Source organism: Lebetimonas sp. JS032, assembly GCF_000523315.1.
Taxonomy (GTDB): Bacteria; Campylobacterota; Campylobacteria; order Campylobacterales; family Nautiliaceae; genus Lebetimonas.
Genome location: NZ_ATHS01000001.1, coordinates 554545 through 612215 on the forward strand (window position 1 = coordinate 554545; position 57671 = coordinate 612215).

Annotated in this window: 58 protein-coding genes (2 of these 58 only partly in view); 17 read left to right on the forward strand and 41 right to left on the reverse strand. The window is 32.4% G+C overall.

Features of this window, described 5'->3' with window-relative positions; all coding sequences use genetic code 11:
- From rpmA to mqnP, 9 genes are all read right to left on the reverse strand, one after another.
- Positions 1-80, reverse strand: the start of a protein-coding gene (gene rpmA, locus DZ65_RS0103080) for a 50S ribosomal protein L27 (RefSeq protein WP_024787205.1). It extends 178 nt beyond the left edge of the window; only the first 80 of its 258 coding nucleotides appear in the window; it begins with the start codon at positions 78-80; its stop codon lies beyond the left edge, outside the window.
- A 14-nt stretch (positions 81-94) separates the two neighbouring features.
- Positions 95-403, reverse strand: coding sequence for a 50S ribosomal protein L21 (gene rplU / locus DZ65_RS0103085; RefSeq protein WP_024789411.1), 309 nt, complete (start codon positions 401-403; stop codon positions 95-97).
- Between the two features lie 168 nt (positions 404-571).
- The gene (locus DZ65_RS0103090) at positions 572-982 is read right to left on the reverse strand and encodes a RidA family protein (RefSeq protein ID WP_236617338.1); all 411 of its coding nucleotides are present in this window, start codon (positions 980-982) and stop codon (positions 572-574) included.
- A 7-nt stretch (positions 983-989) separates the two neighbouring features.
- Positions 990-1865, reverse strand: coding sequence for a patatin-like phospholipase family protein (locus DZ65_RS0103095; RefSeq protein ID WP_024791182.1), 876 nt, complete (start codon positions 1863-1865; stop codon positions 990-992).
- 119 nt (positions 1866-1984) lie between these two features.
- Positions 1985-2377: a 30S ribosomal protein S9 gene (gene rpsI / locus DZ65_RS0103100; protein ID WP_024787208.1), complete on the reverse strand. Its 393-nt coding sequence runs from the start codon at positions 2375-2377 to the stop codon at positions 1985-1987.
- Positions 2378-2382: 5 nt separating this feature from the next.
- Positions 2383-2805 (reverse strand): 50S ribosomal protein L13, encoded by a 423-nt coding sequence (rplM, locus tag DZ65_RS0103105; protein WP_024787209.1) that lies wholly within the window; start codon positions 2803-2805, stop codon positions 2383-2385.
- Positions 2806-2893: 88 nt separating this feature from the next.
- Positions 2894-3361, reverse strand: coding sequence for a hypothetical protein (locus DZ65_RS0103110; protein WP_024791183.1), 468 nt, complete (start codon positions 3359-3361; stop codon positions 2894-2896).
- A complete protein-coding gene (locus DZ65_RS0103115; RefSeq protein WP_035908111.1) occupies positions 3354-3872 on the reverse strand; it encodes a hypothetical protein in 519 nt (172 codons plus the stop codon). The genes DZ65_RS0103110 and DZ65_RS0103115 overlap by 8 nt, the downstream gene beginning before the upstream one ends.
- Positions 3873-3940: 68 nt before the next feature.
- Positions 3941-4777 (reverse strand): menaquinone biosynthesis prenyltransferase MqnP, encoded by an 837-nt coding sequence (mqnP, locus tag DZ65_RS0103120; RefSeq protein WP_035908116.1) that lies wholly within the window; start codon positions 4775-4777, stop codon positions 3941-3943.
- A gap of 132 nt (positions 4778-4909) precedes the next feature.
- Between mqnP and miaA the strand changes: the two genes are divergently transcribed.
- The gene (gene miaA / locus DZ65_RS0103125; protein ID WP_024791186.1) at positions 4910-5767 is read left to right on the forward strand and encodes a tRNA (adenosine(37)-N6)-dimethylallyltransferase MiaA; all 858 of its coding nucleotides are present in this window, start codon (positions 4910-4912) and stop codon (positions 5765-5767) included.
- Between the two features lie 14 nt (positions 5768-5781).
- On the opposite strand, the gene DZ65_RS0103130 is transcribed toward miaA, so the two are convergent.
- The 12 genes from DZ65_RS0103130 to DZ65_RS0103185 all read right to left on the reverse strand — a co-directional run bounded on the left by DZ65_RS0103130 (position 5782) and on the right by DZ65_RS0103185 (position 19273).
- Complete coding sequence (locus DZ65_RS0103130; protein WP_024791187.1) at positions 5782-8034, reverse strand: lipopolysaccharide assembly protein LapB; 2253 nt, start codon at positions 8032-8034, stop codon at positions 5782-5784.
- A gap of 20 nt (positions 8035-8054) precedes the next feature.
- On the reverse strand, positions 8055-9386 hold the full coding sequence (locus DZ65_RS0103135) for an NADH-quinone oxidoreductase subunit N (RefSeq protein WP_024791188.1): 1332 nt from the start codon (positions 9384-9386) through the stop codon (positions 8055-8057).
- Complete coding sequence (locus DZ65_RS0103140) at positions 9386-10813, reverse strand: NuoM family protein (RefSeq protein ID WP_024791189.1); 1428 nt, start codon at positions 10811-10813, stop codon at positions 9386-9388. The genes DZ65_RS0103135 and DZ65_RS0103140 overlap by 1 nt, the downstream gene beginning before the upstream one ends.
- Positions 10813-12663 (reverse strand): NADH-quinone oxidoreductase subunit L, encoded by a 1851-nt coding sequence (locus DZ65_RS0103145; RefSeq protein WP_024791190.1) that lies wholly within the window; start codon positions 12661-12663, stop codon positions 10813-10815. The genes DZ65_RS0103140 and DZ65_RS0103145 overlap by 1 nt, the downstream gene beginning before the upstream one ends.
- Positions 12656-12964: an NADH-quinone oxidoreductase subunit K gene (locus DZ65_RS0103150; protein ID WP_024791191.1), complete on the reverse strand. Its 309-nt coding sequence runs from the start codon at positions 12962-12964 to the stop codon at positions 12656-12658. The genes DZ65_RS0103145 and DZ65_RS0103150 overlap by 8 nt, the downstream gene beginning before the upstream one ends.
- Before the next feature lie 2 nt (positions 12965-12966).
- The gene (locus DZ65_RS0103155) at positions 12967-13434 is read right to left on the reverse strand and encodes an NADH-quinone oxidoreductase subunit J (RefSeq protein WP_024791192.1); all 468 of its coding nucleotides are present in this window, start codon (positions 13432-13434) and stop codon (positions 12967-12969) included.
- The gene (locus DZ65_RS0103160) at positions 13431-13982 is read right to left on the reverse strand and encodes a 4Fe-4S binding protein (protein WP_024791193.1); all 552 of its coding nucleotides are present in this window, start codon (positions 13980-13982) and stop codon (positions 13431-13433) included. The genes DZ65_RS0103155 and DZ65_RS0103160 overlap by 4 nt, the downstream gene beginning before the upstream one ends.
- Before the next feature lies 1 nt (position 13983).
- Positions 13984-14955, reverse strand: coding sequence for a complex I subunit 1 family protein (locus DZ65_RS0103165; RefSeq protein WP_024791194.1), 972 nt, complete (start codon positions 14953-14955; stop codon positions 13984-13986).
- Positions 14956-14964: 9 nt separating this feature from the next.
- A complete protein-coding gene (locus DZ65_RS0103170; protein ID WP_024791195.1) occupies positions 14965-16614 on the reverse strand; it encodes an NADH-quinone oxidoreductase subunit C in 1650 nt (549 codons plus the stop codon).
- A 9-nt stretch (positions 16615-16623) separates the two neighbouring features.
- Positions 16624-17097: an NADH-quinone oxidoreductase subunit B gene (locus tag DZ65_RS0103175; RefSeq protein WP_024791196.1), complete on the reverse strand. Its 474-nt coding sequence runs from the start codon at positions 17095-17097 to the stop codon at positions 16624-16626.
- Positions 17081-17419: an NADH-quinone oxidoreductase subunit A gene (locus DZ65_RS0103180; protein ID WP_024787223.1), complete on the reverse strand. Its 339-nt coding sequence runs from the start codon at positions 17417-17419 to the stop codon at positions 17081-17083. Before DZ65_RS0103180 ends, DZ65_RS0103175 begins: the two co-directional genes overlap by 17 nt.
- 144 nt (positions 17420-17563) lie before the next feature.
- The gene (locus DZ65_RS0103185; RefSeq protein WP_024791197.1) at positions 17564-19273 is read right to left on the reverse strand and encodes an ATP-binding protein; all 1710 of its coding nucleotides are present in this window, start codon (positions 19271-19273) and stop codon (positions 17564-17566) included.
- A 44-nt stretch (positions 19274-19317) separates the two neighbouring features.
- Between DZ65_RS0103185 and DZ65_RS0103190 the strand changes: the two genes are divergently transcribed.
- Positions 19318-19977: a 16S rRNA (uracil(1498)-N(3))-methyltransferase gene (locus DZ65_RS0103190; RefSeq protein ID WP_024787225.1), complete on the forward strand. Its 660-nt coding sequence runs from the start codon at positions 19318-19320 to the stop codon at positions 19975-19977.
- Positions 19978-19986: 9 nt separating this feature from the next.
- Here the strand turns inward: DZ65_RS0103190 and rdgB are convergent, their stop codons facing one another.
- From rdgB to typA, 6 genes are all read right to left on the reverse strand, one after another.
- The gene (gene rdgB, locus DZ65_RS0103195) at positions 19987-20571 is read right to left on the reverse strand and encodes an RdgB/HAM1 family non-canonical purine NTP pyrophosphatase (protein ID WP_024787226.1); all 585 of its coding nucleotides are present in this window, start codon (positions 20569-20571) and stop codon (positions 19987-19989) included.
- 90 nt (positions 20572-20661) lie between these two features.
- Positions 20662-22623, reverse strand: coding sequence for an EAL domain-containing protein (locus DZ65_RS10320; protein ID WP_024787227.1), 1962 nt, complete (start codon positions 22621-22623; stop codon positions 20662-20664).
- A 58-nt stretch (positions 22624-22681) separates the two neighbouring features.
- Positions 22682-26170 carry an efflux RND transporter permease subunit gene (locus DZ65_RS0103205; protein WP_024791198.1) on the reverse strand — a complete coding sequence of 1163 codons (3489 nt, stop codon included), beginning with the start codon at positions 26168-26170 and terminating at the stop codon, positions 22682-22684.
- An 8-nt stretch (positions 26171-26178) separates the two neighbouring features.
- Positions 26179-27219: an efflux RND transporter periplasmic adaptor subunit gene (locus DZ65_RS0103210; RefSeq protein WP_024791199.1), complete on the reverse strand. Its 1041-nt coding sequence runs from the start codon at positions 27217-27219 to the stop codon at positions 26179-26181.
- 55 nt (positions 27220-27274) lie between these two features.
- Entirely contained in the window at positions 27275-28687 is a 1413-nt protein-coding gene (locus DZ65_RS0103215) for a TolC family protein (RefSeq protein WP_024791200.1), read from the reverse strand.
- A gap of 101 nt (positions 28688-28788) precedes the next feature.
- Entirely contained in the window at positions 28789-30594 is a 1806-nt protein-coding gene (typA, locus tag DZ65_RS0103220; protein WP_024787230.1) for a translational GTPase TypA, read from the reverse strand.
- Between the two features lie 118 nt (positions 30595-30712).
- Between typA and DZ65_RS0103225 the strand changes: the two genes are divergently transcribed.
- The 5 genes from DZ65_RS0103225 to DZ65_RS0103245 all read left to right on the forward strand — a co-directional run bounded on the left by DZ65_RS0103225 (position 30713) and on the right by DZ65_RS0103245 (position 38074).
- Positions 30713-30892, forward strand: a complete 180-nt coding sequence (locus tag DZ65_RS0103225) for a hypothetical protein (RefSeq protein ID WP_024787231.1) — start codon at positions 30713-30715, stop codon at positions 30890-30892.
- A complete protein-coding gene (locus tag DZ65_RS0103230; protein ID WP_024787232.1) occupies positions 30880-31554 on the forward strand; it encodes a flagellar hook capping FlgD N-terminal domain-containing protein in 675 nt (224 codons plus the stop codon). The genes DZ65_RS0103225 and DZ65_RS0103230 overlap by 13 nt, the downstream gene beginning before the upstream one ends.
- Before the next feature lie 76 nt (positions 31555-31630).
- The gene (locus DZ65_RS0103235) at positions 31631-33544 is read left to right on the forward strand and encodes a flagellar hook-basal body complex protein (protein WP_024787233.1); all 1914 of its coding nucleotides are present in this window, start codon (positions 31631-31633) and stop codon (positions 33542-33544) included.
- Positions 33545-33669: 125 nt separating this feature from the next.
- Positions 33670-36258, forward strand: coding sequence for a flagellar hook-basal body complex protein (locus DZ65_RS11405; protein WP_024791201.1), 2589 nt, complete (start codon positions 33670-33672; stop codon positions 36256-36258).
- Positions 36259-36295: 37 nt separating this feature from the next.
- Positions 36296-38074, forward strand: coding sequence for a 6-hydroxymethylpterin diphosphokinase MptE-like protein (locus DZ65_RS0103245; protein ID WP_024790720.1), 1779 nt, complete (start codon positions 36296-36298; stop codon positions 38072-38074).
- On the opposite strand, the gene DZ65_RS09795 is transcribed toward DZ65_RS0103245, so the two are convergent.
- The 13 genes from DZ65_RS09795 to DZ65_RS0103310 all read right to left on the reverse strand — a co-directional run bounded on the left by DZ65_RS09795 (position 38057) and on the right by DZ65_RS0103310 (position 48566).
- Positions 38057-39676, reverse strand: coding sequence for a helix-hairpin-helix domain-containing protein (locus DZ65_RS09795; RefSeq protein ID WP_035907051.1), 1620 nt, complete (start codon positions 39674-39676; stop codon positions 38057-38059). The genes DZ65_RS0103245 and DZ65_RS09795 overlap by 18 nt on opposite strands.
- Positions 39666-39965, reverse strand: coding sequence for a DUF167 domain-containing protein (locus tag DZ65_RS0103255; RefSeq protein WP_024787236.1), 300 nt, complete (start codon positions 39963-39965; stop codon positions 39666-39668). Before DZ65_RS0103255 ends, DZ65_RS09795 begins: the two co-directional genes overlap by 11 nt.
- Before the next feature lie 61 nt (positions 39966-40026).
- On the reverse strand, positions 40027-41196 hold the full coding sequence (waaA, locus tag DZ65_RS0103260) for a lipid IV(A) 3-deoxy-D-manno-octulosonic acid transferase (RefSeq protein ID WP_035907053.1): 1170 nt from the start codon (positions 41194-41196) through the stop codon (positions 40027-40029).
- A 10-nt stretch (positions 41197-41206) separates the two neighbouring features.
- Entirely contained in the window at positions 41207-41938 is a 732-nt protein-coding gene (locus DZ65_RS0103265) for a zinc ribbon domain-containing protein (RefSeq protein ID WP_024787238.1), read from the reverse strand.
- Positions 41939-41964: 26 nt separating this feature from the next.
- Positions 41965-42681, reverse strand: a complete 717-nt coding sequence (locus tag DZ65_RS0103270; RefSeq protein WP_024791202.1) for a Nif3-like dinuclear metal center hexameric protein — start codon at positions 42679-42681, stop codon at positions 41965-41967.
- Between the two features lie 13 nt (positions 42682-42694).
- Positions 42695-43564: a glycine--tRNA ligase subunit alpha gene (glyQ, locus tag DZ65_RS0103275; protein ID WP_024791203.1), complete on the reverse strand. Its 870-nt coding sequence runs from the start codon at positions 43562-43564 to the stop codon at positions 42695-42697.
- Between the two features lie 235 nt (positions 43565-43799).
- On the reverse strand, positions 43800-44012 hold the full coding sequence (locus DZ65_RS0103280) for a hypothetical protein (protein WP_024791204.1): 213 nt from the start codon (positions 44010-44012) through the stop codon (positions 43800-43802).
- A 511-nt stretch (positions 44013-44523) separates the two neighbouring features.
- Complete coding sequence (locus DZ65_RS0103285; protein WP_024791205.1) at positions 44524-45387, reverse strand: DUF89 domain-containing protein; 864 nt, start codon at positions 45385-45387, stop codon at positions 44524-44526.
- Positions 45384-45620, reverse strand: coding sequence for a glutaredoxin family protein (locus DZ65_RS0103290; protein ID WP_024787244.1), 237 nt, complete (start codon positions 45618-45620; stop codon positions 45384-45386). Before DZ65_RS0103290 ends, DZ65_RS0103285 begins: the two co-directional genes overlap by 4 nt.
- Before the next feature lie 63 nt (positions 45621-45683).
- The gene (locus tag DZ65_RS0103295) at positions 45684-46133 is read right to left on the reverse strand and encodes a DUF3972 domain-containing protein (protein ID WP_024787245.1); all 450 of its coding nucleotides are present in this window, start codon (positions 46131-46133) and stop codon (positions 45684-45686) included.
- Complete coding sequence (gene purE / locus DZ65_RS0103300; protein WP_024791206.1) at positions 46133-46630, reverse strand: 5-(carboxyamino)imidazole ribonucleotide mutase; 498 nt, start codon at positions 46628-46630, stop codon at positions 46133-46135. The genes DZ65_RS0103295 and purE overlap by 1 nt, the downstream gene beginning before the upstream one ends.
- Positions 46627-47883 carry a peptidase U32 family protein gene (locus DZ65_RS0103305; protein WP_201767788.1) on the reverse strand — a complete coding sequence of 419 codons (1257 nt, stop codon included), beginning with the start codon at positions 47881-47883 and terminating at the stop codon, positions 46627-46629. Before DZ65_RS0103305 ends, purE begins: the two co-directional genes overlap by 4 nt.
- Positions 47883-48566 carry a hypothetical protein gene (locus DZ65_RS0103310; protein WP_024787248.1) on the reverse strand — a complete coding sequence of 228 codons (684 nt, stop codon included), beginning with the start codon at positions 48564-48566 and terminating at the stop codon, positions 47883-47885. Before DZ65_RS0103310 ends, DZ65_RS0103305 begins: the two co-directional genes overlap by 1 nt.
- 55 nt (positions 48567-48621) lie before the next feature.
- Between DZ65_RS0103310 and DZ65_RS0103315 the strand changes: the two genes are divergently transcribed.
- From DZ65_RS0103315 to flgK, 7 genes are all read left to right on the forward strand, one after another.
- Positions 48622-49401, forward strand: a complete 780-nt coding sequence (locus DZ65_RS0103315; RefSeq protein WP_024787249.1) for a histidinol-phosphatase — start codon at positions 48622-48624, stop codon at positions 49399-49401.
- 41 nt (positions 49402-49442) lie between these two features.
- The gene (locus DZ65_RS0103320; protein ID WP_024787250.1) at positions 49443-50684 is read left to right on the forward strand and encodes an MFS transporter; all 1242 of its coding nucleotides are present in this window, start codon (positions 49443-49445) and stop codon (positions 50682-50684) included.
- A 258-nt stretch (positions 50685-50942) separates the two neighbouring features.
- Positions 50943-51941, forward strand: a complete 999-nt coding sequence (locus DZ65_RS0103325) for a flagellar basal body P-ring protein FlgI (protein ID WP_084021776.1) — start codon at positions 50943-50945, stop codon at positions 51939-51941.
- Positions 51942-51989: 48 nt separating this feature from the next.
- Positions 51990-52262 (forward strand): rod-binding protein, encoded by a 273-nt coding sequence (locus tag DZ65_RS0103330; RefSeq protein ID WP_024787252.1) that lies wholly within the window; start codon positions 51990-51992, stop codon positions 52260-52262.
- A 58-nt stretch (positions 52263-52320) separates the two neighbouring features.
- Positions 52321-52500, forward strand: a complete 180-nt coding sequence (locus DZ65_RS0103335; protein ID WP_024787253.1) for a flagellar biosynthesis anti-sigma factor FlgM — start codon at positions 52321-52323, stop codon at positions 52498-52500.
- Positions 52501-52531: 31 nt separating this feature from the next.
- Positions 52532-52942 (forward strand): hypothetical protein, encoded by a 411-nt coding sequence (locus DZ65_RS0103340; protein WP_024787254.1) that lies wholly within the window; start codon positions 52532-52534, stop codon positions 52940-52942.
- 1 nt (position 52943) lies between these two features.
- A complete protein-coding gene (flgK, locus tag DZ65_RS0103345; protein ID WP_024789456.1) occupies positions 52944-55106 on the forward strand; it encodes a flagellar hook-associated protein FlgK in 2163 nt (720 codons plus the stop codon).
- Here flgK and DZ65_RS0103350 read toward each other — a convergent pair.
- Positions 55099-55743 carry a hypothetical protein gene (locus DZ65_RS0103350; RefSeq protein ID WP_024787255.1) on the reverse strand — a complete coding sequence of 215 codons (645 nt, stop codon included), beginning with the start codon at positions 55741-55743 and terminating at the stop codon, positions 55099-55101. The genes flgK and DZ65_RS0103350 overlap by 8 nt on opposite strands.
- Before the next feature lie 48 nt (positions 55744-55791).
- Between DZ65_RS0103350 and DZ65_RS0103355 the strand changes: the two genes are divergently transcribed.
- The 3 genes from DZ65_RS0103355 to DZ65_RS0103365 form a co-directional block, all read left to right on the forward strand.
- Positions 55792-56523 (forward strand): TIGR02757 family protein, encoded by a 732-nt coding sequence (locus DZ65_RS0103355; protein ID WP_024787256.1) that lies wholly within the window; start codon positions 55792-55794, stop codon positions 56521-56523.
- Positions 56524-56588: 65 nt separating this feature from the next.
- The gene (locus DZ65_RS0103360; RefSeq protein WP_024789458.1) at positions 56589-57275 is read left to right on the forward strand and encodes a F0F1 ATP synthase subunit A; all 687 of its coding nucleotides are present in this window, start codon (positions 56589-56591) and stop codon (positions 57273-57275) included.
- Between the two features lie 25 nt (positions 57276-57300).
- Positions 57301-57671 carry the 5' portion of a thiamine phosphate synthase gene (locus tag DZ65_RS0103365; RefSeq protein ID WP_024787258.1) on the forward strand. Its footprint extends 148 nt past the window's final position, so only the first 371 of its 519 coding nucleotides appear in the window; it begins with the start codon at positions 57301-57303; its stop codon lies off the right edge, out of view.

Genomic DNA, 57671 nt, shown 5'->3' on the forward strand with positions numbered 1-57671 from the left:
CCAAATTTTTTAACGCCTAACCTTCTACCGGCAGAATCTCTGTTATTCTGTGTAGAACCTTGCCCTTTCTTATGTGCCATTGTATCTCCTTAAATTATGCTTTAATTTCTTTAATTTTAACTCTTGTAAAATCTCTTCTAAATCCTCTTTTTTTCTTAGAGTCTTTTCTTCTTCTTTTTTTGAAGATTATAACTTTTTTTCCTCTTGCGTGATTAATAACTTCAGCAACTACTTTTGCTCCTTCCACCACAGGAGTACCGATTTTTGTATCATCGCTTTTTACTAATAAAACTTCATTAATTTCAATATCACTTTTTGGCTCTGCTTCAATTCTGTCAAGTTCAAGTACATCACCTACTTTTACTTTATATTGTTTACCGCCGTGTCTGATAACCGCATACATATGCTTCCTTTTTTCTTTTTTAGTGTGAAATATTACACATTTTTCCTTAAACTAACCTTAAATTAAGTAAAATTTAAGGTTAGTTATAAATGTTAAATAATCTAACATTCATCATTCACAATTCATAATTTACTACTCACCATTTTCACTATTTTCACACTTTCACCACTAACTTATTACCGCCACACACTCTATTTCCACTTTTGCACCTTTTGGCAACTCTTTTACCGCAACGGTACTGCGCGCAGGTTTATGTAAAAAATATTCACCATAAATTTCATTCATTGAGGTAAAATCATTTATATCGCTTAAAAATATTGTTGTTTTTACCACATTTTCTATTTTTGCCCCCGCTGCATTTAGCACAGCTTTTAAATTTTCGCAAACCTGTTTTGTTTGTGTTTTTATATCAGAATTTAAAAATTCTCCGCTCGGAGTTAGAGCAATCTGTCCTGAAGTAAAAATCATATTTCCGAGCCTAATAGCCTGAGAATATGGACCTATTGCTTCAGGAGCATTTGAAGTATGAATTTTTTCCACTTTTTCTCCTTTTTTTGAAATTATATCATTAATTTTCATTTCTTATTCACCATTTTAACTGTTTCACACTTTCACTATTTTCACCTTTTATTATTCCCTTCTTTTTTGCACTGTTTATGGCATCTTTTGTAAATTCTTCACCTATTTTAATGAGTTCTATTGCCCGGTGAAATTCATACCATTTCGCTATATTTTCCGGTATTTCTATTTCAATATCCGCGCTGTATTCGGCTCTTCTGTATCTAAATATAGTATCCATCATTAAATCAATTGACTGATTCACGGGGTCTTGTTTTTCTTTAAAAATTTTGTACCAGATCTCTTCCATTAAATTCTGTTTTTTTCTAACTTCTTTAGATAATTTTATTTTTATTTCTTTATCATTTCCATATAAATTAACAGCAATTATTAAATCACTCATATCACTCATAACAGGGGCTATTGGCATTATATTGAGAACTCCTCCATCAACCAAAAGCATTTTGTTTAATTTAACCGGCTGAAAAATTCCGGGAATAGAAGCTGAAGCTTTAACTGCTTCCCACAAAGGTCCTTTTTGAAACCAGACTTCTTTTTTTTTGTTCAAATCTGTTGCAACAGCCGTAAATTTAACTGGCAAATCTTCTATTTTATAATCACCTACCAGTTCTTTTATTTTATTAAATATTTTATCCCCGTTTAGCCAGCCGTTTTTTGCCAAAGGATTGTTTAAAAATTTTATCATATCCAAAACATCAAGATTTTTTACCCAATTTTCATATACTTCGAGTTTGTTACATGCCTCAAGAGCCCCTATTAACGCTCCCATTGAAGTACCGGAAATAGATATTATTTCAAAACCATACTTTTTTAATTCTTTAATAACACCAATATGAGTATATCCTCTCGCACCACCTCCGCTTAAAACCAATGAAACTTTCATATAAAACCCCTATAAATAATGTAAAATGGAAAATTTAACTTTTACAATTTCCATATTGCATTTATACTAATTGTGTCTGTCACTATTATTAAATAATAAGAAGAAAAAAAAGAAGAAACTTATCTTTTTGAAAACTGTGGAGATTTTCTTGCTTTCTTTTTCCCGTATTTTTTTCTTTCAACTTTTCTCGCATCTCTTGTAAGTAAACCTTCAGGTTTTAAAACAGCTCTGAATTCAGGCGCATATTCAACTAAAGCTTTTGAAATACCATGCTTAAGTGCATCAGCCTGAGCAGCAAAACCTCCTCCAAAAACTTTAGCTTCCACATCTACAGAAGTTTCCTGTTTTGTAAGCATTAAAGGCCATTTAACCCTGAGTTTAAGAGCCTCTCTTCCGCCTAAAAATTCATCTAATGTTTTACCGTTTATTGTAATATTACCGCTACCGGCTTTTATCCAAATTTTAGCCACTGATTCTTTTCTTTTTCCTGTTGAATAAATTTTTCCGTGCATTTTCATTAGTTACCCTTTATTTGAGCTGTATGAGGATGATTTTCACCTGCATAAACTTTAAGTTTTTTAAGCATTTTTCTTCCAAGTTTTGTTTTTGGAAGCATTCCTCTTGTAGCCAGTTTAAATAATTTTTCAGGATTGTTTTTTAGAAGTTTTTCAACTGTTTCCTCTTTTACGCTTCCGAAATATCCCGTATGTTTATAATATTTGTCTCCAAGTTTTTTATTTGAAGAAAATTTTACCTTATCTGCATTAATAACCACAACAAAATCGCCGCAATCTACATGAGGTGTATAAAAAGGTTTATGTTTTCCCCTTAAGTATGTGGCTATTTCTGTAAGAACCCTACCAAAAATTTTATCTTTAGCATCTATTAATATCCAATCTCTTTTAACATCTTCTTCTCTAATTGATTTTGTAAATTTCATTATCACACCTTTTGTGAATTTTTTAGGTGTAGAATTTTAAACTACAAACCTTAAAAAAACCTTAAATTAAGTTTTCTTTAAGGTTAAATCAGCCCAAATTTGAAAATTTTAATACAAGTTCCACTTCGCCGGCGGGAATTCTGAGTTCTCTGCTTATTTCTTCTATGGAATAGCCGTTTTTATATAGCGAGCGTATTTTTTCTTCATCCTGTGTGTTAACATTACTAAAATCAAAAACTTTCTTTTTATTTTTACATTCGACAACAGAAATTTTTTCTTCCAGTTCCTGAAGTTTTGTTAAATATTTTTTTTCCATTGACTTAAGATTTGTAAGCATTTCATCTATTATATTTTCCAAATTCTCCAAATCATTGTCACATTTGATATTTTTTATCTCTTTTTTTAATTTGAAAACCTCCTGATTCAAATCCTCCAGCATTAATTCCATTGCCCCGAATTTACTTTCATTTACTTTGTCTCTGTTTATTATGTAAAAAAATAAAAAAAGCATAAATCCGCTAAGCCCTATAAACATTATCAACGTTATTTTATCCATTTTCAGCCTTCATCTGTCTTATCATCGCCCTTTCCCTCGCCATTATATAGGCATTATAATCTTTTTCATCCCTTTCATGCATAAATTCGATTTTTGCAATATTTTTATCAGCACCTTTAAAAATAACAGGCACAATCCTCGGAGGAAAAACAGGAAGTTTCATTCTGCCGTAATATTTTTTATTTTTTTCGAATAAATTGTTTTTTATTTTAAAATAACCAAAACCTATTTCAGTAATTTTGGTTTTATTTTTTAACTTTATAAAATTTTTTTCTTCATTTTTAACAATAGCGCTTAACTCGTCCACTTTTCTGTGGAGCGCTATCAATAATTCAAGCAAAACAGGGTCGGTTTCTTTTGTCTCCCCCCTGGCTTTTGCAAGCTTTACATACTGTCCTATCGGGTCGTCGCTTTCACTTCCGAGCATATCAAACTCTTTTTGAAGTTCATTATTATATTCATCAAATTCAAATTCAACAATTACCGGTATCAGTCTAATCTTATCTGCCATTATCATTCTCCATTATTCTTCACCACTCACCACTCACCACTCACTACTCACTACTCACTACTCACTAATTATGCTTTGTCCAAAATAATAAAAATTAAAAATATAATACCCAAAAAACCGTTTACATCAAAAAAAGCTTTTGGTATATTTTTAAAATCCCTGTTTACCAATATATGCTCATAATAAAGCATTGCAGCAGAAACAATAACTCCAAGCCATCCAAAAAAACCAAGATGTGTATAAGCGGCAAACAATACCCAAAAAACTACCGTAAAAATATGAAACATTCTGGATATAAAAAGAGCCCCTCTTTCACCTGCCAATGCTGGAATTGAATGCAGATGCTCTTTTTTGTCAAACTCTATATCCTGCAGTGAATATAAAACATCAAATCCCGCCACCCAGAACATTACACCAATCGCCAAAAAAACACTCCAGCAGGGAATTGAACCGGTAACTGCTATAGCCCCGGCAATCGGAGCTAAGCCTAAAGAAATTCCCAAAATAAGATGAGCAAATTCACTAAATCTTTTAAAATGCGAATATCCTGCCAAAATAAATAAAACAGGGACTGACAGCTTAAAAGCAAGCGGATTGATTAAATAAGCAGTAATTACAAAAATAAGGCCATTTATTCCGATAAATAAAAGCATCTCTTTTTCTTTTACTTCTCCTGTAACTGAAGGTCTATTTACAGTCCTCGGATTTTTTGCATCAATATCCCTGTCTACATATCTGTTATAAGCCATGGCGAAATTTCTTGCACTTGCAGCGGCTATAATCGCTAAAATCAGCAGTTTCCATCCAAACCACCCGTTGGCCGCCACAATCATAGCAATCAATATAAAAGGTATACTGAAAATTGTATGCTGAAATTTAACCAATTCCATATATATTTTTATCATTTCTCCTCCATTTCTCAACTCACAACCCCGCCGCTTTGCAAGCGGCCGGGCAAGCTCACAACTCACTTTTCACAACTCACAACTCACTACTCACCTTTAATTATTATATAATTGTAGCAAAAAAGGATAAATTTGTTTGCCATTATAGGGCCTACAGCTTCAGGAAAAAGCAATTTGGCAATAAGCTTAGCAAAAAAATTAAATTATGAAATTCTTTCTCTCGACAGTTTAAGCATATATAAAGAAATTGACATTGCTTCGGCAAAACCGGATAAAAAAGAATTAAACGAAGTAAAACATTACGGAATAAACGAAATATATCCAAACGAAAAATTCGACGTAACAAAATTTATAGAAATATATAAAAAAATCCCACACACAAATATAATAATTGTGGGGGGGACCAGTTTTTATTTAAAGGCCATGATTAGCGGAATTTCAAAAATGCCACAAATCAGTGAAGAAATAAAAAAAGAGGCAAAAAAACTGAATTATGAATTTCTAAAAAAAATAGACCCTGTTTACGCAGATAAAATTTCAAAAAACGATTCTTATAGAACCCAAAAAGGAATAAAAATTTATCTTGCTGCAAATTTAGCGCCCACAGAATATTTTAAACAAAACCCTCCAAAACCTGTAATTAAAAATCTGCCCATTTTTGAAATAGAAATGGACAGAAACATCTTAAGAGAAAGAATAAATTTCAGAACCAAAAAGATGTTTGAAATGGGTCTTATTGATGAAGTGGCATATCTTGAGTATAAATACCGCGACAGAAGACTTCCGGCATTAAAAGCCATAGGAATAAAAGAAGTGTTAGACTATTTTAATGGAAAATATGATAAAAACAGTCTTTTTGAAAAAATCGTCACAAACACTTCAAGACTTGCAAAAAGACAGCAGATTTTTAATAAAACCCAGTTTCCAAATAAAATTTCGGCACCTCTTGAAAAACTCGAAAATATTATATTAAAAGAATTTAATTTTTAATTTTTCATTTTACATTAAAATAAATTTTTTGCGTCCCTACAAATCCCTTTCCAGAGTTTTGAATTTTTAACTTTAAGGCATTTATCAATATATTTTTTATTTTTTGTTAAATTTGCCAGCATAAAATATGCCCTTGCCCTGTCTTCTCCGCTTATTCTGTTTAAAAGACTTTTTAAAACTTTAACAGCCTCTTTTTTATTTTGTGAATACTGGGCGTATGTAAATTCCACAAAAGGGGAATATGGGTACGCCCTAAATTTATCCTGCAAATCAATAATTTTTTTTGAATATGTAGCCGCTAAAAGATTATCACTGTTTTTTAGTGCCCGGTTTACTATTTTTATAAATGCGTCTGTATTTCTTATGTCTTTTGTTTTATCCAGCTCTTTTGCAAGTTTTAATGCTTCATTATATCTTTTAAGCTTCCATAATGCAAAGAATTTTTTAAGTTTATATTCATAACATCCTTTTTTCATTACATTAAACAAATCATCAACAGCTAAAACTAAATTTTTATAATCCCTGAGACCTTCAAGTGCCGTTATTTTTCTTTTCATCCATTTAATAAAAATTTTATCATCTGGTGAGTCTAAATATTTATTGCAAACCACAGACGCTATATCGTAGGTTTTGGTTTCAATTGCGCATTTATAAACGTTTTCGTCATATTTTTTATCTAAAACAATCTTTTTAGCTTTAATTAAATTAATAGCTTTAAAACATTTTTTATTTTTAAGCAGATAAATGATATATTTCTTATTAAATTTATTTAAAAACTCTTTTTTGTTTTTAAAAATTTTATCCGGAATTTCTTTAATTTTATTTTCAAGTTTTAAAATTTCATCATATTTTTTGAGCTTATAAAGAATCATTACTTTTTTATATAATGCTTTATACGCTATGTCCCCTTTATATTTTTTAAGAATTTCATCAATTATTTGCAGCTGTTTTGTCAGGTTTTTTTCCGGAACCTGAAAAATAACTTTATCCCTCAACGCACTCATTGCATCAGAATAATCCCCGTACGGAAATTCATTTAAATATCTTTCTATCCAGTAAAGCGCCTTTTCATAATTCCCAAGTTCATAATACCAGTTTGCCAGATTGTATTCGAGAGGTTCATACAAATCATCCAATTTTTTAAGTTTTTTTATTAAATCTTCTCCTATGTTGACGGCAAGTTTATACGCATTGTGGTCTGCAAGAAGTTTTGAAAGTTCATAGGCTTTTTGAGTGTCTTTTAAAAGATAATTTTTATTTGCTTTGTATATTTTTTCATAATATTTAATTGCCTTTTTTATATCCCCCTTGTCCATATATCTTTGGGCAAGCCTTGAAGCGGCAAGAGAAGCTATTTCAATATCATTAGTTGAATATAAAGCTTTTTCATAAAATTTAAAGGCTTTTTTATCATCACCCATCATATATAACTGGTCGGCTAAATAAATCATAGCCTTATACGCTTCTTTTGTGTTTGGATATTCATTTATTATTCTTTGAAAAAGATAACCTGCATCGCTCATAAAACCGATTTTAGAATAATTTTTTGCCATTAACAGTAAAACTTTTGGAAGATTGTCGTCAAATGCAAATTTTTTAATCCATTCCTTACCAAAATTAATAACGTCACTCGCATCATTTTGAGCATCTAAAATTTTAAGTTTTAAAAATAAAATATCCGGTAAAAAAACCGAGTTTGGATAAGTATTAACAAAACTGTCAATTTCCGCCGTTACATCTCTGTGATGTTTATAAGCGCTTAAAATTTCAAAATATTTTAAAACATCCCCGCTCTCTTCATTAATTGGATTGCCGTTTTCATCTATCGCCCCTATAAAGGGTTTAGGAGAATCTGTAAAATAAAATTTCAACCCGTTAATTTTTGGCTCATATAATTTTTTATCACTTGCTATTACAACCCATTTTTTTGTTTTTTGCATTTTAAAAGGATTTATTAAAGCATTCTTATACAAATGTTCATTAAAATTTTTTAACTGATAAAATCCTTTTATTTTAATTATTAAAAGAAATTTTTTATTTTGAAATTTTGGAGTAATATTAAAAAAAACAGAATTTGTTTTAAATACTGGAGTTGAAGGGATATCGTTAAATTCACAAATTATTTTTTTAACATTTTTTTTGCAGACAAACGGTTTATCGTTATATAAAGTCAGTATTTCATATTTTTGTTTATTTTTAAAATAATCAATGTTAATTTCCAAAGAAAACAAATAAATAAAAGAAAATAAAAAAAGAAAAAATTTCAATATATTTCCTTAAAATGGAATTACATTGAAATTGTAGCATTAAATACGCCTGAAGCAAAAATCCCAAAATAAATTGTACCGGCCAACAGTATTAACTGACCTATCAAGCTGCCAGGTGTTATCGACAATTTAACATTATTTACAGGTTTGTCAAAATAGATATGTTTAACAATCCATGCATAATAAGCAACCGCCAAAGCGGAATTAAGAACAGCTATCAACACTATAGGCCAAAGACCGGCGTCAACTCCGGAATAAAATGCGACAGCTTTACTCATAAAGCCTGCCAAAAGAGGAATTCCCGCAAGCGAAAACAGCTGGACAGTAAATAAAAATGCATGAACAGGGGCTTTTATACCCAAACCTTTTATATCCTCAAGGAATTTAACTCCCCCTTCTCTTCTTAAATCGTTTAAAATCAAAAATACGCTTGTCTGCATAAAAATATATGCAATTGCATAATAAAGCACTCCTGCGTATGAATAAACGCTTGCCGCTGCGGCAAAAGGAATAAGGGCATAACCGCTGTGCGCGATGGAAGAATAAGCCAATATTTTTGAAATTCTTTTTTGCCACAAAGCCATAAAATTGGCAAGCGTCATAGTAATAATCGCAAAAAAACTAAAAATCAATACTGTCGCCAATGGATAAGCAATCATAAATTTATAAAATGCCTTAAAAATAGCTATTAACATTACACTTTTAATAACACCGCTTAGTATAGCAGCGGCTGCATGATTAACCTGGGAATATGTATCGGCAGCCCACGCATGCATCGGTACAATTGTAAGTTTGTAAAATACACCTGCAAGCATTATAGCTACGGCAATTAATGTAAATTTACCGTTTACACTCATTTCGGAATATGTAAAACTCTCTGTTGTAAAAGAGAAAAACGCAAATCCCAGCAAAATAATACCACTTGCTACTGCACCTGCTATAAATGCTTTAACCGCACCTTCCGCATTGTAAAAATTTCTTATATTTGCAACTAAAATATAAGAAACTATCGCAATAGACTCAAACAAAACAATAAATACAAAAAAATTATCTGTTTCGAGTATTGCAAGTGAAAGACCTGCTATAAAAAGCATTTGGGCTATTAGCGGCCTTTCAAATCCTGTAAGTGAAAGAGACACGGCCGCAAGTGTCGCAAGTAAAATATATTCAATCAATTTTGTGGCACTGTCGGTGACAAACAATGGAAAAACACTGCTTAAACTTTGATTGGTATAAACAAAATAAGCAGATGCTATAAATGCCAAAACTGCAATCAGTTTAGCAATAAATATATTGCTTTTATAAAACACTGGTACCAATAATCCCGCTGCAATTAATATTATAAAACTCATTACATACCTCCAAGAAAGCCGAATGCTTGATTTGCCAAATCAAAAATAGGCTGTGGATTTATTCCAAAATAAACAATTAAAACGGCAAAAACTCCCAAAGCAAATTTTTCTGCAATAGTCATTGAAAAATCAGATTTTATTACCGTGTCTGATGCTTCGCCGTGAATCGAACGTCTTACAGCCCAAATTATATAACCGGCACTTATCAAACTTCCCAAAGCAATTATTGTTATCCACCAACCATAGGCTTTAATAGCGGAAACTATAATTGTAAGTTCGCCTACAAATCCCATTGTTCCTGGAAGTCCTAAAGCTGCCATACCGGCTAAAATAAATATTGCGGAAGCATATGGTGCATATTTCATAATACCTCCCATTTCATCCATATACCAAGTATGTGTTTTATGATGCAACCATCCTGCAATTAAAAACAATGGTGATATAACAAGAGCATGCCCTATCATTTCATATAAAGCCGCACTAAGCCCGTCATATGTCATAGTAGAAACAGCAACCACAACAAGACCCATATGTGATATTGAAGAATAGGCAACCATTCTTTTAATATGTCTTTCAAATATGGCTAAACTTCCTGCAAAAAGTGTTGTTGTAAGCCCTATAATTACCATCCAAATAGCAAACTCTTTTGTAGTTTCAGGCATAAGTTCAACTGTAAACCTGATAAGTCCGTAAGCTCCCATTTTAAGTAAAACACCTGCCAATAATACAGAAATTGAACTAGGTGCCTCTACATGTGCGACAGGAAGCCAAGTATGAAGCGGAAAAACGGGCAGTTTTGCTGCAAATCCCAAAAACATCAGCCACCATATAAGTGCAGGAGTGGTAAGTGCCGCTTCTTTGATTAATGTTAAATCCCAGTATCCTGTCTGTTTAAATAAAAGAAAAAATCCCACAAACATAAACATTGCAAAAACGTGTGTAAAGAGGAAAAATTTTATTGCAGCATATATTCTTTTTTCTCCTCCCCAAATTCCTACAAGAAAATACATCGGAACCAAAGTCAATTCCCAGAAAATAAAAAACCATAACACATTAGTGGTCATAAAAACACCGAAAATAGGACCGCTGAACATAATGAGCAGACTAAAATATGCCGCTTGGTTTTTTTCTTCCCAGGACGTAAACACAACAAGAATCAATAAAGCCGATGTTAAAAGCAGCATTGCAATACTCAAAGCATCAACCCTGAGTGTCAAATCAAATCCAAACTGAGGAACGTTTAAATAATTCCCAAGCTCCAAAAATCCAACCTGAGGCAAATCTTTATACCAGCTAAACGCAATAAAAAATTCCACAATAAACCAGCCGAGTGCTATATATTTTGTATATTGTGGAGTTGATTTTGTCAAATAATAGACTAATACCGATAAAAATATCGGTGCAAAAATAATATCTACCGCTACCATCATAGACCCTTTACAATTATTAAGATTGCCAATACAATAATTGCAACACCGATAACCATTTGTCCCATATATGTTCCTATTTTACCAGTATGCCCTTTTTTGAAGATTTTATAAATTCTGTAACTTGTAGGGACGCTCCCGTCAACAATATAGTCGACAACATAAGTGTCAAACCATCTTGCAGATGCCGCAAGGGCATTCACTATTATATTTTTGCTAATCCAGGTAATCATTGCCTCTACATAATAACCGTTGAATAGAATTTGATGAATTGTCTGTACAAAATGGTGGGACCCTATTTTATAAAGTAAGTTCAGTCCTTTTACATAAAGTCCTACAACAATTAAGAAAATAACAAACATAGTTGTAAGCATAAATATACCAAGCCAGGCTATATGCTCCTCTACACCAGCTTCTCCTGTAATATAATGTACTATATTACTTTGCCAAATAGCAATAATAAGTGTTATAAAAGCCAATATTCCAAGAGGCAGTCTAATCCACAAATTACTTGGTTTATGTACGCTTCCCGCTATATCTTCGTTTCTCGGTTCTCCCAAGAAAACCAAAATCCAAAGTCTTGTAATATAAGCGATTGAAAGAAGCGCCGCTATTGTTACAAAAATTTTAGTAAATTCATTTCCGTGAAGCCATGCTGCCGTTACAACCATTTCTTTTGAAAAAAATCCGCTAAACGGAGGAACCCCCGCCAAAGAAAGTGAGCCCATGGCCATAAACAGGGCTATATAAGGAGCTTTTTTTACTAATCCCCCCAGTTTCCATGCATCTTTTGTGTGATGGGAAATATATATAATAGCACCTGCACTTAAGAACAATAACGCTTTAAAAATAGCATGATTTACCAAATGCATCATTCCGGCAGCCAAACTTCCGACTCCAAGGCCTACAAAAGCAATTGAAAGATGTGACATTGTTGAATAAGCGAGTATTTTTTTAATCTCTTTTTGTACAAGAGCAGAAGTTGAGCCTATAAATGCCGAAAGAGCGGCAACATTTGCCACAACATATAACGCATCTGTATAAGCATAAAAATCAAAAAGTCTTGCTACAATATAAATACCACTGTTAACCATAGTTGCACCATGGATAAGAGCTGAAACTGTAGTTGGACCTTCCATTGCATTCATTAGCCAAGGATATAATGGAAATTGACCAGATTTACCAATTGCACCCATAAAAATAAAAAGAGCTGCAACCAGCGCAACTGTTTTATTAATCTCTCCTGCATCTGCTAAATGATTTAGCTCTACTAAATTAACTGTTCCTACATAATAATAAAGTAGTCCAATTGCTGCTAAAATAAATATATCACCAAATCTTGTATATAAAAATGCTTGCATACCTGCATTAGCAGCAGATTTTTTATAATACCAGAAACTAATTAAAGCATAACTTGCAAGACCCATAAATTCCCAGCCGACAAACGCACCTATCAAATCTTTTGTAATTACAAGCAGTATCATACCGCCTATAAAAAACAGTACTTTTGCATAATATCTCGGTTGGTCTGGATCGCTTCCCATATAATCATGTGCAAAATGAATATCAGCAAACCCAAGACCAGTCGCTATCAAAAGCATTACAATGGAAAGATGGTCTATATAAATTCCAAAAGGCAAATTAATTTCACCGTAGTGAATCCATGTATAATCAATATTTATAGGAGAGCCTGAATGTGTTAAAAATATAACAATACTTGCCAAAAACAATATTGCGCCTGTAACTTCTGCTACCCAAAAAGCCAGAGGCTGTTTTAGTTTACCTAAAACATACGCCAAAACTGCACCGATAAACGGAGCGTATAATAAAATGTTTACTGCATTATTCATCTTTCACCGCCTTATCCAGGTTATCAGGTATTATTTCACCTGTCATCCTTGAACTTAATATAAATATCAAAATACCTGCTGCCGCTTCAAGTGTGGCAATAACTATAATTACATAAGCTACGGCCAAACCTCTTGTAAATCCAAAATGATACGCCGCACTTGCCAAAAGCAGAATTACCGCATTTAAAAGCATTTCAAGAGAAAAAAATATTTTTAAAAAATCACTTTTACTTGTAACACCATATAATCCAACGCCAAAAAGCATAAGCGCAAAAAAAGCGTCAATATAAAAACTAACCATTTTTATTCCTTTTCATGTTTTAGAGTGTGCAGCATTCTAATACTTCCATATAATATACTTGCTCCCACTACACCTGTAAAAATAGCTATTTCAGCATAAAAATCGGTAAACACCTTTACCTGTTCTTCAAGAGGTATAGGCTTGCCGGCATTTGGAATTTCAGGCATTAAAAACGGAATTATCACCAACCCTATCAAAACAAACGTTACAACCGCAACAGCCCACGGCCTAATTTTAAATTCAGGAAATTTAGCACCTATAACCGTCACACCGAAAAGTGTTAAAACAACAATCCCCCCGGTATATACAAATATTTGGAAAAGTCCCAACAGTTTTTCATCCATTCCTATATAATAAATACCGAGTAAAAACATCATCGTAACAAATGACATCACGGCACCCACGGTATTTTTTTGGGTTAGACTCATAACAGCAAGAACTAATGCTAAAAATAAAATCAGTATACTCATTTTTCTTCTCCTTTTGGAGCTTCAGACTCTTGTTTTTTAGCTTCAGCTTCTGCTTTTTTCTTTGCTTCTGCTTCTGCTTTTTTCTTAGCCAGCATCTCAGCTTTTTTTCTTGCTTTTTCCTCTTCTTCTTTTTTCTTCTTTTCAATCCACTCTTCCGGCACGTCAACCCTTACCCAGAAATTTTCAAGAGTGTCGTGTGTTCCATCATGCGTAATCATTTCTATGTCCCCGCCTGAAAGTTTAATGGCTTTTTCAGGTTTGGTAGGGCACACATCTTCACATAAACCGCAAAAAATACAAATAGCTAAATTTACTTCCGGTACTTTATTCGGCCTTTTAATAGGAAGCGGTTTCATTTTAATAGCATCCACAGGACAAATTTTATTACATGCATCGCATCCGGTGCATATATCATATCTTACAACATGCCTTCCCCTGAAAACTGGAGATTTATGTGCCGGCTCTTTTACCACATCCTTAATAGCCTCTCTCGGCTCGGTTACTGCTTTTAAAACCCTTAATACTCTTTCGCTAATCTGGAATAACATTTTAAGCTCCTAATATATAAATTCTTGCAAATGTAACCCAAACCAAATTGAGTATAGCCATAGGCGTGAGCCAGCTCCAGGTAAATTTCAACATCTGATCAAGCCTGAGCCTTGGATTTGACGCCCTTATTGCAACAACCATAATTGCAATTAAAACTATTTTAATAAACAGCCACCAAAAACTCTCAAACCCCAACCCTCTGTATCCGCCGAAAAACAACACCACCGCACTGGCACTTACAACAAGTATTTCGGTAAATTCCGCAAATTTAAGCAAAACATAATTTGTTCCGGAATATTCAGTATAAAATCCGTAAACAATTTCCTGTTCCGCATCCGGAATATTAAAAGGAGGCTGTTCAAGGATTCCAAGCATTGCTATAATATAAATAATCGCACCCGGCAGTAAAATTAATGTGTTAAGCCATGTATTACTCTCCATAATTTCATATAAATTCATAGTTCCAAAAAGAACTGCCGGTGAGAGTGAAGCAAGAAAAAACGGCGATTCCATTGACAACATTTGTGAAAGTATTCTCATCCCTCCAAGAAGAGAATATTTGTTATTACTTCCAAAACCTGTAAGGAACAGTAAAAACGGTTCAACCCCAATTAATACAACAAGTCCCAAAACTCCGTAATTTGTATCTATAATCCCATGCCCGTTATTAACCAAAGGACTCCATGGAATTAAAAACACAGCAAGTGCAGCCACCAAAGGGGCAATTATGGGAATAATATTAAAAAGATACGGATCAGCACTTTTAGGAGTCACATTTTCTTTTACCAAAAGTTTAAACACATCATATACTGTTTGTAAACTGCCGGCAGGCCCGTTAAAATGAGGACCCACTCTTTTGTGAACATAAGCCAGAGCTTTTCTTGAAAAATAAAAAATAAAAAAAGTCCAGCCTAATAAAAATATAAGTCCAGGAAACACAAAAATATAAAAAAGTATTTCACCTATTCCCATTTTATCTCCTTATCTGTCTAAATCGCCCTGACATATATGCATACTTCCGTAAAGCAGCGGAATGTCAGATAATGTTTTTCCTCTTAAGAGCTTATCAAGCACCATTGTATGGTTTACACTCGGAGCTTTAAGTTTAAGCCTGTAAGGGCTGGTTGCTTTTTCACCTGTTACTAAATGCATAAGCATTTCGCCCCTCGCCCATTCAACTCTTGCTACAGCCTCTCCTTTTGGAAGTCTTTTTGGAATTCTTACCAAATGATCTTTCATTGGGTCCATTTCTCCCACTTTAATACCTGCTTCAATTTTTTTCACTGCCTGTTTTATTAAATCAATAGCCTGGTTTATTTCTTTATAGATTATAAAAAGTCTGTCTCTTGCATCTCCGTTTTCACAGGTCACATAATCCATTTCAAGCTCCCCGTAACCCGCATAAGGTTCATCTATTCTTACATCTGTTTTATATCCGCTCGCTCTGGCTATAGGACCTGCTAAATAAAACTCTTCCACATCGTTAATAGAAAACACTCCAAGATTTTTTGCCCGTGTGGTCATAAGCGGATTTTTCATAAAAATATCTTCGATATCAGGTTTAACACTTTCCCATTTTTTAATTGCTTTTTCTATTTCCCCAAACCATGTTTTATAATCACTTAAAGGAAACCTCACTCCCCCCGGTTCAACACTTGCGGTTGCGATTCTTGCACCGCTGTAATCTTCCAATACATCCAGGAAAAATTCCCTGATATCCAGTGTCCACATTAAAAATGTCTGAAGGCCCATAGTTCCGAAAAATCCACCCATTGAAATCAAATGGCTTGCAATTCTTCCGGTTTCACCGAGAATAACTCTCATAAATTTGGCAAAAGGGGTTATTTCTTTACCGGCAATCTCTTCTACAGCCTGGGAATAACAAATCATAGGATTGGGATTGTCCATAAAGCAGATTCTCTCAACCGCCGTAATAGCCCCTATAAAATCTTTTCTCTCAGCTAAATTTTCAAGTGCCCTCCATACATATCCTATGTCTGGGTCTATTTTTTCAATAATTTCCCCGTTTGTGGTAACTTTTAATCTGATTGGCCCGCTTGCAGGATGCGTAGGCCCCCAGTTTAATATTGTATGAGCGCTCTCATGCCCTATTTTTTGCTCATTTTCATCGAAATCATCAAAAAAATCTTTTGTAATAATATTAATATTTTCTATTAAATTTTTTTCATGGGAAACCCAGTCAAAATCTTTTCTGAAAGGAAATTTTCCGTAAAAATCCTGGGAAATTAAAAAATACCTGAGATTCGGATGATTTTTAAATTTTACTCCGAAAGTCGAATAAGCCTCAAGTTCATGCCAATCGGCACTCGGAAAAAGAGGGGTAATTGAATCAATTTCACATTTTTCAAGCTCTCTTGGTAAATCAACTTTAAGCCATACATTTCTTTTATTTTTTAAATCTTCCAAAAAATAATTCATCTCAATTTTATCTTCATCTATAAAATCGGTAGGTGAAACGGTTGAGCAGGTTTTAACCCCCTCTTTTTTTAAATCTTTTACAACATTTAATAGATCATCTTTATTTTTAAGTTTTACTTTCACCCATGTTTTTTTATAATCTTCAATATATTCGTTTTCATAATTTTTTAAAATATCTTTAAGTTTATCCATTGCCATCCCTTAAAATTTCATTTGTTTCCATAAGCCCCCCTGGCTAGAAGCACTCGGCTCGCCTCTTTTTATTTTTTCTTTAAGTTCTTCAAGTCCGGCAATAATGGCTTCCGGTTTTGGAGGACAACCTGCCACAAACACATCGGCAGGCAGAATTTCGGTCATATTTTTAATTACCGCTGGAGAATCATTATAAGGACCCCCGTCAAACGCACATGCACCTATGGCAACCACATATCTGGGTTCCGGCATCTGCTCATATGTTCTAAGAAGAGCCGGAAGAATTTTTTTACTTACAAGCCCTGTAATAAAAATAATATCGGCCTGTCTGGGAGTTGGCGTCATTATATATCCGTATCTTTCCCAGTCATATCTCGGGCCCATGGATGCCAATATTTCAAGAGAGCAGCAACCGCTGCAAAAATGAACTATCCAGGGTGAACGGCTTCTAGCATAATTAAAAAAATCAAGCACTTTTAGCATTTCTATACTCCTTCATACTGATAGTAATAGCCGCGAACAGCAATACACCAAATATCATCGCCCAGTTTAAGGCATTTTTATTATCTGCAAAAACAAACAAAGAAAAGAAAAGCCCAGCCATATCAAAAACAATAAATGCAATCGCAAAAATAAAATAATTGAAATTGGCTTTGTTTGGAACTTCGCTGCTTGGCGGAAGCCCGCATTCAAAATGATCGTTTTTAATTTCACCAGGATTGTAAGGTGCCACTATTATACCCAACAGATACAATAAAACCACTCCTGTAATCAAACCTGCGGCTATTGCCAAAATTAAACCCATTTCATCTCCTTTTTAATTTCAGTATAACAAAATTATAAAATATTTTCTCTCAGTTTAATAATTATAAGAAAAATTTATGAAAAAACAAATCTTTACAAAAATTTTACAGGTTTTCTGTTACATTAAGTAATAAATATATATTCACTAATTTAAAAAACCTATCTCTTTTTCACTGTCAAACGCATTTATTTTTTCTTTTCCAATCTCTTCTATAAAATCTTGAGTTTTAAACACAGAATTTTTTCTCATAGCAACTTTTAGGGCGGTATTTTTTATTATGACCTCAATTTGAGCGCCGGTTAGTTCAAATGATGAGAGTTTTTTAATATCAAAATTTTCTTCGTATTTAGCATTTTTAGGAAGCTTAAGCTCCCATAATTTCAATCTTTCTTTGAAAGACGGTTTTTTAAATTCTATTTTTATATCAAATCTTCTTGAAAATGCTTTATCGAATGATTCAAGCAGATTGGTTGTGGCAATTAGAATCCCATCAAATTTTTCGATTCTTTCTAAAAATATATTTTGCATCTGATTGTGCATTTTATCGGCACTGCTGAAGGTTGCGGTTGTTCTTGTGCTCAAAAACTGATCAGCCTCGTTTAATAAAAGCACAGGTTTTGTTTTGAGCTTTTCCGCAACCATATTATATTCGTCAAAAAGTTTCCTTACATTTTTTTCACTCTCACCCACATACATGGAAAGTATTTTAGAGCAGTCAAGACTGAGCAGAGACTTATTAAGCTCTTTTGCCAAAGCCAAAGCCGTAACTGTTTTACCGGTTCCCGGATATCCGTAAAAAATTATTTTAGCCTCTATGTCGTTTGAGCTTTTTATTCCCCATTTTTTTAATTTATTTATTACTTTTTTATCTATCTGTTTTAACAAAGTATTCAGACTCTCTTTTGTATTCTCATCCAAAACAATATCTTTTAATGAATATTCGGGCTCAATAAAATCAAAAAGCGTTTCTTTTACAATATGTTCAATTTTATGTTTTGTTCTTGGATGTATCAAATCTTTGAGTATTTCATCATTTATAAAAAATATTTTTGTAAAACCGCCGAAAGCACCTATCAGTTCGTCATAATCCACAATTTCCTCGCTTACAAGCTTTGAATTCTCATCCAGCAAACTTCTGTTTTTTATTCTTTCTATCTCATCACTGCTGACAAGATTTAATAAATAATTCATTTCCCTTGCATTTTCATTCGAATTGGTGTACTCTTCTTTTAAAAGAGCCAAAAATATTATTTCCTCTTTTTCATTTAATTCATACTCTTTTATAAAATTAATTACCGGCAGGTCAATTTTTGTTTTTTTAACTTTTTCTTTAATTGTATTTTCAATAAGTTTTAATTTGCTTTGAAGCCTTTTTATACTTGAGCTTGTTTTGGAAAAAGAATTTTTTATATTTGCAAGCTGTTCGTATATTTCTATTCTTAAAAATTCGTCGTGCAAAAATTCCAGATGGTCACTGTAAGGTTTATTTTCAGGCACCACAAGTTCGAGTGAGCCCTGCTCTATTAACCTTAAAAAAGCGATGGAAAGAGAAATACTAGAATTAAAAAGCTCCAGATTGGTCATATCGTTTATTTTAAACTGTCCCACTGAGCTTATTACAATCCATCCCTCCTCTATCAGATTTTTTATTACGTATATATTTTCAAGGGCTTTGAATTTGTCTTTTCCGAATATCGAAAATAAAATTTCCTTTACGCTGACATCCTCTTTTGAATCCAGATAAAATTCAAGCATTATTTTTAATATTTCGGTTTCTTCTTTTTTTAAATTTAAAACTTTGTAAACAGTGCTGTTTTGGGGATTTTTTAAAAAAGATATTATATTATTTACCAAACCCTCTCCTTAATTTTATTATAATTATATCAAAAAGGCGCTAAATGCAGTTTTTATATTATCCCGACCCTCAAAACAGGATTATTTTAACAGGTGAAAGCCATAAATACCTTTTTAAGGTAAGAAGAAAAAACAGAAACGAACCTGTAAAAATCAGGAATTTAAAAGACGATTGTTTATATATTTATAAAATAGACGAAATAAACAAAAAAGAGGCTTTTTTGTCTCTTATTGAAAAAAAATATTTTCCAAACAGACCAAAAACATTTTTTCATATCGCATGGTGTGTAATTGAGCCTAAAAACATGGAAAAAATAATTCCTTCGTTAAATGAAATAGGAGTGAGCAAAATAAGCTTTATATACTGCGATTTTTCCCAGAGAAATTTTAAATTAAAACTTGAGCGAATTGAAAAAATTCTTATAAATTCCTGCCAGCAGTGCGGAAGAAGTGACAAAATGCAAATAGAAATTTTAAATTCAAGTAAAGATTTTTTTGAAAAATACCCTAATTTCAGCGCACTTGATTTTAACGGAAAAGAAATAGAATTTAACAAAAACATAACCATGCCGATTTTAATAGGGCCCGAAGGCGGATTCAGCGAAAAAGAAAAAGAAAAATTCAGAGAAATTTACAAACTTCAAAGTTTTATATTAAGAAGCGAAAGCGCAGCGTGCGGCATATGTGCTAAAATATTACTTTAAATGAAAAAATTATTTAATAACTTTTAATATATTCTCAGCTAATTTCAGGGCTTTTGTTCTGTGGGATATTTTTTGTTTTATTTTTTCATCCAGTTCACCCAATGTATTATCAAACCCTTTTGGAATAAACATAGGGTCGTATCCAAAACCTTTATCACCCTTTGCTTCATCTATAACATCACCATGCATAAAACCATGCGTAGTAAAAATTCCATAAGGTGAAGCTATTGCAATTGCTGCTGTATAAAAAGCCGGGGTTTTTTTTATATTTCTTTTTTTAAGTTCGCTTATCAGCTTTTTTAAATTGTCTTTGTCACTTGCTTCACTTCCGGCAAACCTTGCGGAATAAATTCCGGGAATTCCACCGAGGGCGGGAACGCTTATTCCGCTGTCATCTGCCATTACTAAAAATTCCGGAAGTTTTTCAGCAACGGCTTTTACTTTTATAATCGCATTTTCTTTAAAACTTTTTCCGTTTTCCTCTATTTCAAATGCCTGAATTAAATCCGTATAGGGGATTATTTCAAAATCTTTTAAAATTTCTTTTATTTCCCTGACTTTACCTTTATTTGAAGAAGCCAAAACTATTTTCATAAAATTTCCTTATTTTTAACTTTTTTTCTATCAAATCATTTTCTTTTTTTTATTTTCAAGTTTTTCTACAAAAACAGCGCCTGAATAAAATTATATCAAAGGTTTAGGAGCGGAAAAATAATACCCCTGGGAATAATCGACACCCAGTTTTTTAATAAATTCAAAAATTTCTCTGTTTTCAACATATTCCGCCACAGTCACCATATTCCCTTTTTTGGCAAATTCCACCATTGTCTGGACTATCATTTGTGATTTCTTATCTTTAAGAATATTTTTTATCAGACTGCCGTCTATTTTCAATCCGTCAATCTGAAATTTAAACAGATAACTGAAATTGGAATATCCGCTTCCAAAATCGTCTATAAAAATTTTAACCCCGTAATTTTTCAGTTTTTGCAAATAACTTAATATATAAGAATCCGATGCAATGTCTTCATTTTCCAGAAGCTCAATCGTTATCCTTTCGGGTTCGGGAAAATTTTTTATCAATTTATATATTTTTTCTTTTATATTATCATCTTCAAAATCCTCCAAAGAGAGATTCAGTGAAACTTCTTCTTTTCTTTCTTTAAATAAATTAAGAGTTTTTTCAAAAACAATCAGTGTTAAATTTTTATAAATATTAACACTTTTCGCCACATCCAAAAATTCCCCCGGTGAATATACTTTTCCGTTTTCATCAATCATTCTTATCAGTGATTCATATTTTACAATTTTTTGTGTCTTATTATCTACTATGGGCTGAAAATAAGGAATTATTCTGTCTTCTCTCATAGCTTTTTCCAAAATATTTAAAGTTTTCTGATTTTTTTCAAAACTCTGGGCCAAATCTTTTATTTCGCAGTAACAGAGACATTTTACTTTTTTTCTTTTTGCATATTCCACTGCAATATCAGCTACAGTAAAAACATCTTTTTCTTTTTTTGAACCGATTCCCGCCCTGAAAAAAAGATTAATTTCGTTTTTATTTACAATATACGGTTTTTCCAACTCTTTAATAATTTTTTTAATATATAAACAGTTTTCAAAACATTCGTATTCATCCAGTAATACGGCAAACTCGTCTATATTTATATGATAAATTTTATTATTAATAAGTTTTTTTAATCTTTTTGCGACTTCCTGAATAATTAAATTGCCCATTTCCTGGGAAAAATAATCGTTTACTTCCCTGAATTTATTAATATTAAGTATAGCCAATGCATTTTTATCTGTTTTTTTCATATCTTCCATTAATTTTATTCTGTTTGGCAAATTGGTAACAGGGCTGAAATAATATCTTTTAATCATTTCGTTTTTATAATATTTAATAGAATTTACGGCTTTATTTATAGATACTTTTAATTTTTGAAATTCAATAAAAGACATTGTGATATTTAATTTTTCATAAATACCTTTTGAAACTTTTTCATCAAAGAATTTCAAAAACAGGGTTATATCCCTTTTTAAATTATTTGTAAATTTATAAAATCCGCACAGCGTGGCAATTAAAGCCAGAAACAGCAAAAAGAAAGAAATTAAAAATGTTAAATTAAATTTCATAAAAGATCTTTTAAAAGGCGCTTTTGCCTCTATATATCCAACAACGTCGCCTTTTTTGAATCCTCTTATTTTATTTGAGCTTTTAATCCCTCCACAGCTGAAAATTTTATGTTTTTCATAACCGTGGCATTTCAGGCATTCATTTTTCATAACAATAGGTTTATAATAAGTAATATAATTTGAATTAATCTTATATATCTCTTTTTTATTTTTAATTTTTTTAAAAAAACCGTTATTTTTTAGCTCAGGATTCTTAAATAAAGAAAACAGTTTAAAATCTATATTTGTATTTTTTTTATATATTTTTATAATGGATGAAAAAGGAGTGTAAGTATCTTTCATTTCCGAATATTTAACACTGAATATGGCTTTGGTGCACAACCTTACTTTGTTTACTTCTTCATATATAAAAAAATTTAATAATATAAAATAGAGTATTACAAGTATCATTGTTGCAGTAAACAAAGAAAGTGCGATAATTTTAAGCATCTTAGATAAAATTGAGCCCATATTCACTCTTTTTTGAAAAATTATATCATAATTTTTCGTTATGTAAAGAAAAAAAGAGTTAAATCTCTTTTAATCCGTATTCTATATGTTTTTCTTTTTTATGTTTTGAAATTAAATATCTCCAGTAAAGAATAGGCACAACAATAACCGAAAGCGCAGTTGAGGCGAAAACACCGAAAATAAGGGCTACGGCAAGACCCTGCCATACCGGATCGAGCACAATGACAAATGAAGCCAAAATAATAGCAAGGGCAGTTAAAACAATAGGTCTGAATCTTGTGGCCGCCGCTTCAATAACGGCCTCGTTTATACTTCTGCCCTGTTTAATTAAATCGTTTGTAAAATCTATAAGTAATAGCGAATTTCTGACAACAATACCGGCCAGTGCGATAAAGCCGATCATACTTGTTGCCGTAAAATATGTTTTTGAATGGAAAAACGCCAGAGTTATCCAGTTCATTATTGCATGTCCCGGAAGTACTCCTATAAATGTAAGAGGCACTGCCGCAAGTACGATTCTTGGGACTCTAAAGTTTTTATAATAAGCAACCATCAAAAGATAAATAAGAATTACCGCAACTCCAAACGCGCTTCCGAGGTCTCTGAACACATCAAATGTAAGCTCCCATTCCCCGCCCCAGATTAAATCATAACTTTTACCTGTTTTTAAATCAGTGGCTTTTAAATTAAGTCTCGGATTACCGTCATAAGTAATTTTATATCCGGGAACACCTTTGTCTTTAAGATTAAAGAAAATATCGAGTAGTGCATAAATACTTCCTCTTTTATCCATTTCGCCGGTAACCATTACCATAGGGCGCAAATCTTTACTCGTAATCATTCCGTCATATTTAACAGGTTCAATTTTTACGACTTCTTTTAAAGGTACCAATCTGTGTGTAGTCATAGACATTAATTTAATTTTATCAAGGCTTTCCAGATTTTTTCTGTATTTTTTCTCAAACCTCACAAAAATACCAACCTGTTCTTTTTCACTTGGAATATGGGCAACACTGATTACAGCTCCCTTTAATCCCATACCGAGTATTTTTGCAATCTGCTCTACACTGATTCCAAAAAGCGCCGCTTTTTGCTTATCAGGAACAATTTTATATTTTACAATCTGTCTGTCTCTCATAATATCAATATCCACAACCCTGTCGGTATGTTTATATAAACTTTCTATATAATTTGCCAATTTCAGTCTGCCCTCTTCATCTCCCCCGAATACCTGCATAAGAAGCGTGGCCATTACAGGAGGTCCAGGAGGTTCCTGAACAAGTTTTATATTTGCATTGTCAAAACCGCACTGGTTCTGAATAACAGGTCTTAATCTGCTCACCATATCGATAGAACTCTCTTTTCTTCCATCTTCTTTAGGAAACAGATTAACCCTTATTTCTCCGTAATTTTCACCCTGTTTCATAGAACTTCCCCTAAGAAGACCGTTAAAATCAACCACTCCGCTGATTCCTATAAACTGTTCAAAATCTTTTATTTCTTTTTGTTTACTTAAAATATTTGCCACACAGTTGCTGACTTTTGTGGTTGTATCAATACTGCTTCCTTTTGGAAGGTCAATTGTGATATTAAACGTATTTTTATTTGCTCCCGGAAGCATTTTAAAAAGAACTATTTTATACACAGGCAAAATAAGTGAACCTGCAAACAGTAATAAAACAACACTAAAAAACACTATCCTTTTAGGGGTTGAATTTAAAAGAGGATTCAATATAGAATGAAAAACCCTGAATGTTTTTGTTTTTCTAATATCAAAAGGCTCGTGTTTTTCCTTATGCTCAGGTAAAAATTTAACAGCAGCCCAGGGGGTAAACATATACGCAATTACAAGCGACGCTATCATAGCAATTGGCACATTAAACGGAATCGGTCCCATATAAGGGCCCATCATTCCTGTAACAAAAAACATAGGCAAAAATGCCAAAATAATGGCAAGTGTAGCCACATTTGTAGGATTACCGATTTCATTTGTGGCATAAACAGCGGCGTAATCTCTCGGCTTATCACCTATTGAAAAATGCCTGTGTATATTTTCTATAACCACTATGGCGCTGTCAACCAAAAGTCCCAAAGCCAGAATAAGGGCAAACAGGGTGATTCTGTTTATACTCTGGCCTGCAAGCATTCCTATAAACAGTGTAATTGATAGAATAAGAGGGACGGTAAACACAACGATTAACGCTTCCCTAAATCCCAATACCAAAATTAATAAAAAGAAAATTACAACAAGGGAAACTATCAAATGGTTAAGCAGTTCGTTAACCGCATGATTTGCCTTATGCCCGTCATTTCTTGTTATATAAACATGGACATCTTTTGGCAGTGTTTTTTGAAGTTCCTTTGCCTTGGCTATTACATCCCTTGCAACAAAAACGGCGTTGGTACCTCTTTTTTTACCAACAAAAACAGTTACCTGGTTCTGTTTTATACCAACTGGAAATTTATTTTCGCTTTTTCCTATAAGGGGATCTTCATAAAAAGACTTTCCGGCTTCATAAAAAGTTTTATGTTTGTGTTGAAAATCAACACCGTCTTTAACTTTTGCAATATCTTTTATATAAATAGGCCTTCCCATATAATCCGCAACAACCAGATTTTTAACATCTTTAACTGAATTGATAAATCCGTCAAATTCCAAAGGAATAGAATATTTTTTATTATCCATTCCGCCTAAAGGATAATCAACATTTGCAGCTTTAAGAGCCATGACAATCTGAGCGAGAGATAAATGATAAGCGGCAAGTTTCTCTGGGTCTATTAAAATATTAAACTGCCTTTTATGTCCCCCTTTTATTCCGATGACACTTACATTTTTCACTTCTGCAAGAGGACTAAGCAATCTTTGGGCGATTCTGTAAAGCTGGGCGTCATTATATTTTTTACTTGAAATGGCCAAAGTTACAATCGGCACTTCGTCAATATCAACAGGTTTAATCAAAGGTGTCCATACGCCTTTTGGAAGTTTATCCATATTTTGCATAACCCTGTCATAGAGCTTGCTTAGACTTCTTACCTTATCCTGTCCTATTTTAAACCTTACAGTCACAATTCCGGCACTGTTCATAGCCATACCGTAAACATGCTTGACGCCTGTCATGGCTTTTAAAATTCTTTCAAGCGGCTCAACTATTACATTTTGAACTTCTTTAGAGCTGGCTCCAGGATAAACCACTATAACATTGGCAGCTGGCACGTCAATTTGTGGATTTTCTTCTCTTGGAGTTAGAAGAATGGCAATCAATCCCATTAAAATAAGAGCTAATGCAATTACAGGGGTTAAAGGGTTTTTTAAAAAAGTTCTGGCAAGTTTTCCCGCTATATTTAGTTTTAATTCTTCTTCGAGATGAGTTAATTCCTCTTCTTTTTGAGAAACTTCTTTTTCTCTTTGAATTACTTTATTTTCAAGAGCTTTTATTTCATTCTCAAGCTTTTGTATTTCACTTATGTCACATGATTGTGACTTTAATTCATTTAATTCTTTTCGTTTTTCTTTTAATTTAGCTTTTATTGCTTTTAATTTTTCCATTCCCGCTCCTATAATTTTTGTCCGTCAATCATATTCGCAGGCGGATAAAGAATTACCTTTTCTCCTGCATTCAATCCTTTGAGCGCAATATAATCCCCTTCTTGGGCAATTTGCTTAACGGCTATAAATTTGGCAATTCCGTCTCTATTGACAAAAACCCCCATAATCCCTTCCCTGCTCGTCAAAGCGGCAAACGGAACAAGAACGGCTTCTTTTTTTCCTAAAATTATCTTCGCTTTTGCATACATTCCTGGAAGCAGTTTATCATCATATTTATTAAATTTGAATTTAACTATATAAGAATGTGTTGCGGGATCGGCACTCGGAATGATATTCTCCACCTTTGCCTTATATTTTTTATTAATGGCCGGAACAAAAATTTCAACTTTCATTCCAAGCTTAAATTTATCAATATCGCCTTCTTTTACAAAACTTTTTGCTTTAAGAGAGCTTAAATCGCTTAAAATTAAAACAGGATATCCAGGAAGCGCCATTTCACCCACATTTTTCATTTTTCTTGTAACCACCGCATTAATAGGGGATTTTACTTTAGCATATTTTATTTGATTTCTTGCCATAACAAGAGCCGCTTTTGCTCTTTTTAACATACCTTTTGCCATATCCACCTGTTTTTTCCTAATATTCATATTTAATGTCATTTTTTCAAAATCTCTTTTGCTTACAGCCCCGGCTTTATATAAATTTTTAAATCTTTCATAATCCCTTTTTGCATCTGCATAAGTCATTTCGGCCATCAGAACACCGCTTTGGGCCTGTAAAAGAGCGCCTCTTGCCTGATTGAGCATTGAATACACATCGGTAGGGTCAACAACAAACAAAAGTTCGCCTTTTTTAACCTTTTCACCTTCTTCCGCTTTTATCTCTTTAATATATCCCATAACTCTCGGGGCCAGCATAACCTGTCTTTTTGCATATATATCTGCAACATAATCTTTTTTTATCTGAATAACACCTTTTTTTACAGTTGCAAATTCATAGGCAAACAAACTCAATGAAAATGCCGAAATTAACGCTATCTTTTTAATCATTTAAACTCCTTTATTTTCCATTTTTCACTACTCACTACTCACCAATCACAACTCACTATTTAACAAAGTCTCCAATGCTTGCTTTAAGTTTAGCCGCCGCAACAGCTTCATCATATTTTGCCTTAATAAGTTCCGCCCTTGCTTTTCTTGCATCCGCCTCTTTCATTAAAAGAATAGTCATATTTATCATTCCCTGTTTATACATATAGGTATATTTTTTTAAAATTTCTTCCGCCAGTTCTTTGTTTGTTAATTTATTTTTTATTATTTTAGTTTTTGTTTTTAAATTCAGATATTTCTGTCTTACATCAAGTGCAATAGCTTTTTTCATATATTGATAATAATAGCCTGTCTGAAGTGCTTCAATTTTACTTTTTTCAATGTCGGCATCTTTGCTTTTATCAAAAATATTATATTTTAAACCTATTGCCGCGAGCCAATAATCTTTATCACTTCTTATATTGGCCACAGTGTTATCATTCCATCCATATTCCAAATGTGCCCCTATCATAGGATAATTTTCAGCAGAATCAAATTTAACCTTTTTTTTCATAGTCTCATAATTTTTTTTCATCCATTTTAAATCGTTCCTGTTTTTTAAAGCCTCTTTAATTAATGTTTTTAAATTACTATCAGGAGAAATAATTACTTCAAAATCACCAACAGACGTAATATCGTAGTCATCGCTTAAAAATCTTAAATAACTCAAAGCCAGGACGTATTTGTTTTTTGCCTCTTGTAAATATGCATCAACCTGGGAATCCCTTTTTTGGGCCTGCAGTAAATCAATATCGGTTGCCATGCCCTCTTTTTTAAATTCTTTAACCATTTTTACAAAAGAGCTTGTTGTTTCTTTTGCCTTATTTAAAGCATTTATAAAATATTTAGCGGCGACAGCCCCGTTATATGCTTTTAATACTTCCAAAGCCAAAAGAGTTTTATCTCTTTGAAATTTATATTTGTTTGCCAATATCTGAAGTTTTGCCATTTCTTTTGCATAAGTTAATTTAAACCCTGTAAAAATCGGAATCTCATAAACAAAATTTGTAGCAAAATTGCTTCTCGGGGCAGGATAATTTAAATCATGCGGTTTAATAGCTAAAATTCCCTGCATTGCGGCCAAATCCTGAGGTGTTAAAGAATTTGAATTCGCCTTCATCAAAGCGCCGCCCAAAGGGGCCAGAAAATCGCTGAAGCCAAAATCGCTGAAAGTGGCTTCCCTGCTGCCTAATTTCATACCGAATACATACATAGCATTATTTGTTCTGCTTATTTGCTCGTTAAAAATAAATTTGCCCCATTCCATTCCTCTGACTTTATCCAAATCGCTTTTGGCTTTGTCAATATTAAGCTTTTTTGCCTTTAGCTCTAAATTATTAGAAAGAGTTTCTTTTAAAACTTCGTTAAATGTCACATTTTTGGCTAAAAGCAGACCTGACAAAGCGGTTAGAATCAAATATTTTTTCATACCGCTCCTTTAAATATTTTTCGAATTGTAACAAAGATTATAAAGATTTTAAGAAGATATAAGAAAAAGTTATAAGAAAAAGGGAGAAAAATTATCTTTTTTTATTTTTTCCTGCTCATTCTTTTTCTCTCGGTAGGATCGAGATATTTTTTCCTTACCCTTATAGATTTAGGGGTAATTTCCACAAGTTCATCATCTTCTATCCATTCAAGGGCTTTTTCAAGGGTAAGCTGAACAGGGGGAACCAGTTTTATCGCTTCATCGCTACCACTGGCACGGACATTGGTTAAATTTTTACCTTTAATAGGATTTACTTCCAAATCGTTACTTCTGCTGTGTTCACCGACTATCATCCCGTTATAAACTTTATCCCCGGGTTTTATAAACATTCTGCCTCTCTCTTGCAAATTGAATATTGCATATCCGACAGCCACACCGTTTTCCATAGAAATCAAAGCTCCGTTTTTTCTTGTATAAGGTTTGGTAGTGGCGGGTCTAAATTCAAGAAACGAGCTGTTAAGCACTCCCTCACCTTTTGTATCGGTCATAAATTCACCTCTATATCCTATAAGTCCGCGTGCCGGCATTTCAAATTCAATTCTTGTACTTCCGTCGCTTAAAGGCATCATATTTTTCATAACGGCGCCTCTGGTTCCAAGTTTTTCTATTACAACTCCGCTGTAAATATCCGGTACATCTACAACAACATATTCATAAGGTTCAAGTTTAACCCCGTTTTCCACTTTAATAATAACCTCAGGACGAGACAGGGAAAATTCAAAATCTTCACGTCTAAGATTTTCAGCAAGAATTGCTATTTGAAGCTCTCCCCTTCCGCTTACTTTAAATTTACCCTCACCCAGTTCTTCTATTTTCATTGCAATATTTGTCTGCATCTCTTTAAACAGTCTGTCCCTAAGCTTTGGAGCTGTTACATTTTTACCCTCAGTCCCCGCAAGAGGTGAATCGTTTACGCTTAAAATAACACTTATGGTAGGTTCTTCTATATGAAGTGCGCCTAAAGCCACAGGATTATTCCTATCGGCTATCGTATCCCCCACATTAAGGGCTTCAAATCCGGCAACAGCCACAATATCCCCCGCTTTCGCCTCGTCAATTTCCATCCTGTCAAGTCCTAAAAATCCCATCAGTTTGGTAACTCTTCCGTTTATTTTTTCACCGTCGGCTTTAACCAGTGTTACTTCTTCACCCTTTTTAACTGTACCGTTAAAAATTCTCGCAATTCCTATTCTTCCCACATAATTATCATAATCAAGAGTAAATACCTGCATTTGCAACGGGGCGCTTTCGTCACCCGCAGGGGCAGGAATATATTTTGTAATTGCCTCAAAAACGGGCGTCATATCATTATTATTATCCTCAAGTTCCCATTTTGCATATCCCTCTTTGGCAGCGGCATAAATTATAGGGAAATCAAGCTGGTCCTCAGTAGCACCCATACTTACAAACAGATCAAACACCTCATCAACAACCCTGTCCGGTTCAGCTGCGGGTTTGTCTATTTTATTTACCACCAAAATAGGTTTAAGCCCCAGTGAGAGCGCTTTTTTTACAACAAATTTAGTCTGGGGCATTACGCCTTCCTGGGCATCTACAAGAAGCAATACACCGTCCACCATTTTCAAAACCCTCTCAACTTCCCCTCCAAAATCACTGTGCCCCGGAGTGTCAATAATATTAATTCTGAATTCATTCCATCTGATAGCCGTATTTTTACTTAAAATTGTAATTCCTCTTTCTTTTTCCAAATCATTACTGTCCATTACCCTCTCACCCAAATCTTTCCTTGCGTCAAGGGTGTGGGACTGTTTGAGTAGTTCATCCACAAGTGTAGTTTTTCCATGGTCAACATGGGCTATAACTGCAATGTTTCTAATATTCTTCATTAATTACCTTTAAAAATTTTTGAAATTATACATCAATTTCACTGTTTTCACAATTTCACCATTTTCGCTAAAAACTGCTTGGAATATTTTTTGCTTGCTAAAAATAAAAAGGTTTTTAATGCCTCATTTGATAGAATTATTAACACATACAGATAATAAAACAAAACCGAAAATCAAGCCCGCACAAAATTTTTTATTGCAGATTCTAAAAGATATGGAGCCCCTACTCACAACTCACTGCCTGATTGGAACAATATTTGCTTTAATATTAAAAAAGGTTAAAAAATGTCATCAGTAGCAAATATAACCAACAATGCAACACAGGCCGGCAATGACAAAGTTTACAATCCAAATTCACAGCTCGATAAAAACGCTTTTATGAAGCTGTTTTTAAAACAGCTTGAAATGCAAGACCCAACAAATCCGATGGATACAAATAAAATGCTTGAACAAACTGCTTATCTTTCAACTATGGAGATGAATGCAAATATGCAAAAAACAATTGATACATTGGCAAAAACGCTAACTTCTACCAATGAACTTTCAACCGTTTCTGCAATAGGGAAAATGGCTGATACTGGAAACAGATATATTAATGTTACAGATAATGATACGAAAAAAGATTTTGAATTATATTTTGGAGATAATATACAAAGTGGAAAAGTTCAAATTAAAGATAAAGCTGGAAATATAGTTAAAGAATTTGATTTAAATCCCCACACAAAAGGAATTTTAAGTTTTGAATGGGATTTAAAAGATAATAACGGAAACAGAGTAAAAAGTGATAGTTATGAAGTAAGCGCAACATATACAGACCCTAATGGAAATAAACATACAACAGCAATTGGTGCGTATCCTATTGAATCAATAAGATTTGAAAACGGAAATGCCTTCGCCAAACTCGGAAACCAATATGTACCGTTTGACAAAATAAAAGAAATTTATCAGTGGCAGGGATAATATTTAAATGTTGAATGTTAAATTATGAATATTGAATATTAGATGTTGAATAATTTTGGTTAATAAAAGGATTAAAATGACAAGGTCATTTTTTAACGGTGTAAGCGGAATGAAAAGTTTTCAAACGGGGATTGATATTTGGGGGAACAACATATCAAATATCAATACCGCGGGATACAAAGAAACAAACCCTGAATTTTCTTCAATTTTTTCACAGACTCTGAAAAATTCACCGATATTTTCGGATGTTGGACTTGGAAGCAGACTCGATGCCAATGCCATTAATTTATCGCAAGGAAGTTTTATCGACTCAGACAATCCTTTCGATATTGCTCTTGGTGGTAAAGGCTGGATTGGGGTTAAAAACGGGGACAATATTTACTATACACGAAACGGAAGCTTTAAAAGAGACAAAGAGGGTTATTTGGTTGATAACAACGGGAATTATCTATTAGTTGCCAACGCAAATAATATAAAAAACAATAACGGAAGCTATGAAATAAACCAAAACATTCCGACAGATAATTTAATAAATAATCCTCTCTCCCCCATTTCACTGCCAAATTCAATGATTTTACCCGCAATTGCCACAAGCAAAGTGAATCTTTTTACCAATTTGAATGATGCCGACCAGATAAACTCAACCGCTCCGGCGACACTTAATAATGATTTCAGTGCATTATACTCAAATGACGGAAAAGATTTAAAAATAAGAGACGGTGATTCATTCGTTTTCGGTTTCGGAAATCCGGCAACATATTCCAATAATTTAATTTCAAGTGAAATATGCATAACAGACGATATAAAAGACGGAAAAGATTTGGTTTATGATTTTAGTATTAATGATAAACAGATAAATCTGAGTGTGCCTGATGGAAGTACAAAAAGCGAAATTCAAAATGCCCTTGTCAATAAATTAACACAAAATGGAATAGATGCGACAATATCAGACAACGGAATAGTGATTTCTGACCCAACAAAAATAATTTTACACTCAAATAATGACAATTTACCAAATATTGCAGCTGAAAAATTAATTTATAAATCAACCCCCGCCAAAGAAAATGAATTTGACACTGTGCAAAATTTAATCGATAAATTCCAGTCCCTGGCAAATAATATCAATCCGGATATCTCGGTTTCTCTTGACGATAAAGGAAGAATTGTTACAACAAATCCTACCGCTAAAACTATTAATTCATATCTTCTCAAAACAGAAAATTCCAATGACTTGTTTATTAACAATCTCGGAAGAATTGGAAATGAAATTTATCCCCAGACAAGTGCAAAAAGCAATGCTTTTAAAGTAAACAAACATGATTTTGGAGGGAATATTTATGACGCAAACGGTAACAAAAATATAATTTCTTTTTCTTTTACAAAACAGAAAATTTTAAATAATCAGATTCAATGGAACGGAGTAATTACAATAAAAGATGCAAACGGAAACATTATAAACACTTCAAATCAGATTTTCACGTTTGACGAAAACGGAAAATTACTATCCCCTAAAACAGTGACACTTAATTCACCTCAAAATATAAATATAAATTTTGATTTAACGTCATACGCCAAAACAGATTCCAATACAAGTTATTCTTTTTCCCAAAATGGACTTGAAAAAGGTTACCTTCAAGGATATGATATTAATGACGACGGAGTTATTTTTGCAAATTTTTCAAATTCCAAAAGTGTGGGGCTCGGACAGATTCCGATTTTCCATTTTCAAAACCCTCAGGGACTTGAAAGTATCGGGGGCAATCTTTTTAGAAAGACAAATAATTCAAATAAAGCATTTTTATATGAAAGCAATGGAGAATACATTCCTTATGCAAAAGTAATTTCTCATAAACTTGAAGCTTCAAATGTAAATTTTGCCAAAGCGATGACAGAGCTTATAATAAACCAAAAAGCATTCTCAGCGGCGGCAAAAACTGTAACAACCAGCGATGAAATGATTCAAAAAGCAATTAATTTAAAAAAAGGATAATATAGTAGTGAATAGTGAGTGGTGAGTGGTGAGCTTGCCCGGCCGCTTTTCAAGCGGCGGGGTGAGTAATTGAAAAAGGAACGGTTTTTGCTTGATAAAAAAAACTTTATTTAAAGGAATGAATCATGATGAGAAGTCTTTGGAGCGGGGTTAGCGGCCTAAACGCTCATCAGGTTGCAATGGATGTGGAAGCCAACAACATTGCAAATGTAAATACTGTGGGATTTAAATACTCTAGAACCAATTTTCAAAATCTTTTAAGCCAAACAGTAAAAAGCGCTACAGCACCACAGGGAAAACTCGGTGGAAAAAATTCACTTCAGATAGGCCTTGGAACAAGTGTCAGCGCAGTTGAAACATTGTTTAAACAAGGAAGTATTCAAAATACCGATAAAAATACAGATATGGCAATTAACGGAGACGGTTTTTTTGTTGTGAGTGGAGACGGAGGAAAAACATATAAATATACAAGAGCCGGAGATTTTACATTTGATGCAAACGGTAATTTTGTTGACCCAAACGGAATGATAGTACAAGGATGGCTTGCAGACCCGGACACACATACAATAGATACCGCAAAAGGGGTTCAGCCGATATCTATTCCACCAGGTCTTACCACACCGGCAAACGCTACAAGTAAAATTCAAATAAAAGCAAATCTAAACAGTGGGGTTCATATTAAAGAAATGAGCGGAACAAGACCTACTGTTGATCAGACTGCAGATATTAGCGGATTATATAATGCAAATGGTGAAAAATTATCTTTAACCCCTGATAAAGACACTTTGACTTTGGCAATAGAAGACGCAAATGGAAATATAAACAATTATACATTTACTTACGGAAAAAGCACATCAAATACAGACAGAAAATTTACCACCATAAAAGATTTATTAGACGAAATCAATGAAATAATAAAAGATCCGACCGGTACAAAACCATCATCAGAATACAAAGTTTATTTAAACGGAAACGGACAAATTGTGGATCCAGAAAACAAAATAAAAACAGAAACCACACTTTCATCTACCAATACGGAATTAGAAAATATTTTCAAAGGTTTAAACGGACCCTCAACCACTACAGAGCCTATGAAATCCTTAAAAAACAGTTTTATCGGTGCCGACGATGTAGGCGAGCTTTTTAATGCAAGCGGTGATGCGTTTAATATAGAAGAAGGACAGGGAATTAAAGTTAATATAAACGGACTTGGGGAAACAAGAAATTTCATATATTCAAAAACACCTATAAATGAAACCGAAGGCTGCGGAAGTGCAAGCGGGTCTTATCAGCCAAAGGAAAATACCGTTTCTGATTCGAATGAAGGGCTTCACTGGTTATATAATTCCACAACAAAAGATGATAATAACCGTGCATTTATGAATGTCAATCAAAAAATATCATTTCAAATTGATAAAAACGCAGACGGAACAATAGATGACACCTTAACATATGTTTATGGAAAAGATTTCCAGACATTCAGTGATTTATGCTGCCTTTTGAATTCAGATTTTACAAGCAATAATATAAATGACAATGTAAGTTTTGAAAACGGTAAAATGAAAGAAACCCAGGATATTATTAAAAATGTACAATTAAAAGATTCCAATGGAACAATCAACGATTCAAATTCAAACACCCCTCTTGGGAAATTGTCTCAAATTTTCAAATCTTTGGGCAGCGGCACATCAACAGATACATTTTATAAAAATGACACATATTATTTTCACGATATTCAGGATTTGGCATATGTATGGCAATTGGCGATAGATGACAGCGGAGATACTTCAAATTCAACATCCGGAAACAGCGGTATTGTTTCAATAGATGAAAACGGAAAATTAAATATAAAAAACACCTCAGCAAATTCATTTAATATAAATTTATCTGGTTATCCGGATGATAAAAAAGACAATGATTTATTTACGGAAGCTTTTTCACCGATAAACGGAAGTTTGGCAGCAGGAGGATCAACCTTTTCACAGGCTATTAATGCCGCAACTCACACAACAAGCATTGATGTGTTTGATTCGCTTGGCAGCAAGCACACTTTAACACTTCATTTCAGAAAAGCACATACATCTGAAAATCCGAACGATCCGACAGTTTGGAAATGGTATGCCGATGTCCCGGCACCTTCGTCTCTTGATCAGCCGGCAAACGGATATGTAAAATTCAATCCTGACGGAAGTATAAATTCCTATAATCCTCCTAGTTTAATATTTAATCCTAACAATGGAGCCAATTCAGGACAGGCCATACAGCTTGATTTAGGAAACATTGGCAAATTTGACGGAATCACATCTTTTGAAGCACCTAGTTCCACTAGCGGACAGACTCAAAACGGTTATCCGGGAGGAGATTTGCAAAGTTTGGTAGTTGATCAGACAGGAACGGTAATAGGGGTATTCACCAACGGCAGAAGTTATTCCCTTGCTCAGGTTGCATTAGCAAAATTTGTTAATAATGAAGGCTTAATGAGTGAGGGCGGAACTCTGTTCAGCTCTTCGCCAAATTCAGGTGAACCGATAGTAGGGACTGCCGGAACGGGGGGAAGAGGGACAATTCAACCAAGCAGCCTTGAAATGAGCAATGTTGACTTAAGCAGAAGTTTAACTCAGTTAATTGTAATTCAAAGAGGTTTCCAGGCAAATTCAAAAACTATTACAACAAGTGATGAGATGTTAAATACGCTTTTACAGCTTAAAAGATAGTATAATTCGCTAAAACTTCTGTTTTAGCGGAGAAATTATGAATCTTTTTCAAAAAAATATAAAGTTTTTTTATCAAAATATTCCTTCGTTTTATAAATTAATAACTTCAATAAAAACAAGAAGATACCAGCTTGTAAACAATAATATACTTGATACACAAACAAATACTTATCTTTATCCGAATTCTATTGATGAAGATTCAATCATATTTTCATATAATCCTGTACAAAATTCTTTATGGGAAAAAAATTTTTTTTATATTAATCCAGAAAAATTAGATGAAAAAGAATTTTATTTAACAGGCAAAATAGTAAATTCTTTAACTGACAAAGCTAAAAATTTAAATTATACCGATGGATTTTATTTTGAAAATAATTTTTTACCTGCAACTGTTATTTTAGGATTATTATCAGGCAAACATATAGAAATATTAGCACAAAAATATAATTTTCAGTCTCTTTTTATATATGAACCGGAACCGGAATTTTTTGCAATAAGTCTGTATTTTATAGATTATGAAAAACTTTATAAAAAATTAAGGGGAAAACTGTTTGTTTTCATAAAAAACAAAATTAATTATTTTGCAATTGAAAAATTTTATTTTGAAAGAATCATAACTTCAAATTTTGCCAGATTCACCCTCACCACCTATGAAAACAAATTTATAATAGATGCCAAAAATAAATTTAATAAAATTTCCGTTTTAAAAAACAGAGGATGGGGAACTTTCGAAGATGAAATAAAAGGAATAAAAAATCATTTGCAAAATATTGGGAGATATCCTCTGTTAAATAAATCAAAAAAATTAAATATTCCTGTTTGTATAGCAGCCAATGGAAAAAGTTTGGAAAAAAATATTGAATTTATTAAAAAAAACAAAGATTCCATGATAATAATTTCAGTAGGAACTGCGCTTAAACCTTTAATAAAAGCAGGACTGCAAAGTGATTTTCATATAGAACAGGAAAGAATAGATACATTAATTGAAGCTTTAAAAGATATATTACCAAATTACAGGGGTTATTTCTTAGGAGCAAGTGTTGTAAATCAAAAAATTTTCCAAATGGCAAAAAAACCTTTAATGTATATCAGGGAAGCTTTTACACAGGAAAACAATTATTTTACTTTAAAATATTCCTCCCCAATAGTCGGAAACACAGGTATGGCATTTGCAAGTGAATTTAGTAATGAAATATATCTATGCGGAATGGATTTAGGTTTCAGACTGGGGGAGAGAAAACATTCATATGGAAGTTTTTATGACAATAAAGAAGACACAGAACAAAAAGGGATTAAAGTAAAAGGAAATTTAAGTGATGATATATATAGCGATTCATTGTTTTTAAGCAGCAAAAGCAATATAGAAAAATTAATAAAAGAAAAACAGACAAATGTTTATAATTTAAGTGACGGCGCTTATATTGAGGGTTCAGTTCCAATAAAAGACAAAAAATTACCCCTTATTGATAAAGAAAAATATATACGAGAAATAATAAACTGTTTTAATAAAACTGATTATAAAGATGAAAAACCGGATATTAAAAATCTGCTTTTGGCAATAAGCAAAGCTATGGATATAAAAATTGATTCAAAAGAAAAGCTTACATCGCTTATTGAAGGGCTTGAAGATTTGATTAAAACATATGAGCAAATCGACAAATCAGGGTTTTTGCTTCTTAGAGGCTCTTTATTCCATATTTTAAATAATTTATATATCCTCTCGTATAAAATAGATTTTAAAAATTATAATAAACTCACAAAAATAATAAAAAAAGAAATTTTTAAATTTAATGAAATTTTAAATAAAATTTTTTAACGTATTAATTAAATCTTTCTTTTCAGCCCAGCCTCTTCTTGACTGATTCAATCCGTATTTCATATTATAAAGCTCTTTTTTATTTGTAGCATAAGAATTAATGCACATTCTTACACCCGTTTCTTTTGCAAGTTTTATTTTAGAATCATCCAAATCAAGCCTGTCTCTTCTTGCGTCAATTTCGAATATTTTATTTTTTTCTTTAGCTGCTTTTAATATTTGCTCAAACTCAATATCGATTCCGTCAAATTCCTGAATTTTTCTGCAAATTGGATGTGATAAAATATCAATATGATTTAAAGCGTTGATTATTCTTTTTGTCTGGGTAGGTTTATCTAAATTAAAATTATCCTCCACACTTCCGTAAACTATATCAAAATCTTTAATTTTATCTTTTAAATAATTTAATTCACCGTTTTTATCTATTTTGCATTCAATAGCACTGTAAATTTTCAGTTTTGATTTTAATTTTTTTATTTTTTCCAAATCTTCAATATTTTTTGTACAAATTCCCAAAAATTCATAACCTTTTTTTTCAGCCTCATCGATAATTTCTTTAATGTTTTTATTAAAATAAACTTTTAAATCGCCTTTTATATCATCCTCCCTCACAAGTTTTGGTAAATTATTATTTTTAGCAGCTTCAATTTCCCCCCTGTTTTCTCTGAGTTCAGGTTCTATATATCTCAGCCCCATTGTTTCATACACTTCTTCTTCGCTTTTTCCGGCAATTCTTTTTGTACCTTTGTATATTCCGTATTCATTTACTTTTAGCCCCATATCTATTGCCATTTTTCTTATTGCTATATTGTGGGCTTTGCTTCCTGTAAAATAATGAAGAGCACTTCCGTAACTCTCTTTTGTAACCGCCCTGAGGTCAATCTGAAGAGAATTGTCCAAAAAAACCGTACTTCTTGTTAAACCTTTTGAATATACTTCTTTTACCCTTTTATATTTTGTAAAATATTCACTTACCTTCATATAATCATCCGCAATAACCAAAATATCCAAATCTCCGACTGTTTCTTTTCTCCTTCTGTAACTTCCGGCAATATCTACAATTTCAACACCTGGGAAATCAAGTAAATATTTTCTGATTTCTTCTGCCACTTCTTCAACATCGGCCCATAAAAATCTGATACCGGCTTTTTTAAGCTGCTTAACGCCTTTTAATATTTTTTCAATCAGTTTAGGGCCAAATCCGGGAAGTTTATCAAGCTCACCGTTTTGGGCATATTTTCTAAGTTCTTCAAGACTTGTAATATGAAAAGCGTCATAAATTTCTTTTATTCTTTTTGGACCGAGGCCTTCAATGCTAAGCATATCGATAAGTCCCAGAGGAATCTGTTTTTTAAGCTCTTCCAGTTTGGAAAATTTTCCTGTAATTACTATTTCTTTTATATATTCGCTCAAATCATGCCCTATTCCAGGCAATTTTGTTAAATCAAACTCCTCTTTTACTAGCTTTTCAAAATCTTTACTCGTTCCTTCAACAAGCCTTGCGGCATTCCTGTATGCTCTTACTTTAAACGGATTTTCCCCTTTTATATCAAGCAAATCCGCTGTAAGAGAAAGTATCTTGGCAATTTCACTATTGCTCATTGTATTCCTTTAAAAATTCTTTTATTTTAACATTTAGCGGCAATATAATTTGCTTCCTTTTACTTGTTTCTCCTTTTATTATTATATCGCTTTTGGGAATCTTAAATGTTTTGGATAAAAATTTAACCAATTCTTTATTTGCCGCACCCTCTACAGCAGGAGCTTTTATGTTTATTTTTAAACTGTCGTCCCCATAAAGACCTGCTATTTTATTTTTTGAAGAATTTGGCTGCGCTTTTACATAAATTATAACCTTATCATCTTTTATTTCATAAAAATTTTTTTCCATCTTTGTCCTTTATTTTATCTTTTTCTGCTCACAACTCACAAATCACTATTCACTAAATAAATTATCCATTTTCAATTATATTAATAATTTCTTCTAAATTTAGAATATTTTTTATTTTAGTAATCTTTGCCGCTTTAATTTTTTCTTTAATTTCATCAATTTCACAAATTTCAATATTTTCAACTTCGTTATATAACGCTGTTTGGTTAAAATAATATTTACCGCTGATTATGGGTTTGTTAAAATAAGCAGCCTCAACCGGATTATGCCCTCCAACATTATCAACAAAACTCCCCCCTAAAATTACAATATCGGCAACTTGATATAAATTAATCAACTCTCCCATCTTATCAATTAATACTAAATCTTCATCTATATTAATTTTCCATTTTCCATTTTCCATTTTCCATTTTCCATTATTAAACTTTTCACTTATTTTTTCCACTTTCCCATACTTTTTCATAATATTATATACTTCGTCAAATCTTTCCGGATGTCTTGGTACCACAGCAACCTGAAATTTATTTAAATCAAGCTTTGGCAAAATCAGCTCTTCTTCATTTTTATGTGTTGAAGCCAAAATTAGTAAAGGCTTTTTTTTAATAAACTCGGTTGTGATTTTTGGATTAAAATATGTCTTTATATTTCCTGTAACTTTTATATTTTTTGCCCCTAAATTCAAAAGCCTTTTTTTATCCTCCGCGCTTTGTGCCAAAACAATATCAATATTTTCAAAAATTTTTTTATAAAACCATTTAAATTTAAGATACTTGGGATAACTTTTTTCACTGATTCTGGCATTTAGTAAAACCGTCTTATTACATCTTCTTTTTGCAAGATAAAAAAACATATACCATAATTCGGCTTCCATTACCACTAAAGTTTTACAAGGTTTTAGCCAAAAAGGTAAAAAAATCTCAAACGGCAAAAATCTGAGATGAACATTTTTATATCTTTTTGCTTCGGCATAACCCGTGTTGGTTATTACACTTAAATTAACTTCGTCAAACTGCTCAATAAGCGGTTTTAATGCTTTTGTTTCACCAAGGGAACATGCATGGAAATAATGTAGTTTTTTTGTAAAAGGCGAGTTGTTTATCAGAAAAAATCTGGAGGGGATAGATTTTTTGTATTTTTTTTTAAAGCTGAGATAAATTAAAAAAGGAATTGAAATTAAATATAAAATAAAAAGAAAAAAAAGATAAAAAAAATTAAATATTACATTTTTCACTACTCATAACTCACTGCTCACTTTTTTCACTATCTTCGCTTTCTTCAACAAACAACACTCTTCCGCAATGAGGACAAGTTACTATTTCTTCACCTTTAATCACTTCTGTATAAACTTTATCGCTGATTTTCATATTACAACCGCTGCATGCCTGTTTTCTGACAGGAGTTACAGCCGTTATACCCGCCCATCTCTTAATTTTTTCATAAAATCTGAAAATTTGAGGATTCATTTCATTTATAAGTTTTTCTTTTTTCTTATAAATCGCTTCTTTTTGTTTTTTAACTGTTTCCAGTTTTTTTTCAACATCAACACTCAAAACAGTGATTTCAGAATCTATTTTTTCAATCTCTTTTTTTATGTTTTCTTTTTCTTCATTTTTAAGTTCAAGCTGTTTTTCAAATTTTGCAATTTCTTCGTTTGCCGCTTCAATTTGTTCACGCGCCAGTTCCTCTTCTATTTGAAGCGCTTTAAATTCTTTTTCTGTTTTTGCTTTACTCTGTTTTTCTTCTATAGAAATAAGTTTATCTTTAAGTTCTTTTATTGATAATTCGTTTTTACTTTTTTTTAGTTTAATATTTCTAATCTCTTCTTCAAGTTTTTCAAGTCTCTCTTCAAGAGCTTTTTTCTGGTTTTCAAGTTTGGTTACAGGAGCTTTAATATTAATCTCAACAGGTTCGAGTTCTTTTAATTTCCTTTCATATCCGTTGAGTTCTATTAACTCTTTTAAAAATTTATTCATTGCTGACCTTTTTTATTGGAATTATATCAAATTAAGTCAAACGGATTAGTTGAATTGATTTTTATAATTTCAATCTCCATATCTTTTATATTATCGTATAATGCTTCCGCAAAATATTTTTCACTTTCAAAATGTCCTACATCAATCAGACTGATTCCTCTCGCTTTTGCATCCATAGCTTCATGATACTTGATATCCCCTGTTAAAAAACAATCAGCTTTTATCTGGTCTAATAAGCTCATTCCGCTGCCTGTTGTAATTCCAACTTTTTTTACAAAATCATTGGCTTTTACTACCCGTATATATTTTAATTTCATTTTTTCTTTTATTAAGTTAACCAGTTTGTCAAATTTCATATAAACCTCACTGTAAAAAACAAAATCTTCCTGAAATCCTTCTATTTCTAAAATTTTTTTAGCAAAATAATTATTTAAATGTGTTTTGTCAAAATTGGTATGCATTGCAATTAATGAACAGTTTTTTTGAATAAGCTTAATTAAATATTTTGTAGAAAAAGAATTGAAATTTACTTTTTTTATACCTTTAAAAATTAATGGATGATGCGTAATAATCAATGAATTCGGCTTTAGTTTTTCTATTACCCCATCATCTATATCAAGGGAAATGTAAATTCTCTTAATCTTTTCATTTATACCAACATTTATCCCACTGTTGTCCCACTCTTCCTGAAGTGAAAAAGGGCTTATTTCATCCAAAAATTTATAGATATCCTTTAATTTCATATATTACCTTTCACTATTCACCACTTTCACTACTTTCACCATTTTCACTCTCCACATATTTCTCGGCCACCATTTTGGCAAGCTCTCTTATTTTTAAAATGTAATTTTGCCTTTCTGTTTGGGAAATAGCTTTTCTGGCATCCAACACATTAAACACATGACTGGCCATTATTGTATAATCATATGCAGGAAGCGCCAAATCGTTTTCTATACATTTTTTTACTTCATTCCTGCAGTCTTCAAACCATCTAAAAAGCATATCAACACTGGCCACTTCGAAATTGTATTTTGAAAATTCATATTCGCTTCTTTTGTGCATATCTCCGTAAGTTGTAGATTCATTCCATTTTATATCAAATACATTATCAACTCCCTGCAGATACATTGCAAGTCTTTCCGTACCATATGTGATTTCAACCGGCACAGGAAATGTTTTAATACCCCCGACTTGCTGAAAATATGTAAACTGGGTAACTTCCATACCGTCAAGCCAAACTTCCCATCCGAGACCCCATGCTCCGAGTGTGGGTGATTCCCAGTTATCCTCCACAAACCTTACGTCGTGTTCAGCAAGATTTAATCCTAAATATTCGAGAGATTCTAAATACATATCCTGGATATTCTCAGGACTCGGTTTCATAATAACCTGAAACTGATAATAAGCCCCCAGCCTGTTTGGATTTTCACCGTATCTTCCGTCTGTCGGTCTTCTGCTCGGCGCCACATATGCCACATTCCAAGCACCTTTTCCAAGACTTCTTAAAAGAGTTGCCGGATGAAACGTCCCGGCCCCACTTGGAAAATCATAAGGCATTACAATATTACAGCCTTTGTTTTTCCAGAATTCCTGAAGTTTCAAAAGTAAATCGCTAAAATATATCATTTCTCCTTATTTTACAAAATTTTTAATCTTAAAATATTTATCTCAATAGGTTTTAATGTTGTTCTTTTAAAAATTCTAAACCGAATTGAATAGTATTTTTGCAAATACCCCTTTTCCATTGTGGTTCATCATTATAAACAATCCCTACATATAACTCATAATTATTAAATTGTAAATTAAAATATTTTCTCAGAAATTGATTTTAATACTTCAATTGAATCTAAAATCTTTTTTTTTATTTCTTTTTATTTTTAAATTTTATTAAAAATAATTTTTTTTCATTTTCATCAAAAAATATTGTATCTACACTACTTGGTAAAGGATGTGAAAAAAAATTCTCCACGAAATAATCAAAATCAAACCCCATTGAAATTTGTTTCAAAACATTGAAACAATTTATCGAATTAGTTTCACATAATTTTTTTAAACAAAAAAACAATTCAGCCATTTTTTTCCATTAACTGTTAGAACCTTCTATTTTAATAATTTTTGCATATTCGCTTCTATAATATATGGAGAATGGGAATTAACAAGAATTGAAAAATAATTTTGTTTTACCATTTTTACGATTATCTTTGCATATAATAATTGCCATTTCGGATGTAAAAAAATTCCAAAACTTTTAATGCCTGTAGCAATCAATAATTTATATTTTTTTATTTAAAATCAAAAAATTTTAAACATATCAATTTTTTTAAAAATATTTTCAATTTCTTTTTTTTTATCAATACTTAAATTTTTATTTTTTTTTATTTTTTCTTTAAACTTATTAATATTTCTTTGATAAAAAATTTAAAAGATTTTTAAAATTCTTTTTCTAAAAGATTAACAAGAAGCCTCTGCACATTTCAGTAGTTTTTATTAAAGAAAACAAACTTTTCCCAACAGTACTTTTTCCTGTATCATTTTCCCCTGCTATCACAGTTAGTCCATTTAACCAATATTTTTAAGCTTTAAGTTCATTTCTCACCTTTCAATATTACATTGTCGCCTTTAATGCATCCGCATGCATTTGCTACTACACCGCATTTTACTTTAAACAGATAAAAGACTTCCCTTCCGCATTCACCAAACAAAACTTCAAAATTACCCATTCCCTTACTAATTATTAAATCAGCATTATAAAATATTTCCTTGCTTTTGGAATTTGCATATTTTAAACTAAATCCAGGAGTTCCTACTCCCGTATCAATAATTTCGGCAAAATTACTAATTTCAGAGCCTTTTAAATCATTAACGGTTATATCATTAATTATAGGCTTTCCTCTTACTAAATAATAAACTTTTATTTTTGGATATATTTTTTTAATCACCTTGATTAAAATTTCATCAAAAACATTTTCTCCCGCATTGTCTGCCAGATAACACAATGTTTTAGCCTTTTTTAATTTATTTTCTAATTTATTAAAATCATTATGGATAAAATTCATATTAAAAATATTTTCAATTTCTCTGTTTAAATCATACTCCTGGTTTACCCCCAAATCTATTATATTTCCCGCAATGGCAATCTTACAGGCATCGAAAAGAGGGTTTTTGGAATTTTTTAATTTTTCTTCCAAAACCGGTTTAAAATTTAAGGCCTCTTTTATTGAAATCTCTTTTTCTTTTTTAAAAGGGTCGTTTATATTTAATTTTTTTCTGATATATTCATAAACTTCTTTAGCGATATCGGGAGGGGTAAAAGATAAATCGTATTTGGATAAAATCAAAGCGACACCCCTTAATATATCACTTGCCTTATTTTCATCTAAATTAAGTCTTTTGGTGACATTCAAAGCCTGATTATAGATACATACGTAACAATCTCTTTTTATTTTCATTTAATTCCAAGCTCCTTTTTAATAGCCGCTTCATTAAAGCCGCAAATCCATCTGCTTCCCACCAAAATTACGGGCACCCCCCTGCATCCGTGCCTTTCACAGTCTTTGGCTGCTTTAGGGTCTTTACTTATATCAACTTTATTAAACCTGATTTTATTTTTTCTAAAAAACTGTTCGGCCCTGCTGCACCAGACACATCCAGGAGCCGTAAATAAAACCACTCTTTTTGCCATTTACACTCCTTTTTATATAATTTTAAATGTTAAATGTTAGATGTTAAATTCATAATTCAACATTTATTTTTCACTTTCTTTCTTAAGCACTCTTCCCCACATAAGTTTATATTTTTTCCTGCAAAATTCAAGCTCATCCTGAGTAATTTCAAGCTGTTTTTGAAGCCTTTCAATTGTAATTTTAGCTTCTTCGTAAATTTCCTGTAAAGAATAGATGGATTCTTTCAAAAATCTGTTTTCATCTTTTAGCGATTCAATGGTTTCATCTTTGCTCATAAGCACTTTTTCATGCATATTCAGAAATGTTGCCAATGTTTTTTTGGCTATGTCATTACTGTTTACAATTTCTATTTCATTTAAAGGCACTATTTGATTTGTGTTCTCCGCTTCTATATAAATAATACCCTCACTTTTTTTACATTTAAGTTTTTTTTCTTTGCATAAGGAAAAAATCTCTTTTTTACTTTTACCGCTTATTTTTTCAAATTCTTCGATTGTCAAAAGAGTTTTCATTAATCTAATTTCACCTCAACTTCTAATGAATCCATTTCAACTTTTTTAGCCTGTGAAATTCTGTCTTCTTCAAGTTTTGCATTCAGCTCTTCGTCACTCAAAGCCAAAATCTGAAGAGCTAAATATGCTGCATTTTTAGCTCCCGCTTTACCGACTGCAAGAGTCGCAACGGGCATACCGCCCGGCATCTGCACGGTAGAAAGAAGTGCATCGAGCCCGTCCATCATTCCGCTCGGCATTGGAACACCGATTACAGGTCTGGTTGTAATTGATGCAACAACACCTGCTAAATGTGCGGCCATTCCCGCCCCGCAGATAAAGACTTTAGCACCACGCTCTTCGGCATCTTTTACATACGCATGAGTCCTTGCGGGGGTTCTGTGGGCGGATGTAATCAATACTTCATAGGGAATTTGAAATTTTTCTATAACTTTTATTGCCTCTCTCATTATTTCATAATCGCTTTTACTTCCCATTAATACACTTATAAATTTCATATCTCTTCCTTTCTTAAAAACGTCAAATAAGGGAGTTTACACGGCAATTTTATCGGATTTAGATTACCGCTGTGAACACTGTCTAATTCTTTGTTGCCTTGTGTAATAATTTTATTTAATTTAAGTAGCCACCTGCCGTTTTCATTATAATTTTTACCTATTTCATTTTCACAGGGTGTAATTTTAACATTTTTTGGCAGTACTATTTCAAGCACATCGCCGGGATATGTTTTATATTTACACATGAAATGTCCGCCATCTTCTGTCACAACCCCGCTTACCTGCCAGTTTCCGGTGGTTAATGAAGTTTCCAGATTTTGGGTATCATTTCTAACATATGGTCTTTTAACAATATATGCATCACTTAAACCTCTGTTTTTAGTAGTTAAAATTTCATTCAAATATTTTTTGCATTCACATTTTCCACTGTTAAGATATTCATCTATGGCATTTCTGTAAGCTTTTGTTACAACACCGACATAATAAGGCGCTTTTGTTCTCCCTTCAATTTTCACCGAATCAATTACACCGGATTTTAAAATTTCAGGAATATGTTCAATCAGACATAAATCTTTTGCATTCATTATATACGTGCCCTCAGCATATTCTTCCAGTTTAAACAGTTTTCCTGTTTGGGGATTTTCTGCATAAAGCACATAAGGATATCTGCAGTCATTTGCACAGCTTCCTTTATTGGGGTTTCTTCCAAACTGAACGGCGCTGAGTAAACATCTCCCCGAATATGCAAAGCACATAGCCCCGTGGACAAATATTTCAATTTCAATTTCAGGCACTTTTTGTTTAATTTTTATCAAATCTTTTAATGTGGCTTCCCTTGCGGCAATTATTCTTTTAACCCCTAAATCCCTATATGCTTTGTAATCCCATGAATTCAAGGCATTTGCCTGGGTTGAAAGGTGAATGTCTATTTCCGGCGCTATTTCTTTTGCTTTATACAGCACCCCTAAGCTAGAAATTATAAAAGCGTCAACTCCTGTTTCTTTTAATTTTTTTATATGGGATTCTATAAGAGGCAGCTGATTTTCAAATGGAAAAGCATTTACGGTGGCATAAACTTTTACACCTTTTTTGTGGGCATATTCAATAGCTTCATTAAATGTTTCATAATCGAACTCTTTTCCGCTGTGACACCTCAGGGAAAAATGGCTAACCCCGGCATAAACGGCGTCCGCCCCGTAGGCAATGGCAATTTTTAATTTTTCAAAATCTCCGGCAGGTGCAAGCAGTTCCACTATTTGGCTCCGAATTTTTCAAGCAGTTTTTCAATATCTTCGTCACTCACCACTTCTTCTGTTTCATCCCCCTGAAGATGTCTTGCGCTTTTGACTCTTGCCTCATCTTCAATTTTTCCTTCAAAAAGCCTGTTCATATATTTTATAAGAGCCCTCATTATATTTATAACCCTTTCTATTTTTTGCCTGTGTATATCCTGATACTGCATAATATCCATTACGGTAAATATTTCATTTTCAGCCGATTCGTTTTCTTTTGAAATCTGCTCTGCGATTTTTATTATTTCTTCTAATTTTTGGAGTTCTTCTTCAAATTTTTTAATATGGGGAAACGTAGTGTGAAGTTTTGTAAAAAGAGCTTTTTCTTCAGTTAAAAATTCTATAATTTTTTTAATTTTTTCGTTTGTATCGCGTATTGCGGCGGAAATTTCATCCATTTTTTCCAAAATCTGCACCGCCTTTTCCTCACTCTCTTTTGTAACTTCGTCAAGCTGCGCCACAACTTTGTTTTTTGAATCCGCAGGAGGAGGAGTTATAGGCTCACCTTCATCAACATTTTCATTATCTTTAGTTTCTTCTTTTACTTCCTCTTTTTCTTCTGTTTTTGAATCTTCTGTTTCATCTATATTATCTATATCGTCTAAACCCCCCGCCATTAAAGCGTCTAATTCTTCCTGGGTCATAACTCACCTCATTTTTTTAATTAATTATATATAATTTCACTAAAAAAGGCAAAACATGCTTATTGATATTCACAACCACACACCCCTTTGTAATCACGCCACAGGCATCCCCGAAGAATTTATAAAAAAAGCGATAGATAAAGGAATAGATATATACGGTTTTGCAGACCATGCGCCGATGGATTTTGATAAAAAATACAGAATGGGCTTTGAAGATATGCCGAAATACGAAAATGAAATAAACGCTTTAAAAGAAAAATATAAAGACAAAATAAAAATTCTTTTAGGGTATGAAGTGGATTTTACGCCTTTTATTGATAAAAGAGTGCTTGAGAGAAAAGTGGATTTTTTAATAGGAAGCGTTCATTTTCTAAACAACTGGGGTTTTGATAATCCCGAATTTATTAAAGAATGGGGAAAAAGGGATATTGATGACGTTTATAAAGAATATTTCTCCAAAATAAAAGAAATGGCTGAATCTAAACTGTTTGACATAGTGGGACATCTTGACTTAGTGAAAGTTTTCGGCTTTAAACCTAAAAAAAATATAAAAGATCTGGCAAAAGAAGCGATAAAAGCCATTAAAAAATCCGATATGGCAGTGGAAATAAACACTTCAGGTCTTAGAAAAAAAGTAAATGAAATTTATCCGTCTGTTGAATTATTGAGAATAATTAAAGAAGAAGGAATAGATATCACATTCTCAAGCGATGCGCATAAACCTCAGGATGTAGGATACAAAATCACTCAAGCAGTAGAACTTGCAAAAAAAATAGGATTCAGTGAAGCTGTTTATTTTGAAAAGAGAAAAAAACAGAAAATTAAATTAACATAAATTTAAACTATTAGTATTAAACTAACAAAAAAAGGATATAAATGGTCTATTTAAGTCTTTTAATGGCTATAAGGTTTTTGGGGCTTTTTATTGTTATGCCGCTTTTATCGTTATATGCATTAAGTTTAAACGGGGCAAATGCGTTTAATGTGGGTGTGGCGATGGGGGCATATGCCCTTTCACAGGTTTTTTTACAGATTCCTTTCGGCAGATGGGCCGATAATTATGATAAAAAAAAGATTTTAATAACAGGCCTTTCATTGCTATTTTTGGGAAGCATAGTCTGTGCGTTTTCAACAGACATATATATGCTGATTTTTGGTAGGCTTTTACAGGGTGCTGGCGCAATAGGAGGTGTAATTCTGGCTTATATAGCGGATTTGACCGATGAAAACACAAGGGCAAAATCATTTGCAAAAATGGGACAGTTTATTGCCCTGAGTTTTGCGCTTTCTATGGTTTTGGGACCTACCGTAGGTGCAAAATGGGGGGTTGACAAACTGTTTTTACTGACCGCACTTTTAGCACTGTTTTCAATCTGGCTGGTTACCAAAAAAATTCCGAATCCACCAAAAATTGTCCATCATCAGGCAAAAGCCACTTTAAAAGAAGTCTTAACGCATAGGGAGCTTTTAAAACTTTTTTTCTCTGGTTTTATGCAAAAAGGTCTTATGACTGTCTTTTTTATGATTACTCCTATTGTTTTTACAAAAAATCTCGGCTGGGATAAAATGGATTTATGGAAAGTTTATATTCCGGCATTGATTATAGGTATTTTCGCACTGCCTCTCGGTGCAATTTTGGCTGAAAAAAAAGAAAAAGGGAAACTGGTTTTTATTTTAAGCGCCGGTTTAATAACGATATCTTTGTTTTTATATTCAATTGAAAATATTATCAGTGATTTTTTGGCGGTAATAATATTCTTTTTCGGATTCAATATGCTCGAGCCTGTTCTTCAAAGTTTTGTAAGCAAAGTGGCAAGGGCAAATCAGAAAGCAACCGCACTTTCAACATCAAACACTATTCAATATTTAGGAATTTTTTTAGGCGGCGCGGGGGCAGGTATTTTTATGAAATATAATTTATTAAATTTGTTTTTAATTTTAAGCGCAATTATCGGAATTTTATGGGTAAGCGCACTTATTAAAATGAAACCTGTTAAAAAATTTAAAATCGTGGAATATAAAGAATTTGATAAAGATTTTATAGAAGAGATTAAAACCGAACAAAATGTATATGATTTTTATGAAAAAAACGGTGTTTTGATAGTAAGATACATTTAATTGCTTAGGTGAATAGTGAGTGGTGAGTAGTGAGTTTTAGGCTGTCAAGTGGCTAAGTATCAAGTTAAGAATGTAAAGTAAAAAGTGAAATTTTACATTTTTAACTTTTCACTATTTATTATTTAAATCTCTACTCACAATTCACAACTCACAATTCACAACTCACCACTCACAACTCAAAACTCACCACTCACCGCTCTCACCACTCACTATATAATTGGAACGAAATTTGCTGCTTTTAAATAAAAAAGGCTTTAAATGTCAGCAAAAGTCGACGGTTTTGAAAAATTTTTGGCAATTATGTTTTTTACAATTTTTTATATGTTCATTTCTACCAATCTTTTTGCCGATAAAATTAAAAATATTTCATCAATAATAGGTGTAAGGGACAACCAGCTAATCGGGTACGGACTCGTTGTAGGATTAGACGGCACCGGAGATTCGACATCTTCAAAATTTACAAATCAGACCCTTTCAAATCTGCTTAAAAATGTAAATGTAAAACTTGACCCAAAAGACATAAAATCAAAAAATGTAGCTGCCGTAATGGTAACTGCAACCCTCCCGCCGTTTGCTAGGGAAGGAGATAAAATCGATGTGACAATATCTTCAATAGGTGACGCCACTTCTCTTGAAGGGGGAGTATTGCTTATTACACCGCTAAAAGGTGTAAACGGAAAAATTTATGCCCTGGCACAGGGGCCTGTAAGCATGGGAGGATTTAATCTAAAAGGAGGCTTAAAGCAAAAACATTTTACAACAACAGTAAAAATTCCAAACGGGGCTACGGTTGAAAGAGCGGTTGTATGGGATATATATCATCAGAATTTTGCCACTCTTTCACTTAAAAGAAGTGATTTTGATTTGGCTGTTAACATTCAGAATACATTAAATAATAAATTCCGCTCTCATGTCGCCGTTGCAGTTGATCCAAGAACAATAAAACTTAAAAAACCGCAAAAGCTTTCCATGCCGGAATTTTTGGCAGAGGTTGAGAATACCGATATCACTGCCCAAATGCCTGATGTTATTGTAATAGATGAAAGAACGGGAACAATAGTTGCTGGAAGTAATGTAACGGTAAAACCGACAGTTATTACTTACGGTGATTTTGTAATAAAAATTAAAAAAGAAACAACTATTTTAAATTTAACGCAGATGTTTCAAAAATTTAAAGCAACGCCGCAGGACATTATCGCTATTTTGGAAAACTTAAAAACCAGCAGCGCAATAAACGCAAAACTGATAATAAACTGATAATAAATCTTAGATGATGGATGTGTAAAATTTAAAAAGGAGAAGAAAATGAGCAATTACAATATAAACATAGGTATTCATCATAAAATAAATTTAAAAGAAAAAAATCTGAAAAAATTAAAACAAAACTGTAACGCATTTGAAAGTGAAATATTAAATTTTTTTTTAAAAAAAGCCTTAAAAGATGAATCAAAGCTTTTTCCCGAAACACCCGGGGAAAAAATTTACAAATCTATGCAAATAGAACAAATTTCAAAAGAGCTGGGCGGAAATTTCGGATATTCACAGCTTTTATTTAATTATTTAAAAAAAGATATTTAAAAAAATTTGAAATTTGCCGATATGGTTGGGTAGAATAACAATAAAAAAAGGTTTATAAATGATATCAAGAGTTGGAATAAATCAAACAAATTTAATATCTACCCAGCCAGAAAAAAAAGAAGTTAAAAAAACACAAAATTCTGGAAGGGTAGAAGAGATTAAAAAACAAATCGAAGCCGGAACATACAAAATAGACTTGGACAAAACAGCAAAAGCTTTAGCCAAAGCGCTTCTTTAATCTCTTCACCCTTCCCACAAAAGGAAGGGTTATGCTTACAAAAAAAATAAATGAAATAAATGATGTTTTAAACAATTTAATCTTTTTAACAAAAGAAGATATAACTGCTATAAAAAATGCAGACCACGAAACTATATTTTCACACACAAAAACAAAAGAAAATTTAGCCAAAAATTTTTCTTTTTTAAAAAGTGAAATAGATTCAATACTGCTAAGCAGAAACAAACCCATAGAAGAAATTTTTTCACCTCAGGAAGAAATTCTATTTGATGAATTCAGGGAAAATTTAAGCAAATTTAATTCCCTTCACAAAAAATTTTCTGTATTGGCCCTTGGTGTCGCAAATTTTTATAATGCACTTATGAATGAAATAAAAAATGAAAAACCTCTAAATTATAAAAATGAAAACATCTTAAATTCAAAACTCAGCTTAAAGGCATAAAATGGGAATTTCATCAGCTTTTAACATAGCACAGACCGGTCTAAACGCACATCAAAAGGCAATTGACGTAACCTCAAACAATATTGCAAACGCATCAAATAAGGCATATACAAGACAAAGGGCTGAATTTTCCACGCTTGGAGATGTAAACACCATCCCCGGCGATATAGGAATTGGGGTTCAGATAAAAAGCATTGTCCGGATAAAAGATATTTTTTTATTTAACAGGTTTACTCAAGCTTCGGCTAATTTACAGAATTTATCGGCTCAGGAAAAATACCTTCAGGAAATTTCAACATATTTCCCGGATACCACAGACAATGGTATATATAAAAATTTAAAAGATTTTTTTGATGCATGGCAAAATTTAGCATCAAACCCCAATGATTCAAGTGTAAAAGTAGATTTGGCATCAAAAACAAAAATTTTGGCTGATTCCATAAAACAGGTCAGAAATTCAATTACAGATATAAAGCAGAATATAAACAGCGAAATAAAAACGAAAACAGATGAAGCGAATGATATTATCAAAAAAATTTCCGAACTTAACAAAAACATATACGCAAATGAAGCAAACAATATTGACCATGCAAACGATTTAAGGGATGAAAGGGATAAACTTGAAAAAAGACTAAAAGAACTTTTAGATGTCAAAATTTATAAAAACGGATTAAAATCATTTAAAAGCGGGGGAAGTTCAAATATTGATTACGAAAAAAACTATTCCATTTCTCTTAGCGGATATCCTCTTCTTGACAATTCCACATATTATCCTATCAAACTGACGGACAATCACGGAGATGTGGATATAAATATTCAAAAAGAAGACCATACGCTCACTGATATTACAAATAATATAAACGGGGGTGAAATAGGAGGGCTGTTAAATATAAGAGGCAAAGAGATAAATGAAAAAGGTGAACCGACTGACGGAATAATAGGGGAAATTCTAAATAAACTCGATACTTTTGCAAGCAGCTTAATAAAAAATGTAAATTCTCTTTATTCCCAGGCGGCACAGTCGAATGCAGTGTCTGATCAGATAAATGTTCCAATAAGTATTTCCCATGATTTGGCCAACAAACCTTTAAGCTCTTTGAATAATATTTTATTACACCCTATAAGAAACGGAAAAATCACATTAAATATTTATGATGATAAAGGGAATTTTATTAAAAATATTTCAGTATCCGTTAACAAAAACGATTCATTAAACGATGTAATCAATAATATAAACAATGCTTTTAACTCAAACGGGATAACCGACACCCAGGCAAAACTCTTAAACGGGCAATTAAAATTTGTTAACAGTCAAAACGCTGAAGCTTCAAATGTATTGGTAAAAGATGACGGAAGTACGCTTTTTAGTGCAATGAATGAAATAGAATATCTGCCTATAAATAAAATAAATCAAACCCAACTTCCGCTTCCGATGGAAAACGGCTCTTTTGATTTAGTAGTATATAATGACAAAGGGAAAGAGTTAGCCAAAAGAAAAATTATTATCAACATGAATTCAAATGATCCTAAATATTCCACTATTGAGGGAATAGTTTCTCAAATTAATACACCAAATATCGACGATAACAACGACAATAATCCAGATAACGACGTTGACGATTACTATAACGCCGGTTATTTAAACGGAAAATTTATTCTTTCCAAAAAAACAGATGAAAATACATATGTGGGAATAGATGAAGACAGCGCAAAATTTGGAGGGGCTATTGGAATAAACAAATTTTTCACGGGAAACAACGCTGAAAATATAGATATAAAAAAAGAGCTTTACGAAACCCCGAGTAAAATTCAGGCAAATAAAACACCGAGCTCAGGAGACAATAAAATAGCGAATTCCATTTTACAGCTTCAGTTTGAAAAACTCAATTTTTATGAGAAAAACAATATTTCCAATGAAACTGTTTTTGAATATTACAGAAATATAACAGGAGAACTTGCCGATAAAACGAAAAACATATCTTCAAAAAAAGAAGTTGCCCAGACACTTATGACAAATATTTCAAACGAATATTACAGTGTCAGCGGGGTTAATATAGACGAAGAACTGATTAATCTGGAAAAATTTCAAAGAGGATATCAGGCAAATGCAAAAGTCATTACCACTATAAACCAGATGCTTGATAGCCTCTTTAATATCAGATAGATTTATCATAATCTATCTGAATAATATCTTCCAATAAATCCCATCCAAAATGCATAACATCAATTTCTGTTATTTTATCCAGATATTTTCCGTTATCATTCATAATGGTATATAATTCTGCCGTCATTTCGGACTTTGGATAAAAATTGCTCGCAACGACATCTTGTTTTTCCCCGTTCATTTCCACATTGTTTGGTAAAAGCAAATCACAAAATTTGTTATAAATTTCATTATCCGGTTTTTTAATGTCACAAGCGCTGTAGCCTATTTTTATTTCATTTATATCGGGATTTTTTTCATATTCAAAATATCCGTCGCCGTTTGTTTTTAAAAGCAGAATAATATCCCCCGTTTTAAAATTTTCATTTATTATTTTGTCAATATCTTTATTAATATAATCAATATCCTCCGCCGTAAAAATTTTATTTTCAATTTCTATTTCAATGCCCTCAGGATTGATTCCTGTCAAATCTTCATTTAAACTCAACGCTTCCGCTTCCCCGCTGTCAAGATAAGCCGCAACATTCTCTTTTAGTCTCTCAATTTCTTTTGAATCATCCAAATCGTAATCATCTAAATTTATAAGATATGAATAATCATAAATTTTAATAATATTCGTATCGCCTCTGATTATCATTTTGTCTCCTCTTTTTATATAATTATAACAAATTATCAAAGAGAAAAAATGGAAAAATTAAAAAAGAAATTAGACAGTTTGATAGATAACAATATTTATGAAATAAATGAAAAAAAACTCGATCCAATTATGATAGCCCAAAAACATAATGATGAATATATAGCGTTAACTGCAGCCCTCTTCTCCTACGGAAATGTAAAAGCCATTTTGAAATTTTTAAATTCAATTGATTTTAATTTTCTTGAAACAAAAAAAATACCGACAAATCTTTATTACCGTTTTCAGACCAAAGAAGACATATATCAGTTTTTTAAAGCATTAATCAGTATGAAAAAAGAATATTCTCTAAACGATTTGTTTTTAAAAGGTTATAAAAAAGAAAATAATGTAATTGATGGACTAAAAGAAATAATAAAAAAAATTTATGAAATTAATCCTTACAAATCAAAAGGATACGAATTTTTAATAGGCAAAATCCCAGGTAACAAAACCAAAGGTGTCAGCCCGTATAAAAGATGGAATATGTTTTTAAGATGGATGGTAAGAGACACTGAGCCTGATTTAGGATTATGGAAAAATGTTAAAAAAAGCGATTTAATTATTCCGCTCGATACGCATACCCATAAAGTTTCTTTAAAATACGGTTTATTAAAAAGAAAAACATATGATCTGGCAGCTGCTATAGAATTAAGTGAAAATTTAAAAAAATTTGATCCAACCGACCCTCTTAAATACGATTTTGCACTTTACCGAATAGGACAATTTAAAATAAATTTGTAAAAAAATTTAAAATTTATTTTAATTAAGCATTAAATTTGATACAATTACATAAAAAAGGACTTTATATGGAAGATAGAATTTGGCTGATTTTTGGATTTTTAGGCCATTCTCAGGAAGTTCAGCTAACAGTTCATGTTTTATTGGCGGCTTTTTTATCCGTTTTTGTTGCAAAACTTGCCACAAGAAATCTTCAAATTGTTCCAAACGGATGCCAAAATGTTATGGAAGCTGTAATTAACGGAATGCTATATGTAGGAGAAGATATTACAAACAAAAAAGTTGCAAGAAAATATCTTCCTCTTGCAGGAAGCCTTGCTATTTTTATTTTTATGGGTAACTTAATGGAAATAATCCCCGGATTCGAACCTCCTACCGGAAATGTTAATTTAACGCTTACCTTGGCATTAATCGTATTTTTTTATTATCATTTTGAAGGAATAAAATCTCAGGGAGTGGGACATTATATTGCCCATTTTGCAGGACCTGTAAAATGGCTCTCTCCCCTTATGTTCCCCGTTGAGGTAGTTTCTCATTTTTCAAGAATTATTTCCCTTGCATTCAGGCTTTTTGGTAACATTAAAGGTGACGATTTGTTTTTACTTGTTTTATTGATGTTGGCACCCTGGGTATTTCCTCTCGCAGGATTTGCCTTAATGAGCTTTTCTGCATTCTTACAGGCATTTATTTTTATGGTATTGACTTACGTATATATTTACGGAGCAGTAACAGGTCAGGAAGAAACACTCGAATAGGTAAAACCTATTCTTCTTCAATTTTATGCTAACTTATTTTATAACTGATCCCAAATATCCCCTTACAAATATATTTAACTCAATAAAAAAATATAAACCAAATTTTGTGTGTTACAGAAATAAAAAATATTTTGATGAAAATGAAATAATTGAATTTGTCAGTTTTGCCAAAAAATATTCAACTGTTTTTATAAATTATGATGATTTAAAAAATGATAAATTACTTCAATATTTTGACGGTATTCACTTTCCGACTTCTAAGATAAATTTAGCCCTAAATTATCCAGATAAATTAAAAATAGCTTCAGCCCATTCAATAGAAGAAGTAAAAAAAGCCAAAAATCTAGGATTTGATTATATTACTTTCTCTCCTGTATTTTATTCAAAAGGACGCAA

Coding starts and splice junctions, on each gene's coding strand:
- DZ65_RS10320 (WP_024787227.1), bottom strand. CDS start 22,623: ATGGGCTCAATTTTATCTAAGATGCTTAAAATTATCGCACTTTCTTTG.
- DZ65_RS0103150 (WP_024791191.1), bottom strand. CDS start 12,964: ATGGTTAGTTTTTATATTGACGCTTTTTTTGCGCTTATGCTTTTTGGC.
- DZ65_RS0103180 (WP_024787223.1), bottom strand. CDS start 17,419: ATGGGTTTAATTTTGGCAATAGCCGCAGGTTTGATTACAGGAGTGGTT.
- DZ65_RS11405 (WP_024791201.1), top strand. CDS start 33,670: ATGATGAGAAGTCTTTGGAGCGGGGTTAGCGGCCTAAACGCTCATCAG.
- DZ65_RS0103265 (WP_024787238.1), bottom strand. CDS start 41,938: ATGAATAAATTTTTAAAAGAGTTAATAGAACTCAACGGATATGAAAGG.
- DZ65_RS0103095 (WP_024791182.1), bottom strand. CDS start 1,865: ATGAAAGTTTCATTGGTTTTAAGCGGAGGTGGTGCGAGAGGATATACT.
- DZ65_RS0103330 (WP_024787252.1), top strand. CDS start 51,990: ATGAGCAATTACAATATAAACATAGGTATTCATCATAAAATAAATTTA.
- DZ65_RS0103170 (WP_024791195.1), bottom strand. CDS start 16,614: ATGGATAAACTTAAAGATATTTTAAAAAATTATGAAAACGAATATATT.
- DZ65_RS0103310 (WP_024787248.1), bottom strand. CDS start 48,566: ATGACCCAGGAAGAATTAGACGCTTTAATGGCGGGGGGTTTAGACGAT.
- DZ65_RS0103225 (WP_024787231.1), top strand. CDS start 30,713: ATGCCTCATTTGATAGAATTATTAACACATACAGATAATAAAACAAAA.
- DZ65_RS0103350 (WP_024787255.1), bottom strand. CDS start 55,743: ATGATAATCAGAGGCGATACGAATATTATTAAAATTTATGATTATTCA.
- DZ65_RS0103230 (WP_024787232.1), top strand. CDS start 30,880: ATGTCATCAGTAGCAAATATAACCAACAATGCAACACAGGCCGGCAAT.
- DZ65_RS0103165 (WP_024791194.1), bottom strand. CDS start 14,955: ATGGGAATAGGTGAAATACTTTTTTATATTTTTGTGTTTCCTGGACTT.
- DZ65_RS0103140 (WP_024791189.1), bottom strand. CDS start 10,813: ATGGTAGCGGTAGATATTATTTTTGCACCGATATTTTTATCGGTATTA.
- DZ65_RS0103270 (WP_024791202.1), bottom strand. CDS start 42,681: ATGAAATTAAAGGATATCTATAAATTTTTGGATGAAATAAGCCCTTTT.
- rdgB (WP_024787226.1), bottom strand. CDS start 20,571: ATGAAAATAGTTTTGGCTTCTTCAAATAAAGGTAAAGTCAGGGAAATA.
- DZ65_RS0103245 (WP_024790720.1), top strand. CDS start 36,296: ATGAATCTTTTTCAAAAAAATATAAAGTTTTTTTATCAAAATATTCCT.
- DZ65_RS0103320 (WP_024787250.1), top strand. CDS start 49,443: ATGGTCTATTTAAGTCTTTTAATGGCTATAAGGTTTTTGGGGCTTTTT.
- rpsI (WP_024787208.1), bottom strand. CDS start 2,377: ATGCACGGAAAAATTTATTCAACAGGAAAAAGAAAAGAATCAGTGGCT.
- DZ65_RS0103175 (WP_024791196.1), bottom strand. CDS start 17,097: ATGCTAAAAGTGCTTGATTTTTTTAATTATGCTAGAAGCCGTTCACCC.
- DZ65_RS0103215 (WP_024791200.1), bottom strand. CDS start 28,687: ATGAAAAAATATTTGATTCTAACCGCTTTGTCAGGTCTGCTTTTAGCC.
- DZ65_RS0103335 (WP_024787253.1), top strand. CDS start 52,321: ATGATATCAAGAGTTGGAATAAATCAAACAAATTTAATATCTACCCAG.
- DZ65_RS0103325 (WP_084021776.1), top strand. CDS start 50,943: ATGTCAGCAAAAGTCGACGGTTTTGAAAAATTTTTGGCAATTATGTTT.
- mqnP (WP_035908116.1), bottom strand. CDS start 4,777: ATGATAAAAATATATATGGAATTGGTTAAATTTCAGCATACAATTTTC.
- DZ65_RS0103110 (WP_024791183.1), bottom strand. CDS start 3,361: ATGGATAAAATAACGTTGATAATGTTTATAGGGCTTAGCGGATTTATG.
- DZ65_RS0103090 (WP_236617338.1), bottom strand. CDS start 982: ATGAAAATTAATGATATAATTTCAAAAAAAGGAGAAAAAGTGGAAAAA.
- rplU (WP_024789411.1), bottom strand. CDS start 403: ATGTATGCGGTTATCAGACACGGCGGTAAACAATATAAAGTAAAAGTA.
- flgK (WP_024789456.1), top strand. CDS start 52,944: ATGGGAATTTCATCAGCTTTTAACATAGCACAGACCGGTCTAAACGCA.
- DZ65_RS0103255 (WP_024787236.1), bottom strand. CDS start 39,965: ATGGAAAAAAATTTTTATGAAATAAAAGATGATAAGGTTATAATTTAT.
- DZ65_RS0103295 (WP_024787245.1), bottom strand. CDS start 46,133: ATGAAAACTCTTTTGACAATCGAAGAATTTGAAAAAATAAGCGGTAAA.
- DZ65_RS0103135 (WP_024791188.1), bottom strand. CDS start 9,386: ATGAGTTTTATAATATTAATTGCAGCGGGATTATTGGTACCAGTGTTT.
- DZ65_RS0103190 (WP_024787225.1), top strand. CDS start 19,318: ATGCAGTTTTTATATTATCCCGACCCTCAAAACAGGATTATTTTAACA.
- DZ65_RS0103235 (WP_024787233.1), top strand. CDS start 31,631: ATGACAAGGTCATTTTTTAACGGTGTAAGCGGAATGAAAAGTTTTCAA.
- DZ65_RS0103205 (WP_024791198.1), bottom strand. CDS start 26,170: ATGGAAAAATTAAAAGCAATAAAAGCTAAATTAAAAGAAAAACGAAAA.
- DZ65_RS0103315 (WP_024787249.1), top strand. CDS start 48,622: ATGCTTATTGATATTCACAACCACACACCCCTTTGTAATCACGCCACA.
- DZ65_RS0103280 (WP_024791204.1), bottom strand. CDS start 44,012: ATGGCTGAATTGTTTTTTTGTTTAAAAAAATTATGTGAAACTAATTCG.
- typA (WP_024787230.1), bottom strand. CDS start 30,594: ATGAAGAATATTAGAAACATTGCAGTTATAGCCCATGTTGACCATGGA.
- DZ65_RS0103285 (WP_024791205.1), bottom strand. CDS start 45,387: ATGAAAATAAAAAGAGATTGTTACGTATGTATCTATAATCAGGCTTTG.
- DZ65_RS0103155 (WP_024791192.1), bottom strand. CDS start 13,434: ATGAGTATACTGATTTTATTTTTAGCATTAGTTCTTGCTGTTATGAGT.
- DZ65_RS0103210 (WP_024791199.1), bottom strand. CDS start 27,219: ATGATTAAAAAGATAGCGTTAATTTCGGCATTTTCATTGAGTTTGTTT.
- DZ65_RS0103355 (WP_024787256.1), top strand. CDS start 55,792: ATGGAAAAATTAAAAAAGAAATTAGACAGTTTGATAGATAACAATATT.
- DZ65_RS0103145 (WP_024791190.1), bottom strand. CDS start 12,663: ATGAATAATGCAGTAAACATTTTATTATACGCTCCGTTTATCGGTGCA.
- purE (WP_024791206.1), bottom strand. CDS start 46,630: ATGAAATTTATAAGTGTATTAATGGGAAGTAAAAGCGATTATGAAATA.
- rplM (WP_024787209.1), bottom strand. CDS start 2,805: ATGAAATTTACAAAATCAATTAGAGAAGAAGATGTTAAAAGAGATTGG.
- DZ65_RS09795 (WP_035907051.1), bottom strand. CDS start 39,676: ATGAGCAATAGTGAAATTGCCAAGATACTTTCTCTTACAGCGGATTTG.
- glyQ (WP_024791203.1), bottom strand. CDS start 43,564: ATGATATATTTTAGCGATTTACTTTTGAAACTTCAGGAATTCTGGAAA.
- DZ65_RS0103360 (WP_024789458.1), top strand. CDS start 56,589: ATGGAAGATAGAATTTGGCTGATTTTTGGATTTTTAGGCCATTCTCAG.
- DZ65_RS0103340 (WP_024787254.1), top strand. CDS start 52,532: ATGCTTACAAAAAAAATAAATGAAATAAATGATGTTTTAAACAATTTA.
- DZ65_RS0103290 (WP_024787244.1), bottom strand. CDS start 45,620: ATGGCAAAAAGAGTGGTTTTATTTACGGCTCCTGGATGTGTCTGGTGC.
- DZ65_RS0103115 (WP_035908111.1), bottom strand. CDS start 3,872: ATGGCAGATAAGATTAGACTGATACCGGTAATTGTTGAATTTGAATTT.
- DZ65_RS0103160 (WP_024791193.1), bottom strand. CDS start 13,982: ATGTTATTCCAGATTAGCGAAAGAGTATTAAGGGTTTTAAAAGCAGTA.